51 protein-coding genes and 1 tRNA gene are annotated in these 53,583 nt (G+C 57.8%); 14 read left to right on the forward strand and 38 right to left on the reverse strand.

Annotated elements, in window-relative coordinates; genetic code table 11:
- The coding region (locus ACO5Z0_RS10620) for a hypothetical protein (RefSeq protein ID WP_485650282.1) at positions 1-186 on the forward strand (186 nt) is incomplete at its 5' end.
- An 87-nt stretch (positions 187-273) separates the two neighbouring features.
- Here ACO5Z0_RS10620 and ACO5Z0_RS10625 read toward each other — a convergent pair.
- The 6 genes from ACO5Z0_RS10625 to ACO5Z0_RS10650 all read right to left on the reverse strand — a co-directional run bounded on the left by ACO5Z0_RS10625 (position 274) and on the right by ACO5Z0_RS10650 (position 4,872).
- Entirely contained in the window at positions 274-759 is a 486-nt protein-coding gene (locus tag ACO5Z0_RS10625) for a hypothetical protein (protein WP_485650283.1), read from the reverse strand.
- Between the two features lie 16 nt (positions 760-775).
- The gene (locus ACO5Z0_RS10630) at positions 776-1,642 is read right to left on the reverse strand and encodes a DUF805 domain-containing protein (RefSeq protein ID WP_485650284.1); all 867 of its coding nucleotides are present in this window, start codon (positions 1,640-1,642) and stop codon (positions 776-778) included.
- 154 nt (positions 1,643-1,796) lie between these two features.
- The gene (locus ACO5Z0_RS10635; RefSeq protein WP_485650285.1) at positions 1,797-2,165 is read right to left on the reverse strand and encodes a YkvA family protein; all 369 of its coding nucleotides are present in this window, start codon (positions 2,163-2,165) and stop codon (positions 1,797-1,799) included.
- A gap of 21 nt (positions 2,166-2,186) precedes the next feature.
- On the reverse strand, positions 2,187-2,552 hold the full coding sequence (locus tag ACO5Z0_RS10640; protein ID WP_485650286.1) for a toxin-antitoxin system HicB family antitoxin: 366 nt from the start codon (positions 2,550-2,552) through the stop codon (positions 2,187-2,189).
- A 193-nt stretch (positions 2,553-2,745) separates the two neighbouring features.
- Positions 2,746-2,988, reverse strand: coding sequence for a type II toxin-antitoxin system HicA family toxin (locus ACO5Z0_RS10645; protein WP_485650287.1), 243 nt, complete (start codon positions 2,986-2,988; stop codon positions 2,746-2,748).
- A gap of 51 nt (positions 2,989-3,039) precedes the next feature.
- Positions 3,040-4,872, reverse strand: a complete 1,833-nt coding sequence (locus tag ACO5Z0_RS10650) for an acyltransferase family protein (protein WP_485650288.1) — start codon at positions 4,870-4,872, stop codon at positions 3,040-3,042.
- A 134-nt stretch (positions 4,873-5,006) separates the two neighbouring features.
- Between ACO5Z0_RS10650 and ACO5Z0_RS10655 the strand changes: the two genes are divergently transcribed.
- The 4 genes from ACO5Z0_RS10655 (at position 5,007) to rarD (ending at position 7,251) form a co-directional block, all read left to right on the forward strand.
- Complete coding sequence (locus tag ACO5Z0_RS10655; protein ID WP_313973087.1) at positions 5,007-5,234, forward strand: type II toxin-antitoxin system Phd/YefM family antitoxin; 228 nt, start codon at positions 5,007-5,009, stop codon at positions 5,232-5,234.
- A complete protein-coding gene (locus tag ACO5Z0_RS10660) occupies positions 5,218-5,667 on the forward strand; it encodes a PIN domain-containing protein (protein ID WP_485650289.1) in 450 nt (149 codons plus the stop codon). Before ACO5Z0_RS10655 ends, ACO5Z0_RS10660 begins: the two co-directional genes overlap by 17 nt.
- 2 nt (positions 5,668-5,669) lie before the next feature.
- The gene (thiT, locus tag ACO5Z0_RS10665; protein ID WP_485650290.1) at positions 5,670-6,311 is read left to right on the forward strand and encodes an energy-coupled thiamine transporter ThiT; all 642 of its coding nucleotides are present in this window, start codon (positions 5,670-5,672) and stop codon (positions 6,309-6,311) included.
- A 61-nt stretch (positions 6,312-6,372) separates the two neighbouring features.
- Positions 6,373-7,251: an EamA family transporter RarD gene (rarD, locus tag ACO5Z0_RS10670; protein WP_485650291.1), complete on the forward strand. Its 879-nt coding sequence runs from the start codon at positions 6,373-6,375 to the stop codon at positions 7,249-7,251.
- Between the two features lie 190 nt (positions 7,252-7,441).
- Here rarD and ACO5Z0_RS10675 read toward each other — a convergent pair whose 3' ends face one another.
- The 8 genes from ACO5Z0_RS10675 to pyk all read right to left on the reverse strand — a co-directional run bounded on the left by ACO5Z0_RS10675 (position 7,442) and on the right by pyk (position 14,318).
- On the reverse strand, positions 7,442-7,870 hold the full coding sequence (locus ACO5Z0_RS10675) for a MarR family winged helix-turn-helix transcriptional regulator (protein ID WP_442673531.1): 429 nt from the start codon (positions 7,868-7,870) through the stop codon (positions 7,442-7,444).
- Between the two features lie 458 nt (positions 7,871-8,328).
- A complete protein-coding gene (locus tag ACO5Z0_RS10680; RefSeq protein ID WP_485650319.1) occupies positions 8,329-8,385 on the reverse strand; it encodes a hypothetical protein in 57 nt (18 codons plus the stop codon).
- Positions 8,386-8,441: 56 nt separating this feature from the next.
- Positions 8,442-9,539, reverse strand: a complete 1,098-nt coding sequence (locus tag ACO5Z0_RS10685) for an L-threonylcarbamoyladenylate synthase (protein WP_485650292.1) — start codon at positions 9,537-9,539, stop codon at positions 8,442-8,444.
- 7 nt (positions 9,540-9,546) lie between these two features.
- Positions 9,547-10,425 (reverse strand): peptide chain release factor N(5)-glutamine methyltransferase, encoded by an 879-nt coding sequence (gene prmC, locus ACO5Z0_RS10690; protein ID WP_485650293.1) that lies wholly within the window; start codon positions 10,423-10,425, stop codon positions 9,547-9,549.
- On the reverse strand, positions 10,425-11,492 hold the full coding sequence (gene prfA / locus ACO5Z0_RS10695; protein WP_485650294.1) for a peptide chain release factor 1: 1,068 nt from the start codon (positions 11,490-11,492) through the stop codon (positions 10,425-10,427). Before prfA ends, prmC begins: the two co-directional genes overlap by 1 nt.
- A 15-nt stretch (positions 11,493-11,507) precedes the next feature.
- Positions 11,508-12,452: a DUF1385 domain-containing protein gene (locus tag ACO5Z0_RS10700; RefSeq protein ID WP_485650320.1), complete on the reverse strand. Its 945-nt coding sequence runs from the start codon at positions 12,450-12,452 to the stop codon at positions 11,508-11,510.
- Between the two features lie 70 nt (positions 12,453-12,522).
- A complete protein-coding gene (gene rpmE / locus ACO5Z0_RS10705) occupies positions 12,523-12,723 on the reverse strand; it encodes a 50S ribosomal protein L31 (RefSeq protein ID WP_442673535.1) in 201 nt (66 codons plus the stop codon).
- Positions 12,724-12,899: 176 nt separating this feature from the next.
- Positions 12,900-14,318: a pyruvate kinase gene (gene pyk, locus ACO5Z0_RS10710; RefSeq protein ID WP_442673536.1), complete on the reverse strand. Its 1,419-nt coding sequence runs from the start codon at positions 14,316-14,318 to the stop codon at positions 12,900-12,902.
- A 301-nt stretch (positions 14,319-14,619) separates the two neighbouring features.
- Here pyk and gltX point away from each other — a divergent pair, with 301 nt between their 5' ends.
- Together gltX and ACO5Z0_RS10720 are read left to right on the forward strand one after the other, a co-directional pair.
- Positions 14,620-16,080: a glutamate--tRNA ligase gene (gene gltX / locus ACO5Z0_RS10715; protein WP_485650295.1), complete on the forward strand. Its 1,461-nt coding sequence runs from the start codon at positions 14,620-14,622 to the stop codon at positions 16,078-16,080.
- A gap of 21 nt (positions 16,081-16,101) precedes the next feature.
- Positions 16,102-16,176: transfer RNA gene (locus tag ACO5Z0_RS10720), tRNA-Glu, on the forward strand.
- 35 nt (positions 16,177-16,211) lie between these two features.
- Here the strand turns inward: ACO5Z0_RS10720 and ACO5Z0_RS10725 are convergent.
- The 4 genes from ACO5Z0_RS10725 to rpsF are packed head-to-tail and all read right to left on the reverse strand — an operon-like array spanning position 16,212 to position 18,033.
- The gene (locus ACO5Z0_RS10725) at positions 16,212-16,928 is read right to left on the reverse strand and encodes a thiamine phosphate synthase (protein WP_485650296.1); all 717 of its coding nucleotides are present in this window, start codon (positions 16,926-16,928) and stop codon (positions 16,212-16,214) included.
- Between the two features lie 56 nt (positions 16,929-16,984).
- Complete coding sequence (gene rpsR / locus ACO5Z0_RS10730) at positions 16,985-17,218, reverse strand: 30S ribosomal protein S18 (RefSeq protein ID WP_013741033.1); 234 nt, start codon at positions 17,216-17,218, stop codon at positions 16,985-16,987.
- Positions 17,219-17,237: 19 nt separating this feature from the next.
- A complete protein-coding gene (locus ACO5Z0_RS10735) occupies positions 17,238-17,675 on the reverse strand; it encodes a single-stranded DNA-binding protein (RefSeq protein WP_264917949.1) in 438 nt (145 codons plus the stop codon).
- A gap of 19 nt (positions 17,676-17,694) precedes the next feature.
- The gene (gene rpsF / locus ACO5Z0_RS10740) at positions 17,695-18,033 is read right to left on the reverse strand and encodes a 30S ribosomal protein S6 (RefSeq protein WP_442673950.1); all 339 of its coding nucleotides are present in this window, start codon (positions 18,031-18,033) and stop codon (positions 17,695-17,697) included.
- A gap of 264 nt (positions 18,034-18,297) precedes the next feature.
- Between rpsF and ACO5Z0_RS10745 the strand changes: the two genes are divergently transcribed.
- From ACO5Z0_RS10745 to fliD, 3 genes are all read left to right on the forward strand, one after another.
- Positions 18,298-18,576: a hypothetical protein gene (locus ACO5Z0_RS10745; protein WP_009646629.1), complete on the forward strand. Its 279-nt coding sequence runs from the start codon at positions 18,298-18,300 to the stop codon at positions 18,574-18,576.
- On the forward strand, positions 18,548-18,820 hold the full coding sequence (locus tag ACO5Z0_RS10750) for a DUF4160 domain-containing protein (RefSeq protein WP_009646633.1): 273 nt from the start codon (positions 18,548-18,550) through the stop codon (positions 18,818-18,820). The genes ACO5Z0_RS10745 and ACO5Z0_RS10750 overlap by 29 nt, the downstream gene beginning before the upstream one ends.
- Before the next feature lie 112 nt (positions 18,821-18,932).
- Complete coding sequence (gene fliD / locus ACO5Z0_RS10755) at positions 18,933-19,745, forward strand: flagellar filament capping protein FliD (protein WP_485650297.1); 813 nt, start codon at positions 18,933-18,935, stop codon at positions 19,743-19,745.
- Positions 19,746-19,823: 78 nt separating this feature from the next.
- Here fliD and ACO5Z0_RS10760 read toward each other — a convergent pair whose 3' ends face one another.
- From ACO5Z0_RS10760 to ACO5Z0_RS10820, 13 genes are all read right to left on the reverse strand, one after another.
- Positions 19,824-20,804 carry a diaminopimelate dehydrogenase gene (locus ACO5Z0_RS10760; protein ID WP_485650298.1) on the reverse strand — a complete coding sequence of 327 codons (981 nt, stop codon included), beginning with the start codon at positions 20,802-20,804 and terminating at the stop codon, positions 19,824-19,826.
- Between the two features lie 19 nt (positions 20,805-20,823).
- On the reverse strand, positions 20,824-21,783 hold the full coding sequence (gene pfkA, locus ACO5Z0_RS10765; protein WP_442676812.1) for a 6-phosphofructokinase: 960 nt from the start codon (positions 21,781-21,783) through the stop codon (positions 20,824-20,826).
- A gap of 44 nt (positions 21,784-21,827) precedes the next feature.
- Positions 21,828-22,241 (reverse strand): PTS sugar transporter subunit IIA, encoded by a 414-nt coding sequence (locus ACO5Z0_RS10770; RefSeq protein WP_485650299.1) that lies wholly within the window; start codon positions 22,239-22,241, stop codon positions 21,828-21,830.
- A gap of 183 nt (positions 22,242-22,424) precedes the next feature.
- On the reverse strand, positions 22,425-23,771 hold the full coding sequence (gene bioA / locus ACO5Z0_RS10775; protein ID WP_485650300.1) for an adenosylmethionine--8-amino-7-oxononanoate transaminase: 1,347 nt from the start codon (positions 23,769-23,771) through the stop codon (positions 22,425-22,427).
- A 17-nt stretch (positions 23,772-23,788) separates the two neighbouring features.
- On the reverse strand, positions 23,789-24,472 hold the full coding sequence (bioD, locus tag ACO5Z0_RS10780) for a dethiobiotin synthase (protein WP_485650301.1): 684 nt from the start codon (positions 24,470-24,472) through the stop codon (positions 23,789-23,791).
- Positions 24,473-24,504: 32 nt separating this feature from the next.
- Positions 24,505-25,041 carry a biotin transporter BioY gene (locus tag ACO5Z0_RS10785; protein WP_485650302.1) on the reverse strand — a complete coding sequence of 179 codons (537 nt, stop codon included), beginning with the start codon at positions 25,039-25,041 and terminating at the stop codon, positions 24,505-24,507.
- A 153-nt stretch (positions 25,042-25,194) separates the two neighbouring features.
- Positions 25,195-25,401 carry a phosphoribosylaminoimidazolesuccinocarboxamide synthase gene (locus tag ACO5Z0_RS10790; RefSeq protein ID WP_485650303.1) on the reverse strand — a complete coding sequence of 69 codons (207 nt, stop codon included), beginning with the start codon at positions 25,399-25,401 and terminating at the stop codon, positions 25,195-25,197.
- Positions 25,398-25,649, reverse strand: a complete 252-nt coding sequence (locus tag ACO5Z0_RS10795) for a type II toxin-antitoxin system RelE family toxin (RefSeq protein ID WP_442673557.1) — start codon at positions 25,647-25,649, stop codon at positions 25,398-25,400. Before ACO5Z0_RS10795 ends, ACO5Z0_RS10790 begins: the two co-directional genes overlap by 4 nt.
- Before the next feature lie 97 nt (positions 25,650-25,746).
- Positions 25,747-26,223 carry an SsrA-binding protein SmpB gene (gene smpB, locus ACO5Z0_RS10800; protein ID WP_485650304.1) on the reverse strand — a complete coding sequence of 159 codons (477 nt, stop codon included), beginning with the start codon at positions 26,221-26,223 and terminating at the stop codon, positions 25,747-25,749.
- A 42-nt stretch (positions 26,224-26,265) separates the two neighbouring features.
- The gene (rnr, locus tag ACO5Z0_RS10805) at positions 26,266-28,875 is read right to left on the reverse strand and encodes a ribonuclease R (RefSeq protein WP_485650305.1); all 2,610 of its coding nucleotides are present in this window, start codon (positions 28,873-28,875) and stop codon (positions 26,266-26,268) included.
- A 29-nt stretch (positions 28,876-28,904) separates the two neighbouring features.
- Entirely contained in the window at positions 28,905-29,654 is a 750-nt protein-coding gene (locus ACO5Z0_RS10810) for an alpha/beta hydrolase (protein ID WP_485650306.1), read from the reverse strand.
- Positions 29,655-29,805: 151 nt separating this feature from the next.
- A complete protein-coding gene (gene secG / locus ACO5Z0_RS10815) occupies positions 29,806-30,021 on the reverse strand; it encodes a preprotein translocase subunit SecG (RefSeq protein WP_442673564.1) in 216 nt (71 codons plus the stop codon).
- Between the two features lie 195 nt (positions 30,022-30,216).
- Positions 30,217-31,245 carry an ABC transporter substrate-binding protein gene (locus ACO5Z0_RS10820; protein WP_485650307.1) on the reverse strand — a complete coding sequence of 343 codons (1,029 nt, stop codon included), beginning with the start codon at positions 31,243-31,245 and terminating at the stop codon, positions 30,217-30,219.
- A 198-nt stretch (positions 31,246-31,443) separates the two neighbouring features.
- Between ACO5Z0_RS10820 and ACO5Z0_RS10825 the strand changes: the two genes are divergently transcribed.
- From ACO5Z0_RS10825 to ACO5Z0_RS10835, 3 genes are all read left to right on the forward strand, one after another.
- Positions 31,444-32,922 (forward strand): class I adenylate-forming enzyme family protein, encoded by a 1,479-nt coding sequence (locus ACO5Z0_RS10825; protein ID WP_485650308.1) that lies wholly within the window; start codon positions 31,444-31,446, stop codon positions 32,920-32,922.
- Positions 32,923-33,312: 390 nt separating this feature from the next.
- Positions 33,313-33,516, forward strand: coding sequence for a hypothetical protein (locus ACO5Z0_RS10830; protein ID WP_485650309.1), 204 nt, complete (start codon positions 33,313-33,315; stop codon positions 33,514-33,516).
- A 248-nt stretch (positions 33,517-33,764) separates the two neighbouring features.
- Positions 33,765-34,661 carry a hypothetical protein gene (locus tag ACO5Z0_RS10835; protein WP_485650310.1) on the forward strand — a complete coding sequence of 299 codons (897 nt, stop codon included), beginning with the start codon at positions 33,765-33,767 and terminating at the stop codon, positions 34,659-34,661.
- Positions 34,662-34,820: 159 nt separating this feature from the next.
- Here ACO5Z0_RS10835 and ACO5Z0_RS10840 read toward each other — a convergent pair whose 3' ends face one another.
- From ACO5Z0_RS10840 to ACO5Z0_RS10855, 4 genes are all read right to left on the reverse strand, one after another.
- On the reverse strand, positions 34,821-35,507 hold the full coding sequence (locus ACO5Z0_RS10840) for a ComF family protein (protein WP_485650311.1): 687 nt from the start codon (positions 35,505-35,507) through the stop codon (positions 34,821-34,823).
- Positions 35,504-37,687, reverse strand: a complete 2,184-nt coding sequence (gene recD2, locus ACO5Z0_RS10845; RefSeq protein ID WP_485650312.1) for an SF1B family DNA helicase RecD2 — start codon at positions 37,685-37,687, stop codon at positions 35,504-35,506. Before recD2 ends, ACO5Z0_RS10840 begins: the two co-directional genes overlap by 4 nt.
- A gap of 56 nt (positions 37,688-37,743) precedes the next feature.
- The gene (locus ACO5Z0_RS10850; protein WP_485650313.1) at positions 37,744-39,744 is read right to left on the reverse strand and encodes an ABC-F family ATP-binding cassette domain-containing protein; all 2,001 of its coding nucleotides are present in this window, start codon (positions 39,742-39,744) and stop codon (positions 37,744-37,746) included.
- Positions 39,745-39,865: 121 nt separating this feature from the next.
- Positions 39,866-41,194: an LCP family protein gene (locus ACO5Z0_RS10855; protein ID WP_485650314.1), complete on the reverse strand. Its 1,329-nt coding sequence runs from the start codon at positions 41,192-41,194 to the stop codon at positions 39,866-39,868.
- A gap of 326 nt (positions 41,195-41,520) precedes the next feature.
- Between ACO5Z0_RS10855 and ACO5Z0_RS10860 the strand changes: the two genes are divergently transcribed.
- Positions 41,521-48,315 (forward strand): autotransporter outer membrane beta-barrel domain-containing protein, encoded by a 6,795-nt coding sequence (locus ACO5Z0_RS10860; protein ID WP_485650315.1) that lies wholly within the window; start codon positions 41,521-41,523, stop codon positions 48,313-48,315.
- A gap of 522 nt (positions 48,316-48,837) precedes the next feature.
- Here ACO5Z0_RS10860 and ACO5Z0_RS10865 read toward each other — a convergent pair.
- From ACO5Z0_RS10865 to ACO5Z0_RS10875, 3 genes are all read right to left on the reverse strand, one after another.
- Complete coding sequence (locus ACO5Z0_RS10865) at positions 48,838-50,403, reverse strand: ClC family H(+)/Cl(-) exchange transporter (protein WP_485650316.1); 1,566 nt, start codon at positions 50,401-50,403, stop codon at positions 48,838-48,840.
- 223 nt (positions 50,404-50,626) lie between these two features.
- Positions 50,627-51,739: an aldose epimerase family protein gene (locus ACO5Z0_RS10870; RefSeq protein ID WP_485650317.1), complete on the reverse strand. Its 1,113-nt coding sequence runs from the start codon at positions 51,737-51,739 to the stop codon at positions 50,627-50,629.
- A 6-nt stretch (positions 51,740-51,745) separates the two neighbouring features.
- Positions 51,746-53,449, reverse strand: coding sequence for a putative bifunctional diguanylate cyclase/phosphodiesterase (locus tag ACO5Z0_RS10875; RefSeq protein ID WP_485650318.1), 1,704 nt, complete (start codon positions 53,447-53,449; stop codon positions 51,746-51,748).
- Positions 53,450-53,583 lie beyond the last annotated feature (134 nt).

Consider the following 53,583-nt stretch of genomic DNA (forward strand, 5'->3'; position numbering starts at 1 on the left):
AATCATATAGATGATTCATTTCTGCATTGTTTAGTTTTCAAGGAACACCGCCGAACTCTTTCGGCTGCCTGCCGCTCGTTTTTCACAAGCGACTTGATTATCTTACCTCACGCCCGAGGGATTGTCAAGCGCTTTTTTGAAGCTTTTTCCGAGCGACCTGCTGTTGCTTGCCGCCGCAGCAAATAGTATGATACACGAAAGCGGGCGGACTGTCAACACCTTTTTGAAAAAAAGTGAAACGTCCGCCCGCCGATGGATACATCAGAGACAAATTCAATCGCAGTAGCCAGTCCAGATTTTATAGACCTTGCCCTTGCTGTCTACATAGAATTCCAGAGAAATCATTCCATACCCATAAGCATAGCAGTAGCTTCCATTCCTCTTGAACCCTTGCGGCAGTGTGCCATAGGCTCGCTGGATGTCCGTCAGTGTGCTGCCCACATGGATGCCGCGCGGCGTCGCGATGCCGTTATCCGCCGTAGTCATCATGGAAGATACACTCATCCGCGTGGTCTCAATCGCCACGACGAACGAATCGCCGTAGTGATAAATCCAAAGCGGTATATCGCCGGAATACGGCGTGCCTTCATGGTAATCGACCCAATCCGGCTCCCCGTAGACGCTCTTCACATAGTCCGCATCAGCGCCGAACTTTATGCCGCCGAGCGCATAATCCGCATCGGGCAAACGCGCCGCCGAGCAGAGATTCGCCGCCAGCAGCAGAGCGGCAATCAGGGAAAGCATCACACATCTCTTCATAAAAAAACAACTCCTTTCACTGCAGCGGATCTGGACCGAAGCGGTTCGGACCGGGCGTGCCCTGCTTGAAGAGGAGCAACAGCCCAAAAACGATGTTCACAAGCGGCACGAAGTGGAGAAGGACGAGCCACCCCGACCAGTCGTTGTCGTGGCAACGACGGATTCCCAGGGAAGCGCCAATGACCGTTGCTGGAAGATATAAGACAAAGATGACCGCATAGAGGAATATCAGGAGCACCATACCAAGATCAGGCGAGCTTTCAGCAATCTCAGCGATAATTACACCGAGGATAAAGGCAATGATCTGTACGATAACGGAACTGATGAGGCAGACCGCCAATCCACGCAGGACGTACGGCTTGCGATTCAATCGTCCCTCAAAGGAAAGAAGTTTTTCCTTCCATTCGCCCAAAGCTCCGGCTGCCCCCGATGCACTTGTCCCGCCACCGAAAGCGCCTCCCTGAGCGCCAAACGGCGGGGTGTTGACCGGGTGAGGTATCGGCTGTCCGCCAGTCGGCGGTATTTGCACAGGCGGAGTCTGCATCGGCGGTGCAGAAACGGTCTGCGCTCCCGCGCCCTGCGGCGGCGCAAAATTCTGCGGCGAAGGCGATGCAAAATTCTGCGGTGCATTTTGCGGCTTGTCGACATTCACGCTTGATGACTGCACTGCCGCCGCAGGCGGCGCCCCCGGTGCCTGCGCCTGCTGTATCGTTCCTTCAGAAACAGCCTGCCCGCATTCAGGGCAGAAGCGCATACCTGCCTGCAGGTCGGCGCCGCAATGTGCACACTTGCATGCTTCAGGCAGAGCCATACCGCATTGCGGGCAAGATTTCGCATCACTCCCCAGCGGTATGCCGCATCCCATGCATTTTTTCAAAGCCATAAATCTCATCTCCTTGCAACTACAGAAAAATCATCTCCTTGTTTCACTTAAGAATACTTTTCTCTGCCGGAAGAGAAAATCCTTCCCTCGAAAAAGAAAGCAGCCCATAATCCTATGAGCCGCCAAAGCCATGCATCTCTATACCATATAGTAGTCAGCGAAAGATCGCCATGATGCCCCAGACGATCAAGGCGATCCACGCGATAAGCGCGATTGAGGCGAGTGCCACGATGTACGGCAGACGCCGCCCGAGCCGCTCGGCCTTCGCCTGTGCATCCGCACGCACATGTGGCGGCAAAAAGCGGATCAGCCCGAATACCGCCGCCGGCAAGACCGCCGCATCGTCGACCATGCCGAGAACAGGAACCGCATCCGGAATAATGTCGATCGGGCTGATGCAGTAGAGCAGTCCGACAAAGAACGCCGCCTTGATCGCGGCAGGCGTGCGAGAGTCCTTGAGAGCTACCATCATGACGAGCAAATCTTCACGGAACATCTTCAAAAAGGAAAAAAGCTTCCACATAAAAACGCCTCCCTGCCAAAATCATCTCACAGCAGAGGTCTTCAGCCCGCTTGCAATCAAACATACGGCAAGCTGATTCAGACTAACCCCCTCCGCTTTGGCGCTGAGCGCCAACTCTCGATGCAGACTTTTGGGCAGGCGCAGGTTGAATTTGCCGCTGAAGTTTTCTTCTGACTGAGGCTCCGGTATGGTCAGCCCTTCTTCCAATGCGGCTTCCAGCCAACATCTCTTTGCATCTTCCAGCAGATTCAGAATTTCCGCTTTCGTCTCCGCCTGTGTAATGCACCCTTTCAATTCCGCCACATAGCCTACGTAGCCGCCAGCCGCATCCGCTTCGATAATTTCACGATACGGCAACGCCATATAGTACGCAATATCCTTCTTCATATCGTCACCCTCGCAAACTCGACAACAAATCAAGGAAGCGCTGATAAAATGAGGTCGCCCAGATTTGCACAGATGCGCTGTATCTATCGAGGAGACAAACCACAGGCGTAGCGGTGCTACGTCGAGGATTTGTCGACGACGAGAGGACAGCGCAGATGTGTGAAGATGGGTGGCTGAATTTATCAGTGATTCTTTAAGCATCAGCATCATCCAAAGCTAGGATGACCTGCCGCACATAAGCTTCTTTCACATACGGCTCTTTCTTCGGAATCGTAAGCGGCAGACACCCCTTCTTTCGAAACGTCCAATGACTGGAGCCGCTTCTCGGCTGCCGCTTCTCATACCCAATGGATTCCAGCACTTTCGCGACTTCTTCAAACGAAACCGCCTTGGGATTGTTCCGAATGCGTGTGATGAGTTTTTCCCACTTGCTCAAGCTGTCACCGCCTTCTTATATAGTACTACATCCAGTACTTTTGAACAAGCCTTACTTCGCCAACGCTTCCGCCAGCGCATCGTGTACGAGCTTTGCGTACTGCTCCGTGCCCGCATCGTTCGGGTGCACGCCGTCGCCCGAGAGCCATTCGGGGTGCTTCGATACGAGTCCGTACCAGTCGATGACCGTCACATTCTTATGCTCGGCAGCCATCTTCCGGATGTATTCATTGTTCGGATCCTGCCACGAAAGGTGCGGCGCGTAGACATTAACCCAGAAGATGCGGCGGCTCGATCCCAAAAGCTTCAGAAGCCCCTGCGTCTCTTGCACATAGCGATCGCCGGCGGCGAGCGGCCCGTTCGTGCCGAGCGAGACGACGACGACGCTGCCGAGCCTGCCCTGCGCCGCGAGGCTCTGCGCGGCTTCGATGCCGCCGCCCACATAGCGCGAGACTTCCGCATCGACCGCGCAGCCGGGCAGCGCTTTCTGCAAATCTCCCGCCGCAGACAGCATGACCGAGTCGCCGATGCAGGCGACGCCCGAAAGATCCACCGCCTTCATGCGTGCCGCCTTGTCCGCTGCGGCTTTTGCCGCAGCTGCCTTCTCGGCTTCTTCCTTCTGCCGCGCGAGCTCCGCCGCGTTCTTTTCAAGACGTGCATTGAGCTGCGCCCGCGCCTCCGCCTTGTAGCCGGCAGGCGCCACAAGCCCCTTGCAGCCGAAGCCCATCAAGAATACGCCGCACAGAGTGAAAGCGAGAAAGCACGCCCCCTGCGCATAGACAAGGCGATTGCCGAACGCAGGCAGCTCGCGCCTACCGACGCTTTTCGTCAACGCCTCCGTCCACATGGCGAGCAGCAAGATGACGGCGATCTCCCACGCGGCAAAATACGGCATCGCTTCCCAACCCTTTTGTTGAAACAGGAAGATCACGGGGTACTGCCAGAGGAAGATGCCATAGCTGCGCGTGCCAATCCAGCGAAAGACGCGCATATCGAGAAACTTGCCGATCGTCATGCCGCGATTCGCCGTGATCGCGAGCAAAAGACAGAATAGAAGCGTCACAAGGAACATGCCGCCCCGATAGAGCAGCGGATTTGCACCATCGAGGAAAACGCACGCGAAGATGACGGCGACGAGCAGAAGTTCGAAGCTGACAAACTCTGCGATCTCGCGCCAAAGCGGATTCTTCTTTGCCGCAGAAGCCCCCGCACGCCAAAGCCCCATTGCTGCGCCCAAGAGGAGCGCAAAAACACGCGTATCCGTGCCATAGTAAAGGCGCGTCACATCTGCCCCCATCAGATACGAAAGCGGCATGAGGAACGCCGTCCCCAAACCGAGCGCGGCGATGACCGCTATGCCCGCCCCTTTCCCCAGACAATGCGAGACAAGCGTATAAAGAAGAAAGAGCAGCGGCCACAAGACGAACGCATATTGCAGCTCGATGCCCATGAACCACAGATGCGTGAACGGCGATGCATTGGCGATGCGCGTGAAATAGTCGGCGCTCGCAGCAATCTGCCACCAGTTGTTATAGCCGAGCGCGACGGAAAGAACCTCCTCGCGCATGTCCACGACCGTCTCGGGAAGCACGAAGGAATAGACGCCGAGCGTCACGAGAATCATGACGACGAGAGCGGGATACATGCGCAAAAGGCGCTTCAAAAAATAGCGTCCGAGAGAAAATTCGCCCGCGAGCCGTTCCCGCTCCGTCGTGTAGGCGAGAAGATACCCCGTCAAAACAAAAAACAAGGATACCCCGAGGTATCCCCCTTTCACCACATCGGGAAATATATGAAACAACGTAACTGCAACGATTGCCAAGGTGCGCAGAGCATCGAGACCTTGAATCTGCTTCGTCGGTCTTCCTCCAACGTAATTCGCCATAAATCCACCATCCTTTGTGTGTTCTCCATTATCGCACAAACGAAAAGCCTCTTCAAGGGATTTTCGTTTGCTTTCGGAAGGGACGAATTGTATAATTAAGAAAACACTTTTTGAAAGAAAGGAGTCCGAATATCATGCTCGTATCAACGACAGATTTCCAAGCCAATATGGACAAGTATCTGGCCCTGATTGCACACGAAGATGTTTTCATCACCCTGAACGGAAAGCCGATCGCACAGATGGTGCCGACGAAAACGAGTGCGGTAGACTCCCTGCTCGGACTTTTGAAAGAGGCTCCTGCAGATCTAGATACAGAGTCTATACGAAAGGAGCGTCTGCAGCGTCATGAAGGCACTCTGTGATACAAATATTATCCTCGATGTACTGTTGGCAAGAGAACCGTTTGTCAAAGCATCCGCAGAAGTTCTTCACCTTTGCGAGAAGCGAGAAATTGAGGGTTTCACAACAGCCTCGTGCATTACCGATATTTTCTACATCGTCCGCAAATATCTTCATGATATTGAGCGCACCTATCAAGCCATTGAAAAAATCCTTGAAATCATCCACGTTTGTGGTGTGACCAGTGCCGATATACAAGAAGCGCTTCTTCGCAGAGCTTCCGATTTCGAGGATTGTCTTGCCGCAACATGCGCAAGATCGATGCATTGCGACTGCATCATCACTCGTGACGCCAAGGGTTTTGCAGACTTGGGAATCCCTGCGTTCACTCCCGAAGAAGTGCTTCAAAAACAGCTAAATCTCCATAATTCCACAAACGTACGAAAGGACAGATAAACTTGGATACTCTGCTGCAAAACATCTCAGCCATTCTTGAGCATCCGGCGAGCCTCATCGCGCTTCTCGCCGTGCTCTTCGCGATTCTCTCGCACCTCTACTTCCGGCGCGTGCGGCTCACGACGCCGATGATCGTGACCATCGCTCTCATGCTCGCGATGACCGTCATCCTGCACCAGTTTCGCCTCTACCACATGCCGCAGGGCGGCAGCGTGACGCTCGGCGCGATGGTGCCGCTGCTCTTCGTTTCCTATCGCTACGGTATCGGCACAGGCTGCCTCGCGGGCTTCCTCTACGGCATCTTCAACATGATGCAGGATCCCTATCTGCTGCACCCCGTGCAGGTGCTCTTCGACTACCCGCTGCCCTACATGGCGCTCTCGCTCGCCGCGCTCTTTCCCGCACACCGCATGGCGTCGACGGCGCTCGCCTTTTTCGCGCGCTTTTTCTGCCACATCGTGAGCGGCGTCGTATTCTTCGCGTCCTACGCTCCCGCGGGCACAAGCCCCCTCGTCTACTCGCTGACCTTCAACGCAACGTACCTCGTTCCCGAATGCCTGATCTGCTTCGCCCTCTTGAAGGTGCTGCCCGTAGAAAGGCTCATGGCGGCGATGGATCGCCAGACAGCGCCGCGCACGCATTGAGCGCCGCACGCGTCGTCATATTCTCACGCCATATCCCACACCGAAGGAAGTCTTTCATCCTATGGAACAAAAAAAGCGCGGCATGATCGCCGCCGTATCCACCTATATCATCTGGGGCATTCTGCCGCTCTACTGGAATCTCCTCGCTGCAGCTTCCGCCGCTGAAATCCTCGCGCACCGCATCTCGTGGTCGTTCGCCTTCATGCTGCTCGTCCTCGCCGTATCCAAACGATGGCAAAGCTTCTGCCAAGACTGCAGGGCGCTCTGTCAAGACAGACGGCGCACCCTGCTCCTTTTCGGCGCTTCGATCCTCATCACCATCAACTGGCTGACCTATATATGGGCGGTCAATCACGGGCACGTCATCGACACGAGTCTCGGCTACTACAGCACCCCGCTGATGAACGTCGCGCTCGGCGTCGTTCTCTTCAAGGAGCGGCTCACGCCATCCGCACGCGTCAGCGTCTTCCTCGCCTTCTGCGGCGTCATGCTCATGACCGTGCAGATCGGCAAACTGCCGTGGGTCGCGCTCGTGCTCGCCGCGACCTTCGGGCTCTACGGCGCACTGAAGAAGAAGCTCGCGCTGCATCCCTTTTCGAGCATCACGCTCGAAACCCTTCTCTTACTACCCGTATTTCTGCCCTACGCCATCTATCTGGCAGGCGAGCCGATGAGTCAGTTCAGCTTGGCGACGCCGCGCGAAATCCTGCTCCTTATCGGCTCCGGCGCCGCCACCGCTACGCCGCTCATCCTCTTCTCTTACGGCGCGAACCTGCTGCCCTTAAATGTCCTCGGCTTCTTCCAGTACATCAGCCCGACGATCGCGCTCCTCCTGGGCATATTCTTCTTCCACGAGCCTTTCGGCACAGCGCAGCTCTCCGCCTGCGCCTGCATCTGGGCGGCGCTTTTGATCTTCACGCTCTCCGAGCGCACGCGGTGAGGGGTAGCTCACGCCGCCGCACACCCTATGATTTCTCGCATCCGCCCCGCATGCGTTCATCACGGAAGCTGCGGCTGGCGCAAAATCACACGAAAAAACGCTTTCCGACCTGTGTCCGAAAGGCACAGAAAAGCCCCGAAACCTTTGCGGTTTGCGGGGCTTTATCCTTGCAAAACAAAACAGCGCGGCTCTACACGCCCTGCATCACAACATTCTCTACAGCATGATCCAAAAGATGCCCGAATTGACGGCATTCCTCCGGTGTGAACCCCGTCTCCACCATCTCCTGCCAAGCAGCCATCGTCTTTCTGAGTTCCTTCTTGATCCCCTGCGACTTTTTCGTCGTCGTCAACACATAGGCTCGACGATCCGAGTCGCTGACCGTACGCTTCACATAACCTGCCTCAACAAGCCTTGCTACAGCACGCGCCGCCGTCGTCTTATCGATTTTCACCATGTGCGCCAAAGTTTCCTGATTGATGCCCTCGTGATCCAGAAGATACAGCAGGAACACATACTGCCCGTTGCCAAGACCGTACTTTTTCATCTCCTCGTTAAAATAGCTCTGACTGTAGCGATAAAGCAGAGCAATACTCGTTCCCATGTCACCTGGCCGCAAAACAGACCCTCCCCGTAGTAGGATATAATACTCATATCTGAAATTTCACTGCTGCGAATCACTATAAACTTGCCGAATACGTTTCGTGTTCTTCGCCGTGCATGAAAGAATCAATCGGGCTGCGCCATACAGGCTTTCCCCTTGATTTTCATGATAACAAGCACTTTTTTCCAGCACTTATTATACTACGCTTCCATAAGAAAATCTACCTTGCAGAATAAAGTTTTATAAACCTCTAAAATCTTATCATACTTTAGACTTATTACCTATGATAATAATAAATCTTTAGTCTTGGGCTTTTTGGGTAAATTCTTCCAGATGGTCGGGAATAACCGGTGCGTCGTAGAGAACGAATGGATCCATGTCAATGCACTTCATCACATCATGCGTCCCTGTGACATCCCACACCGCTGTACCGTTCATAAGCGTCAAAGCAGACGTAAAAAATGCCCGATCCTTCAACCGCTCGAATACGCCGCATGAATATGCGGCGGCTTATGATTACTGTAATCCATCGTGATACGAATACCAAAAACAAACGGCTTTCCGGCAGGATGTCATGCACCTCTGCTTAAAAAGAACGAATCCGATACCCCGCAGCCTTTTTCAGCCGATTCATAACAGCAAGCCCCAAACCGGTTTCGTCCAAGGCTTCGCCGAAGATGCAGGAAACGCTCGTTTCGTCAAAAGCACGCAAGGCTTCGTAGAGCCGCGCGGCGATGGCGTGCATGTCGTCTCTCGCACCGAGGCGCACGAGGAATCGTCCTTCAGCGTCATCTGCGAGCGCCGCTGCCGTTTCATCGGTCACGAGCAGACCGACCGCCTTGCCCGATTCCTCGGCAAGTACGCGGCGAAAGGCGGCGGGAAGATCGGCGGGGGCTGCTGCGATCAGTGTCAGCGGCGCGCACGGCGCATAGTGTGTATACTTCATGCCAGGGGCGCGCGGTGTAGCGTCAAAGAGTGCATCGCCCGCCTCATCCGCAGCCTCCGCGCCTGACGCCCGCGCCGCGCGTTCCTGTGCAAGAAGCCCGGGGTCGAGCTGCACCGCGCCTGCGACTTCTTCGATCATCTCGCGCGTGATCGCACCGGGGCGCAGGAGGACCGCAGCATCGCCCGTCACATCGACGATCGTGGACTCGACGCCGAAGCGGCAGGGACCGCCGTCAAGAATCAGCGGAATACGTCCCGCGAGGTCTGTGAGCACCGCTGCCGCCGTCGTCGGGCTTGGTCTGCCCGACGTGTTGGCGCTCGGCGCAGCTAGAGGAAAGCCTGCCGCTCGAATGAGGGCACGGGCGACGTCGTTCTCCGGCAGACGCACGCCGACGGTTGCAAGACCGCCCGTGATGCTCGCGGGAACAGCGGCGCGGCGGCGCAGCACCAAGGTCAAAGGACCGGGACAGAACGCCGCCAAGAGCCGCTCTGCCATCTCGGGCACCGCAAGTGCCACTTCATCGAGCATGGAGCGGTGCGCGATGTGCAGGATCAAAGGGTTATCCGAAGGGCGCCCCTTCGCTTCATAGATTTTCGCACAGGCAGCGGCGTCAAAACCGTTTGCCCCGAGACCGTAGACCGTTTCCGTTGGAAAAGCGACGACGCCGCCCGCGCGAAGAATCGCCGCCGCCTCTTCCATCGCAGCCGCTGTCGGCGGCAAAACTCTTGTCGAAAGCACCGATATGCTACCTCCCCAACCACAGCACGACGACGCGCTCGATTCCGGCAAGATCCGAGAGGATCTCGACCTCACCCCAAGGCGCTTTCGCCATCGCACGAATCTTCTGCGCCTGCCCGATGCCTGCCTCGACTGCAAGAAAGCCGCCCGCGCGCAAACAGCGCGGCGCATCCTTTAAGAGCCGCGCATAGAAATCCATGCCGTCCGCGCCTCCCTTGAGCGCAAGCAGCGGTTCATAGACGCGCACCTCAGGGGCAAGGCTCTCGACCTCGCCGTCCGGAATATAGGGCGGATTCGAGAGGATCGCATCAAACGCTCCGTCAGCAAGCGGCAGGAGCAAATCTCCCTCGATGAAACTCACACGAGCGGCAAGCGCAAGCCGCTCGGCGTTCTCACGCGCAACGGCAAGCGCTGTTGGCGATATATCGACGGCAGCAGCCGTCACATCGCCTGCGGCGTACCACAGGACAGAGAGCGCAATCGCGCCCGTCCCCGTGCCGATGTCGGCGAAGCGAACGGCTCGGGCGCCGCCCTCTGTCATGCGCCCGAGCCGTTCGACCGCCGCTTCCACAAGGATTTCCGTATCCGGGCGCGGGATCAAGGTCGCCCGCGACACTGCAAAATCAAGTCCCATGAACTCACGTCGCCCTACGATGTACGCGGTCGGCACGCGCCGCGCACGCTTTGCTACGCTCTCGCGAAACGCTACGAGCTCCGCCTTTTCCAACGGCTCATCGAAGTGGACGTAGAGATAGATGCGCTCTTTTTTCAGCACATGCGAAAGCAGCACCTCGGCGTCGAGGCGCGGCGTTTCGACACCCTTCTCTCTAAAGTAGTTTTGCGTCCACTGCAAAATCGAGCCGATCGTCCAAGTTTCTTGTGCCATCACTGCGCCTTCTTGAGCTTTTCCGCCTGATCGGCGGTAATCAGCGCGTGCAGAAGCTCCTCCAAATCGCCGTCAAGCACCGCTTCGAGCTTGTGCAGCGTCAAGCCGATGCGGTGATCCGTCACGCGCCCCTGCGGAAAGTTGTACGTGCGGATGCGCTCGCTGCGGTCGCCCGAACCAACTTGGCTCTTACGGTCGGCGGCGACCGTCGCCGCCTGCTCCTCTCTCGCCTTTTCCAAAATACGCGCACGCAGGACGCGCATCGCTTTTTCCTTATTTTTGAGCTGCGACTTCTCATCCTGGCACTGTACGACGATTCCTGTCGGCAGATGCGTGATACGGATCGCCGTTTCCGTACGATTGACATACTGCCCGCCCGCGCCCGAAGCGCAGTAGGTGTCGATGCGAAGGTCAGCGGCAGCGATCTCGACCTCGACTTCTTCAGCTTCGGGCAAGACGGCGACCGTCACGGCAGACGTATGAATGCGCCCGCTTGACTCCGTAACGGGTACGCGCTGCACGCGATGCGTGCCGCTCTCGTACTTCAAAAAGCTGTATGCGCCCGCACCGTCCACGGAGAAGGAGATCTCCTTGAAACCGCCGATCTCCGTCGCATTTCGCTCGATGACATCGACGCGCCAGCCGCGCCGCTCGGCATAGCGTGCGTACATGCGGAAAAGATCGCCGGCGAAAAGTGCCGCCTCCTCGCCGCCGACGCCGCCTCGAATCTCGACGATAACGTTTTTCTCATCGTTCGGATCCTTCGGCAAGAGCAGGATTGGCAGCTCGCGCTCCAACGCATCCAACCGAGGGCGCAGCTTTGCGATCTCATCCTCGGCGAGACGGCGCATATCCTCCTCGGGATTCTCGTCGAAGATCGCCTTGGCATCAGCCAGCCCTTCACAGACACTTTTGTACTCGCGGTACTTTTCCACGATAGGCGCAAGCTGCGCGTGCTCACGGCTCAGACGCTGCCACTTCGGCATGTCGGCAAGCACCGCCGGATCGCTGATGAGCGACTCCAGTTCACGATATTTTTCCTCTACGGCATGGAGCTTATCCAGCACGTCGCATCTCCTTTCTCACTTGCCGCATCTCGCGGCAAAAGCCGCTGCCGGCTGTTCATATACCGCCGTCTCAGAAGCCGCTTTCCGCAGATAATCGCCGCTTCCCGCCGGAATCTTCTCCGGCGGCAGAGCCGCCTTGAGCGACTCGATCGCGACCTCAAGCATCGAAGCGTCCGGCTCGCGCGTCGTCAACCGCTGCAGCCAAAGTCCGGGCAGCGAGAGAATACGAACGAACACATTTTGACTCCTGCCCGCCAGACGAATCGCCTCGTAGGAAATGCCCGCGACAACGGGAAGAAGCACGATGCGGCTCACGATGCGCAGCCAGAGATCGGGCCAGCCGAGAAACGCAAACACAAAGATGGAGACGAGCATGACGATCAAGAGGAACGACGTGCCGCAGCGCGGGTGAAACCGCTCGAACTTCTGCGCATTCTCCGTCGTCAGGGGAAGTCCCGCCTCGAAACAGAAGATCGTCTTGTGCTCGGCGCCGTGATACTGGAACACGCGCTGAATATCCTTCATGCGTGAAATGCCCCATATATACGCCAAAAAGACGCCAAGTCGCAAGAAGCCTTCCGCAAGGTTCAAGAACACGGGATCGTCCGACCATGCATGGAAGAGCTTCGCCGCCCCTGTCGGCAGAGCGATAAAAAGCACGGCGGCAAGTACGAAAGCGACGGCAATCGTGCCCGCAAGCTCCTTATCCGAAAGCTGCTCTTCCTCCTCGCCTGCCATCTTTGCCGACCAAGACAGCGAACGTATGCCGATGACAAGCGATTCGACAAGCGCGACCGTGCCGCGCAAAAAAGGCTTTTTGAATATGGGGAAGCGGTCAGAAAACGACCGCACATCCTTCGCCTCGACGGAAATCGCACCGTCAGGCGTGCGCACCGCCGTCGCTGTGCGGCCCCGTCCACGCATCATCACGCCCTCGATGACCGCCTGACCGCCGACCATGAGTTTTTCTTCCAAAAAATTTCCCCCTTAAAAAAGAAGGAGCAGGGCATCTCTGCCCTGCCCCAGCATCTTACTGCTTGCCGTAGCGCTTGTTGAACTTTTCGATACGTCCGCCGGCAGCGACATCACGCTGGCGACCCGTGAAGAACGGGTGGCACTTCGAGCAGACGTCAACGCGCAGCTCCTTCTTCGTCGAGCCTGTCGTAAACGTGTTGCCGCAGCCGCACGTCACCTTCGCCTCGAAGAATTCCGGATGAAGCCCTTCCTTCATTCTAATACACCTCACTTTTCCCCAGAGGGGCAATACTTACAAGCGAACTATGCGCCCGCTTGGTCCGACCTTCCCCCATCGCTGGGTCAAAGCCTCTTTGTGAGCACGCGCCCACCGTCCCATCATTATAGCACAGCCGCGAACACGCCGCAAGCGCGAAATCGCAGACATCCGCATCAGATCGTATAGACGCGAATCGCGTTCGTGTTGCCCTCTTCCGATTTGATGCCCGACGTAATGATCGTCAGATCCCCGCGCTCGACACAGCCCTGCTCTACCGCCGAAGCCGTCGCATTCGCCAGCATCTCACCCTCATCCGGCCAGATGCCTGCCGCCTTGATGGGATAAACGCCCCAGCGCAGGTTCAGCTGGCGCATCGCCTTTTCGTCGGGCGTATAGGCGACGATGAGCGATTTCGGGCGATAATGCGAGATGATGCGTGCCGTATAGCCGCTGACCGTCGGCGTGATGATCGCATCGGCGCCCAGTTCCATCGCCATCTGCACCGTCGCATGAGCGACCGCCCGCGTGCGCGACTTCAGATCCTCAAGCCCCGTTCCCTGATACATCTTCTTGTAATGCAGCGAAGACTCAGCGCGAAGCGCGATCGTCGCCATCGTCTCGACCGCTTCCGCCGGATAAGCGCCGCTCGCCGTCTCGCCCGACAGCATGATCGCATCCGTGCCGTCTAAGATCGCGTTCGCGACATCCGAAGCCTCCGCACGCGTCGGGCGCGGATTCGTCGTCATGGATTCAAGCATCTGCGTCGCAACGATGACAGGCTTGCCCGCCTTGTTGCACTTCGCAATGATCTCCTTTTGAATCAAAGGCACATCCTCTGCCGGAATCTCCACGCCGAGATCGCCGCGTGCGACCATGATGCCGTCCGAAACCTCAAGGATCGAGTCAAAATTCTTCACGCCTTCAAGATTTTCAATCTTCGGGTAGATCTCCATCCTGCCGCTATGCTCATCGAGCAGCTTGCGGATCTCCTTGACATCATCGGCACGCTGGATGAACGACGCCGCAATGAAGTCCATATCCTGCTCAATACCGAAGAGAATATCCTTCTTGTCCTGCTCCGAAATCGGCGGCAAACCCAAAGGAACGCCCGGCGCAGCAACGCGCTTTCTCGTACTCATCTTGCCCGAGTTCAAAACGGTCGTCACGATGTCCTTGCCCTGAATCTTCTCGACCTTCAGCTCAACAAGCCCATCGGAAAGAAGCAGCTTGTCGCCGGGCTTGACCTCCGTATAGAGCTTCTTGTGATTGACCGAGCACTTCGTCACATCGCCCGGCGCATCATCGTACGTCAGCACGAACGAATGCCCCGCCTCAAGCATAACCGAGCCATCCTTGAACTCACCGAGGCGCATCTCCGGTCCCTTCGTATCAAGCAAAAGCGACACGACCTTCCCCGTCTTCTTCGCCGCCTCGCGCACGCGGTTGATGCGCTTCAAATGCTCCTCATGCGTACCATGAGAAAAGTTGAAGCGCGCGACATTCATGCCGTTCTCAATAAGCTTTTCCACCATCCCCGGTGCATCCGTCGAAGGCCCCTGCGTGCAAATGATCTTCGTCTTTTTGTTCAACATACTTCGTCCTCCATCCCAAAAACTCACGAAACAGAAAGATTCTCCTTCCATCCCCACCATTTACTTTATTGTACTACGATTTCTTAGAAGCGGCAAGCCCGAAGGGCGCAGGCGATTCTTAGAAATCGTTGTCCAGCAACGCTGTGGCTACGATTTCTTAGAAGCGACAAGCCCAAAGGGCGCAGGCGGGGGTTAGATTTCGTTGTCCAGCTCTACCGCCCGTATCTCTCGTTTGCACATCACACACATTACTGCTATACTACACATATTATCTACCGAAAAATTACTGGGAGGAATCATCTTGAGCAAGCACATACGCACGCGCTTCGCACCCAGCCCCACGGGCTACATGCACATCGGCAACCTGCGCACGGCGCTTTACGGCTATCTCTTCGCGAAGTCCCAAGGCGGCGACTTCATCCTGCGCATCGAGGACACCGACCAAGAGCGCTTCGTCGAAGGCGCACGCGAAGTCATCAACGAGAGCCTTGCCGCCGCGCACATCGTCGCCGACGAAAGCCCCGAAAAAGGCGGCGCTTTCGGACCCTATGTGCAGAGCGAGCGCAAGGCGATCTACAAAGAATACGCCGAAAAGCTCGTCGCCACAGGCCACGCCTATCGCTGCTTCTGCGCGGCGAAAGATCATGCACACGAATCAGAATCCGAAAAGTTCGGCGGCTACGACCGCCACTGCCGCGACCTCGCGCCCGAAGAAATCGAAAAGCAGCTCGCGGCGGGAACGCCCTACGTCATCCGCCAGAAAATGCCGCTTGTCGGCTCAACGACGTACCGCGATCTGATCCTCGGCAGCATCACGATTGAAAACAGCGAACTCGAAGACCAGATTCTCTTAAAAAGCGACGGTATGCCGACGTACAACTTCGCCAACGTCGTCGACGATCACCTCATGGAGATCACGCACGTCATTCGCGGCAACGAGTACATCACCTCGACGCCCAAGCATGTACTGCTCTACGAATTCTTCGGCTGGCAGCTGCCCGAATTCATCCACCTGCCGCCCGTCATGGGAAAGAGCGAGGACGGCACGGTGTCGAAGCTCTCCAAGCGCCACGGCGCAGCGAGCTTCGGTCAGCTGCTCGACGAAGGCTACCTCGCCGAAGCCGTCACGAACTACGTCGCGCTCCTCGGCTGGTCGCCCAAGGACACGAATCAGGAAATCTTCACGATGCAAGAGCTGATTCAAGCGTTCTCCCTCGACGGCATCAGCAAATCGCCCGCCATCTTCGACTACAAAAAACTCGACTGGATGAATGGCGAATACTTCAAGTCGATGGATCCCGTCGCCTTCGCCAAGCTCGCGCGTCCCTTCGCAGGCGATCTGCCGGCAGAACTCGCCGAGAAGTGGGACTACATCGCCGAAATCCTGCGCCCGCGCCTCAGCCGCTTGAGCGAAATCGCACCGCAGATCCGCTTCCTCATCGAAATGCCCGACTACGACATCGACTGCTACACAAACAAGCGCAACAAAACCACGCCGGAAAAAGCGCGTGCGCTTCTTCCCGAAACGCTGCCGATGCTCGAAAGCACAGAACCGTGGACACCCGACGCCATCAACGCGGCACTCGACACCTTCGTAGAGGGACGTGGCGAAAAGAAAGGCGCCGTCATGTGGCCGCTGCGCATCGCCATCTCAGGACAGAAAGTCACGCCGGGCGGCGTCACAGAAGCGCTCTTCATGCTCGGCAAAAAAAATTCTCTCGATCGCCTCAAAAAAAGTCTTGCCAAACTGCAAAATATGTAATATAATAGCTTTTGTTCAAAAGGCTCCTTCGTCAAGTGGTTAAGACACCGCCCTCTCACGGCGGGTTCATGGGTTCGAATCCCATAGGAGTCACCAAGAAATTTCAGGGCTGAAGCCAATGGCTTCAGCCCTTATTTTGCGCTATTCCACTGCGCGACCATCTCCCGCGCCGCTTCCTCTGCATCCGCTGCCGCTGCGACGGCGGAGATCACGAAGAAACCGGCTGCTCCCGTCGCTTTGATGGCTGGAAGATCCGCCGCCTTGACGCCGCCGCCGACGATCACGGGCACGGGACTCTTTTGGGCGAAGGCGGCGATTTCCGCCAGCCCGCGCGTACGGAAGCTGCCGTCCGCTTCGATGCCGGCATCAGGCTTCGACGCCGTCGCATGCAAAGGACCCGTACCGATGTAGTCGGCAGCCGCCAGATCCTCAGGCGCGAGCCGAAGCAGATCCCGCGGATGCGCCGACAGGCCGACGATTGCCGTTTCCCCAAGGAAGCGGCGGCAAATATGCGCGGGTACATCCTTCTGCCCCACATGCACGCCCGCAACGGCGACGCCCATATCCCGCGCCGCGAGCGCAACATCGAGCCGATCATCGACGAGGAGCGGCACGCTTGACGCCGCTCCCGCCACCTCGATCGCCCGCGCCGCCTCGCCGAGCAGCGCGATCTGCTCGCGTGCGCTCTCCTCTTTCGCGCGAAGTTGCACCGCTGTGAAGCCCGCGCGTACCGCCGCCTTGACGATCTCGCCGACGCGCCGCCCTTTCGTATCACGAGGTCCGATGACGAGATACGCCGTGACCGCAAGATGCGAGCGCAAAGTCATATCACTCACGGAAAAGCCCATAAGAGCGCCTCCATCCCTTATCCATACAAAAAGAGAGCCTTTCGGCTCTCTTTTCCTTACTCCGCAGTGAACGGCAAGAGCGCAATATTGCGCGCACGCTTGATCGCAAGCGTCACCTGGCGCTGATGCTTCGCGCAGTTGCCCGAAATGCGGCGCGGCAGGATCTTGCCGCGCTCCGTGATGAAACGGCGCAGCTTCGCGACATCCTTATAGTCGATGACATCCACCTTGTCCACGCAGAACGTGCAAACCTTGCGGCGCGAACGTCTGCCTCTGTCACGTCTGATCAAATCAATTCCCTCCCCTTTGTTAGAATGGGATTTCCTCATCAGGTATGGAAGGACCGAAGGACTCCTGTCCGGCAGGCGGCTGATGGCTCGGCGCACTGCTCTGCATCGGCGTGCCCGGCGCGCCTGCGCCCTGCGGACGCGATCCGGCGAACTCGATGTCGTTTGCGACGACTTCCGTCACATAGCGCTTCGAGCCGTCCTGCGCATCGTAGCTTCTCGCCTGCAGACGACCCTCGACGAGGATGCGGCTGCCTTTCGTCAGGTAGTTGCCGCAGAACTCCGCGAGCTTCTCCCATGCGACGATGGAAATGAAGTCCGCCGACGGCTGCTGCCCGTCGTTCGCCCTGCCGAAGCGGCGGTTCACGGCGAGCGAAAACGAAGCGACCGCCTTGCCGCTCTGCGTATAGCGCACCTCAGGATCACGGGCGAGATTTCCGGTCAAAAGCACCTTATTCATGGCAGTTCCTCCCTCAAATTCACTCCGCTTCTTCGACCGGCGACTCTGCCGCAGCCTTCTCGCCGACCGCGATGAGCTCCTCCGCACGCACGATCATGTGCTTCAGAAGATCGTCGGTGATCTTCATGACGCGGTCGCATTCCTTCATGCAGGCAGGCTCAGCCGTGACATTGAGCAAGCAGTAGTAGCCGTCCGTGTAATCCTTGATCTCATACGCCAGACGCTTCTTGCCCCAACGGTCTTCCTTGTCGATCGTGCCGCCGTTCGTCTGGATCAGCTTGACGAACTTTTCGATAACAGCGTTCGTCGCTTCCTCCTCCATCGGCTTCACGATAAAGATAACCTCGTATTTTCTCACAAAAACACCTCCTCTATGGTCTGTGGCTCCCTCGGGAGCAGGGAAGGCTCAAAATAGAGGAAGCGCTGATAAAATGAGGTCGCCCAGATGTGTGAAGATGGGTGGCTGAATTTATCAGTGATTCCTAAACCTTCGAACCAACTGTCCTGTGACTGAATGATTATATCATAAGAAAAGCCTTGGGGCAAGGAGAAATTCCCATTTGACAAAGCGCGGCGGCTCCTCTATAGTTGAAGTAACAGACATTTAGGGAGGAGGTGCGTCATGAAGCATCATTACAGCACGATCAACGGCATCGTCACAACATTTTCCGATATACACCAATCCGCTCAAAAGGGCGAAAGCATCTTGGTCTATATGGAGCGTGCAGCAGAAAACGGCTTTGATACGGCAGAAATCCTGCTGCCAAGCATCTCTTTCGTAAGCTACAGCGGCTTTAGCGAGGACGAGCGCACCGAGCTGCTCAATTTCGTTCAGCGAAACAGCGCTCTGATCTGGGAGATCGCACGCGAGGATGGTGAAGTCATTGCCGACGTGGGGTGAGTTATTCGGTTACCGTCTCTTTTTCTGGTCAAACGAAAATGACGAACCTGTACACATACATGTTTGTAAAGGTGTACCAACACCAAACGCCACAAAAATTTGGATTCCGCCAACGGGCAATCCCATCGTTGCACATAATCACAGCGGCATTCCGACAAAAGATTTGAACCGTCTGCTCAAAGGCATCGCAGCGAACAAAGAGAGCATCGTCTACAGCTGGTATCAGCATTTTGGTCGCTTGTGAGCAATCCGGATGCTAAAGAAATCCCTCCCACCTTTCGATATACTCAATGAAACGATGTATTTTCTCGTGAAGAATCCATGCTGTCTCACATTCTTGAAAGGAGCTGGCTATTATGCCAACGATATATTCCATGACGCAAGCGAACTACGGCATGTACCGCTTCGCACAGAAGAGCGGCTACTCGCTTTTCGGCGGAACGAGCGCTGCGGGCAGCTCGCTTTTTGGAGCGCAGTCCTCTCGCGCTTCCAAGGGGCTTTCCTCGCTACTGAACTCGCAGAGCTTCGGCTCGAACGCCTACGCCCTGATGAACCTCAAGGCGAACACGCGCGTCGTACTGAAGTCTTACCAAGAGGCATCCGACGGCTTCTACAAGACGTTCGATACGGCGATGAACGCTCTTTCCAAGACATCTGCGGCGCTCAAGAACACGAACTTCAACGTCACGGGCGCGACCGAGGCAGACACGAAGCAGAACACCGAAGCCGCACTCAAGAACGTCAAGGACTTCGTTTCGGACTACAACGACACGATCAAAATGTTCGGCAACTACTCCGACGTCTCAAGCCGCGCCTCGGGCATGGCGAAGATGTTCGGCGACACCTCTTACAAGGCGGACACCCTGCGCCAGGTCGGCATCACGGTGAACGCAGCGTCAGGGACATTGTCCGTCAACGACGCAGCGCTGACAAAGGCGCTCAAGGAAGAGCCGAACCGTGTCGAAAACATCCTCGGCAAAAACGGTCTCGCGGGTGCAACGGAAAAGAAGGTCGACTTCGCCAAGACGCAGCGCGACAAGATCTTCCCGTCGGCGCAGCAGATGCTTGGTCCCAACTACCAGCGTGCGCTCGCCTACACGTCGGCAGGCGCCTTGACGAGCATGAATGCCTATGCCAATGTGGGGACGCTTCTGTCGATGTTCTTCTAAACGAATCCTTCCGTACAAAGAAAACCTAGCCAAAAAGGGCGCCGTCCGGCAGACGGCGCCCTTCTTATACTTTTCCCCTCAGAGGAGCTTCGCCCGAAGCTCCTCTGCCGAAAGCGGCGAGAGATATGCAGGAGCGATGTCGAGAACGGTCTTGCAGCCGGCTGTACCTTCCTCCGCGAGACGATACGCCGCCCTTGCATACGCCAAGAGGACGTTCGTCGTAAATTCGGGATTCGAGTCGAGTTTCAGACTGTACTCGATCGCGTGCTTATGCTCTCCATAGCAGCCCGTCACACCCGTGCGGATGACGAAGCCGCCGTGTGCAAGTCCGCCGTGGCTTGCCTTGAGTTCTTCTTCCGTGATGAAATGCACGGTCGTATCGTAGTCGGCAAAGTAGTTCGGCATCTCCTTGATTTCCTTTTCGACCTTCGCCGCGTCCGCACCCTCTTCCAAGACGACGAAGCATTCGCGCGTATGCTTTTCGCGCGTCGTCAGATCGGGATTCTCACCGCGTCGTACGGCGGCGAGCGCCTTGACGACGGGTACGGTGTACTGCTTCGCATCCTTCACGCCCGCGATGCGGCGAATGGCGTCGGAGTGACCTTGACTGACGCCTCGCCCCCAGAAAGTGTAATCCTTGCCGTTCGGCAGGACGGCATTTGCGTAAACGCGCGCGAGCGAAAAAAGTCCCGGATCCCAGCCGACGGAAATGACGGCGACATGCCCCGACCCTTTCGCCGCCTTGTCCACAGCGGCAAAGTGCTCGGGGATCTTCGCATGTGTGTCGAAGCTGTCGATGACGTGGAAAAGCGCGGCATATTTCGGCGTCTGCTCGGGCAGATCCGTCGCACTGCCGCCGCAGAGAATGAGCACATCGACCTTATCCTGCCACGCTTCGATGTCCTCGACGCTGACGACAGGCACGCCATCCGTCCGTATCTCTACCTCTTTCGGATCGCGCCGCGTAAAGACGGCGACAAGCTCCATATCCTTGTTGTCCCGCACGGCGCACTCCACGCCGCGCCCGAGATTTCCGTAGCCGAGAATAGCAATCCTCATATTCTCTCAACCTCCCTCGTCAAGCGAGCACGCGTGCAAGGCGCACGATCTCCGGATCAAGCGTCTTGCGATTCGTCACGGCATCGTGCAGGTTGATGCTCACGACCTTGCCCATGTCGAAGCCGAAAACGATGTTGCTCGCGCCTGACATCAGAGCCAGAGCCGCACGCTCGCCAAGAAGCGACGCTTTCATGCGGTCCTCGACCGTCGGCGCACCGCCGCGCTGGATGTATCCCAAGACGGACACGCGCGTGTCGATCTTCGTCGTCTCACCGATGAACTTGCCCATATCGACGGCGGAGCCTGCGCCCTGCGCCACGACAATGATGCTGTACTTCTTGCCCGCCTCGTAGGCTTCCATGATCTCCTGGCAGATCGCCGAAAGGTCATACTTGACCTCGGGCACGAGCACATATTCAGCGCCGCCCGCGACGCCCGCCATCATCGCAAGCCAGCCGGACTTCTTGCCCATGACCTCGATGAGTATGATGCGACGGTGCGCCGACGCCGTGTCACGCAGCTTGTTGATCGCCTCTAAGACCGTATTTGCCGCCGTATCGGCGCCGATCGTATAATCCGTTCCCCAAACGTCGTTCTCAATCGTCGCCGGCAGACCGACGATCGGCATACCGTGGCGCGAGAGGTGTGCCGCGCCCGTGAGACTGCCGTCGCCGCCGATGACGACGAGACCTTCGATGCCGTGCGCTTTGAGCTTTTCCATCGCCTCTTTGCGTCCTTCTTCCGTATGGAAGCGCTTGGAGCGTCCTGTACCGAGGAACGTGCCGCCGCGCTGGATGAGATCGCTGACGCTGCGCGTCGAAAGCTCCTTGATATCACCGTCCAAAAGCCCCGTATAGCCGCCGTAAATGCCGAAGATCTTCACGCCCTCGGATATCGCCGTACGCACGACGGCACGCGCCGCCGCATTCATGCCCGGACTGTCGCCGCCCGAAGTCACAACGCCAATCGTACTGATCATGTCTCTCTCTCCTATCCTGCCACTATGGTACGTCTCTCAAATCCTCAGGCGTTGACCGTACTCGTATGGAAAAGTCGGATGCCCTTCTGCCCTGCACCCGCCGCCTTTTCCATCAGCGCACGAATATCCGTCCCTTCATCCATCATCTGCGCATTCACCATATCGGCGAGCATCGGCAGGCTTGCCCCCGTGACAATGCCGTACTTCTCGTTGTTGATGACGATACGGCAGGCGGCATTGTACGGCGTGCCGCCAAAAATATCAACGAGGAAGAGCGCACCGCCCGACGCATCGACCTTTTCCAAGGCAGCCTCATACTTCGCCGTAATGTCCGCAGGCCCCTCCCCCGGCAAAAACGTGACCGCCGCCGTATTCTGCACCTCTCCAAAAATCATATCGACGGATGCGAGCAGCTCTTCCGCCAATCTGCCGTGTGTGCCAACGATGATTGCAAACATATCCATTACCCCCCGGATGGGCTTTTACCCAAGCATAGAATCCAGCGCTTATCATTCTTATTATAGCAAATTTTTTCCTCTATGTCCTCTGAAAAAAGCGGTTAATTTCCAAGGAGTAAAATTTACAGCAAAAAGCCGCCCGACGCTTTCTTTTTGCGGCGGACGGCGTTCCGTTGATATTTTCTATACCCCAAGCACCTCATCCATCGCCTGCTTCATGCGGCAGATCGCGGTGTCAAGCTCTTCCTTCTTGATGTTGAGCGGCGGATTGAAGTAAAGGACGTCGCCCAACGGGCGCAGCAGCAGCCCGTGACGCAGAGCCGCTCGATAAATGGCGTAGCCAAGACGGCGGCTTCCGTCGAAGGGACGCTTCTCCCGCTTGTCCTCGACAAGCTCGGCGGCGTGAATCAAGCCGATGTGGCGAATCTCGCCGACATGCTTGTGCGCACCGAACACCTCTTCCATGCGCGAGGTCAGCCAGAGAGCCGTATTTTCCGCTTCTTCCAAGATATTTTCCTCGTCGAGGATGTCGAGGACGGCGAGAGCCGCCGCGCAGCCAAGCGGATTTCCCGCGTAGGTGTGGCTGTGCATAAACGCCTTGCCTTCGCTCCAGTCTGCATAGAAAGCGTCATAAATCTTCTCTTTAACGACAGTGATCGACATCGGCATATAGCCGCCTGTCAAACCTTTGGAAAGGCACATGATGTCGGGCGTAATGCCCGCCCGCTCCGTCGCAAAGAGCCTGCCCGTCCTGCCGAAGCCCGTCGCGATCTCATCGGCGATCAAGAGCACATCGTAATCATCACAAAGCGCACGCAGTTTTTTGAGATACAATTCGGGGTAAATGCGCATACCCGCGCTGCCCTGCAAAAGCGGCTCGACGATCATCGCCGCACATTCTGCCGCGTGCTCGACGAACGCCTTTTGGACATAGGAGAAGCACTCGCAGGCGCACGATTCGCGCGTCTTCTGGAAAGGACATCGGTAGCAGTCGGGCGCTTCGACGTGGATGTTGTCCATCATCATGGGCTTGTACATCTGGGCGAAGAGATCCATGCTGCCGACGGAGAGCGCACCGATCGTCTCGCCGTGATAACCTTCGGAAAGACACATAAAGCGCGTCTTTTTCATGCGCCCCGTCTGCTGCGAGTATTGAAACGCCATCTTGAGCGCGGCTTCGACGGCAGACGAGCCGTTGTCGTTGAAGTGGAACTTCGTGAGCCCCGCCGGCACAAGTGCGGCAAGACGTTCCGCCAGCTCGATGGCAGGGCGGTGCGAGAAGTTTGCGAAGATGACATGTTCCAAGCGGTCGAGCTGCGCCTTGATGCGTGCGTTGATCTTCTCGTTCGCATGACCTAAGAGGTTCGCCCACCACGAACTGACAATGTCGAGATACGCCTTTCCATGCACATCGTAGAGCCACGCGCCTTCCGCATGGTCGATGACCATAGGGCGAAGCTCTTCATAGTCCTTCATCTGGGCGCACGGGTGCCAGATATGACGTAAGTCGCGTTCTTCAATCGTTGGCATAGATTCTCCTCCTAAGTTTATGCGTACAGCGCGGCGAGCGCGTCGGCGGCAAGCGGCAGATCCTTCGCACCCTTTTCGACACAGGCGAGGACGGGCGCACCCGTCATTTCCTCGACCATCTTCTTATTGTCCTCCTGCATACGATCCCCCGCCTGCCAGTGGTTGAAAATGAAGCCCGCCAAAGGAATCTCTCGCATCTTCAAATGCTCGGCAGTCAAGACGGCGGCATTGATCGTGCCGAGCCCCGCGTCGGCGATGACAAGCGCAGAAAGCTGCAAGCGCACGATGAGATCATCGAGCACAACATGCTCCTTTTCATCCCAGCGCAGCGGGCAGATGATGCCGCCGCTGCCCTCGACGGTCAAATAGTCGAAGCGTTCCTTTGCCGCGAAAAAATCGCGCTCGACCTTGTCAAAGTCGACGGGGCGGCTCTCGATCTTCGCTGCAAGATGCGGCGATACAGCATCACGATAGATATAGGATACGCTCGCGTCCTCTGCCGGCAACCCCGCCGTGCGGCGAACGAAGAGCGCGTCGCCCGGCAAAAGCGCACCGTCCGCTCCCACCTCCGCGCCCGAAAGCGCCGCCTTGTAATAGCCCGCGCGAAAACCCGCGTCCTTCAGGCGTTTGACAATGAGCCCCGTCACATACGTCTTGCCGATGTCTGTGCCCGTTCCCGTGATGAACAATGCTTTTCCCATGAAAGATATCTCCTTTAACCACAAAGAGGATTTCAGAGCCAAAGCCCCGCCTTACGGCAGCGCATACCGATGAAAGCGGCGGCAAGGCACAGCAAAAAATCCGGCACAACCTGCAGAATGCCGCAGTACCAGAGCGCGAGCCAGAGCGTGATCGGCGCATCGACGATATAGTTCGAAGCGATATAGAAATAAGAGATGCCAAAAAGATACACGACCGCCATGCCCGCGAGACACGCGCCGAGCACACGCTTGAACGTCGGCTCGCCGCCGCGCACGAGCGCACCCGTCAGATACGCCTGACAGATGAAGCCGACGAGATAGCCAAACGTCGGCTGCAGGATGTAGCTTGGTCCGCCGCCCGACGCGAAAACGGGAATGCCGACAAGCCCCATGAGAACATAAGTGCCGACCGCCACCGCCCCGAGCCGCGCCCCGAGCAATACGCCCGCCAAAAGCGTGAAGAGGAACTGCAAGGTGTAGACGTCCGTGCCGACAGGAATGCGAATGAAGGCGCCGACGGCAACAAGCGCGATAAAGAGCGCACAGAGAACCATTTCTCTGATTTTCATAAATCTCGAATCCTCCCGCAAGTATAGTTTCATAAATCGCTCTTATCATACGCTCTTGACGGCAAATTGTCAACTATATATATGCAGACGGTTGACATTCATCCTATAAAATTTTTCTTTTCAATATTACATGCTTTACCGTCCATTCATCTCCTACGAATCCCAATCCACAGCGTCATGAGCTATCGTAGCGCCACGCATATATTCTTGCACAGCGATCAGATGCGATTCTCGATCATCATCCGTTGCAACATCATCTGCATCTTTCGGCAAAAATCGCTTCACCACTTCCAAGAGAATCGGTAATTCTCCATCTGGAATAAAATCTATCATTTCTACGATTTGCGCTTTGACCGTCATAACAGAAAGCCTCCCTTATAAACATCGCCCCTTGGTGCAATTTTTTCAATCAGAATGGTATTCTTATCCGGATACGAAAATACGATTCGCCAACCGCCAACACGCATCCTATAGAGTTCATCACTTCCCTTGAGCCGTTTCACATCACCCTGCGGCAATCCTTCGATTGCCTGCTTGATACGCCGCTTTATCGTTCTGTCCATTGCTCCAATACTTTTCACAGCCATTTTTGCATATTGTATGTTCATCGATCATATTCCTTTTCTGAACATCTCCTCGTATTTGCAAAGACTTCTCTCTAAAGTATATCAAAAAGAGATGGCGCGCGCCATCTCTTTTCCTGCTTCATCTGCCCTTGCTGTGATCCTTCACGGCGCGTTCGATGTCGCGCTTGGCGGCTTTTGCCGCGAGGTCGCGGCGTTTGTCATAGGTATGCTTGCCGCTTGCAAGCGCGAGTTCGAGCTTCGCCTTGCCTTTCGAGAAATAGAGCTTCAGCGGCACGAGCGTGAAGCCCTTCTCGCGCGTTTTGGAAAAGAGCTTGACGATCTCCGCCTTGTGCATGAGGAGTTTTCGCTTTCTGAGCGGCTCGTGGTTAAAGATATTGCCCTGCTCGTAGGGGCTGATGTGCATGTTCTCCACGAAGATCTCGCCATTCTTGATCGATGCGAAGCTGTCCTTGAGGTTCACTCTTCCCGCACGCAGAGATTTGACCTCGGTGCCTTGCAGCACAAGCCCCGTTTCAAAGGTTTCGTGGATGAAATAGTCGTGACGCGCCTTGCGGTTTTCCGCGACGATCTTCACGCCGTCGTTCTTGCGTCCCATCGCTTCCCCCTGTTCTTTCTGCCGAAGCTGCCGCTTCTCCCATCAATCGCTGTTCGCCGTCGCACGCTCGGTCTTATGATGCGGACGCCGCTTCTTGTCGGGCTTGGGCGCATTTTTCTTGCCCTGCTTGCGCAAGTCCTTCGGCGGTTTCATCCAAAACGCCTTGGGGCGGCTGCTGCTCGACTCGTCGGCGAGAGCGCCCTGCCTTTCCGCGTGGAACCTTTCCGGCTTCTTCGCACCGCGCCCCTCGCCTTGCAGCTTCTTCCCCTTGTGCGGTCTGCCGCCCTTCTTTCCGTGCGCTGCGCCTTGCTCCGCCGCTGTCGGAGCCGTCGGTTCCGCGTGCGCCGCGCTCGTCACATCGGCGATGATCGCATCGGTTCGCTTTTTCTTCGCGCCTTTTCTGCCCCTGCCTTTTTTCGAACGCAGACCTTTCTTCGCGTCCTCATCCCTACGGGAGCCGCCCCGCTCCGCTTTCGCGCCCTCGGGCTTCTTCGCAGCGACGAATACGCCGTTGTCCTCTAAAATGAAGTCGAGATTGCGCTCGGCGATATTGGCGCGAACAAGCACGACGCGAACAGGCTCGCCGAGGCGGTAAGAGACGTGCGTCGCTCCGCCGACGAGTGCATAAAGCTCCTCGCGGTACTCGTAGTAGTCGTTGACCATGCTCGACACATGGACGAGACCTTCGACGCCGTTGTCCAGCTCACAGAAGATGCCGAACGCCGTGACGCCGCTGATGACGGCGTCGAAAGCGTCGCCGACGAACTGCGCCATGTACTCGATCTTCTTCATATCCTGCGTCTCGCGCTCCGCTTCGATGGCGATGCGCTCACGCGCTGAGGTATGCTCGGCGATCTCGGGAAGGATACTCCGCAGGCGTTCCTGACGCTCGGCAGCAATCGTGCCCGTCGCGAACGTCTCGCGCAGGAGACGATGCACGATGAGATCGGGATAGCGGCGGATCGGCGACGTGAAGTGCGTGTAGTGACGCGCGGCGAGACCGTAGTGGCCGAGCGGCTGATCGGCATAACGCGCCTGCTGCATCGAGCGAAGCGAGACGGCGCTGACGATGCGCTCTTCGGGCCGCCCTTTGACCTTTTCCAAGACTTGCTGCACATCCTTCGGCGCGACTTCGCCCGCTTCATTCGGCGCAAGATGCAGCGAGAACGTCGCCAAAAGGTTGTTGAGCCGCTCAATCTTCTCGTCTGACGGCTGCTCATGCACGCGGTAGAGAAACGGCTGCTCCTTCTTCTCCATGTGCTCTGCGACGGTTTCGTTCGCCGCGAGCATACATTGCTCGATCATCGACTCCGCGAGCGATCCCGTGCGCTTGATGAGCGCGACGGGCTTGCCGCTCTCGTCGAGCTTCACTTTGATCTCGGGCACGTCGAAGCCGATGGAGCCGCGCTCATGACGCGCCTTTTCCATCGCGTCATGCACCTCGCGAAGAGGTGTAAGAAGCGGCAGGAGGTCGGCGTTCTCCGCGCGCACCGCGTCCGCGCCCTCGGCGAAGATCTCGTTGACGAGCGTATAGGTCAGCCGCCGATAGACGTGAATGACGACGGGCAGGATCTCGTAGCTCTTGACGAGACCGTCCGCACCGATCTCCATCTCACATGCCATCGCGAGGCGATCTTCGCCCGCATTCAGACTGCATATACCATTCGACAGCTTCTTCGGCAGCATCGGAATCACGCGGTCAACGAGGTAGACGCTCGTGCCCCGCGCACGCGCCTCACGGTCGAGCGGCGAATTCTCGCGCACATACCAACTGACGTCGGCGATATAAACGCCGAGGAAGAAGCTGCCGTCCGCACGCCGCTCGGCGTAAACGCCGTCGTCCAGATCCTTCGCATCCTCGCCGTCGATCGTCACGATGCGAAAGCTGCGGCGGTCCCGTCTGCCGCGAAACTCTTCGGGCGCGACGGCATCCTCGATTGCCGCCGCCTCTTCCGCTGCGTCGGCGGGAAACTCCTCCGACAGCCCGTATTGGCTCATGACGGAAAGCACATCGACGCCCGGCTCACCCGCACGGCCGAGGATTTCTTCCACCTCGCCCTCGGCGTTCCTCCTGCCCGCCGGCCACTTCGTGATGCGCACGACGACCTTCATGCCCGCCTTTGCGCCATGCACGGCTCCCTTCGGGATGAAGATATCCTGCCCGATCTTCTTGTCGTCAGGCGTCACGAAGCCGAAATGACGGCTCTCCTCGAACGTACCGACGATGCACTCGTTCGCGCGTTCGACGATGCGGATGATCTCTCCCTCGCGCGAGCGTCCGGCAATCTCCGACGGCGAAAGCCGCGCCACGACGCGATCGCCGTTCATCGCGCCGCCGAGGCTGCCGCCCGGCACGAAGATGTCGCTGTCCGTCTCCTTCTCGCGTACCTCGGGGATGATGAAGCCGAAGCCCTTCGCCGACATCGAGAGCCTGCCGACGATGAGATTCATGCGCTCCGGCACGCCGAAGCGGTTGTGGCGCGTCTTGATGACGGCCGCGGTCTTTTCCAGCTCTTCCAGAGCCGTCCGGAAGCGTGCAAGCTCTGCTTCCGAAAGCGGCATTTCACCAGCCAGCTCCTCCGCCGTCAGCGGCTTGTACGCTGCTGTGCGCATATAACTCACGATGCGCTCCTGCAATTCATTTTGTTCCATTCATTTCTCCCAGTTCCTTCTCCATTCTTTCACACACCGCCGTGCGCACACAAAAACGCCGCCGTGCGCCGAAACACCGTCCGCCGTTCAGCATCAAGCATCACGAGATGCCCCGAGCGCACAAGCCACAAAACTTCCTTGTGCACCGCGCCCGCATGGTCATAGATGTACTTGAGACTCGAACGCTGTGCCGTATGATCGTGCAGCGAATGGACGAGCAAAAGCGGCGCTGTCACGCGCGGCAGAAGCACCTTGACGCGCTCGATGAAGCCGACCATCTCATGAATGGCGACAAGCGGCATCTTCTCGTATGTCATATTGCAAAACTCCGGCACATCGCGCAGAGACTTGCGCAGCTTCGGGTGAAATCTGCCGATGCATTCGCTGCGCGGCGGCAGATACTTCATGCCGCGTCCCTCGTCGATGAAGATCGGCGCGGCGAGTGTCACGACGCTCTCGACACACTTTTGCGCCGCCAAGCGAAGAGCCAAAAGCGCCCCCATCGAATGTCCGACGACAGAGATCCGCCGCGCAGCGCCTGCCAGCAGCGCATACCCGTCCGCCGCCGAATCGTACCAGTCCTCAGCATCCGTATGCGCCATATCTTCCGGGCTGGTGCCATGACCGGCGAGACGCGGACACAGCACCGTATGACCTGCGCGATGGAGCGCTTCCGCCATGAGCCGAAGCTCCGGCGGCATACCCGTAAAACCGTGCAGGAGCAGCACGCCGTGCGAACCGCCCGGCAAGAGAAAAGGCTCTGCCCCCTCGATGATCATCGCCGCCCCCCTTTTCCCGACATGCAGAGCACGCCGAAATCCCGCGCACCTCTCCCGCAATAGAAAGAAACGCCCGGCCTTTTCGCCGAGCGTCCGCCGCATGTGCAGCCGCCAAGAAAATCGCGTCGGATCTCCTGCGCCAAAGGCTGCCCTACATCGTCATCTTGGCAATCACAAGCGTGATCCCGCCAAAAAGAACCGCCAAGACGACGGTCACACGCGCAAGAAGCGCATCCATGCCACGCGCCTTCGCGCTGAACACCGTATCGCCGCCGCCCCCATCGAAGCCGCCCATGCCCGCAGACTTAGGCTCCTGCCCCAAGACAGCAACGATCAAGAGTATGGCGACAAGCGCATCAAGCACCATCAAAAACGTAAGCAAAAGTGAACCTCCTCCAGCTCGTAGAGCTTTCCATTCTCTTACTTACTATTTTAGCATGAAGCCCCGAGAAGTCAAGCCCGCAGGGCACGGACGGATCGGCAGCTTTCATGTAAGGGCGGCGCACAAAAACGCCTGCAAGGTTAGGAAAAAGGCGCGACCCTCACGCCGCGCCCTTTTTCATCAATATTTCCTTTCCTGTATCGCGATCGACGCGATGTCTGCGGGATAGACGCTGTCCTTGACAAAGACGGTGCGCTCGACCTTTTCACCCGCCAAGACCTTCTTCGCCATCTCCATGAGGAGCGGTCCCTGCAGCGGGTTGCCCTCGACGGTGCAGTTGCTCTTGCCCTCGATCATCGCCTGGAAGATCGCGCGCGTGCCGTCGCACGAAACGATCACGATATCCTGCCCGGGCTTCAAGCCTGCCGCTTCAATCGCTTCGATCGCGCCGAGCGCCATGTCGTCGTTCTGCGCGAAGAGAATATCGATCTTGTCGCGATAGTGCTTGAGTATCTCTGTCATGACCTGCCTGCCGCCGTCCTTCTGGAACGTCGAATTCTGCGCAACGAGGATCTCGTATCTGTCCTTGTTCGGCGACGACGTCATCTCATCGCGAAAACCCGTATCGCGTCGCTCGACGACGGATGCTCCCGTCGGTCCTTTGATCTCGGCGATGTTGAACTTCGCACCGCCGTCGCGCGGCGTTTTCCCTTTTTCGTGCATGTAGCCGTCGAGCCAGCGGAACGCTTCGCGGCCTTCGCGCACGGAATCCGTGCCGATGCGCATGACGTAGAGACTCTCATCGTTCGTTTGAAGATCGCGGTCAACGACGATCACGGGGATCTTCGCCTCCTTCGCTTCCTTCAGCACCTCATCCCAGCCCGTCGCCACGATGGGAGAAAAGGCGATGATATCAACCTTCTGTGCGATGAAGGAGCGAATCGCTCGGATTTGATTCTCCTGCTTGAGTTCCGCATTGGAAAACTGCAGATCGATGCCGGCATCCTCCGCCGCCTGCTTGATCGACGCCGTATGCGCCGCACGCCACGTCGACTGTGCGCCGATCTGTGAGTAGCCCATCGTGATCTTACGATTGCCCGATCCCGGCTCCGCGCTGCCGACCTTGCTCTTATCCTGTCCGCTCGTCGTACACCCCGCCGCTGCGATCGCTATGACCGCCGCCAGCAGCAAGGCAAAGATTTTCCTCATATCGCACTCCCCTTTTCGCACACCTTGATACAAGCATAAACATCCACTATCCAAGGCATAAGTTAATACTATCTTAAATTTAGCATTGAACCCCTGTTTTGTCAAGGAAGCGCGGAGAATTTCAGTTGACTTGCAGACCTTTACGCCTTAAAATTCAGCTATGAGCAATGTTTTGAAAGAGATAAAAGGATGTGTTCCATGCTACTCCATGAGATTCTGAAAAACGGGCGCGGCGAGGATATCGCCGTCATCGACCGCGGCCGCCGCATCACCTACGACGAGCTGCGGGAAGCCCTTCGCGCCTCACGCGACCGCTTCTACGCCGCAGGCATCCGTGCGCACGATCACGTCGCACTCTTTTCCCATAACCGCGCCGAACTTCTCATCGCCTACCTCGCGGTGAACTCTCTCGGCGCCGTCGCCGTGCCGCTCAACTACCAGCTCAGCGTGCGCGAAGCCGCCTACATCATCAAGGACGCCGACGTGCGTCATCTCGTGACGGAAAAAGAACTGCCGCTCGAATCCCACTTAGGACAGCAAGGCTACGGCGGCGAGCTTTGCCAACTGCCGCTCTCGGACGTCTTAAAGCCCGCGAGCGCCATGCCCGCGCCGAAGCTCGCCAATGTCTTTTCCGAAGAAAATCCCTGCGTCATCATCTACACATCAGGCACAACGGGCGCTCCCAAAGGCGCTGTGCTCAGCCACAAAAACCAGCGCGTCAATGCGCAGCAGGTCATGGAACACCACGCCATCACAGCCGATGACAAAGTGCTATGCGTCCTGCCGATGTACCACTGCTTCGCTTGGACATGCTCCGTCCTCGCGACGCTCACCGCCGGCGGCACAATCGTCATCGTCAACGGCTTCATGCCAAAGGAGACGATCCGCGCCATCCGCGAAGAAAGCGTCACCGTCATGTACGCCGTGCCGTCCGTCTGTGCCATCCTCACGCGGCAGGCGGAAGAAGCCGACTTGAAGAGCCTGCGCTTGACGGGCATCGGCGGCACGGCGCTGCCGCAGGAAATCGCCAACGCCTACCGCGAGAAGTTCGGTCTGACGATTTACGAAGTCTACGGGCTCTCCGAAGCCTCGCCCGTCGTCACGATGGACTCGCCGCGCCACTACCGCCCCGGCTCCATCGGCGTACCCTTGAAAGGGCTTGCCGTCATCATCGCAGGCGAAGACGGCAAAGAGCTGCCGCGCGGCACGACGGGCGAGCTGCTCGTCAAGGGACCGACCGTCATGAAAGGCTACTGGCACCAGGACGAGGCGACGGCACGCACCATACAGGACGGCTGGCTGCATACGGGCGACATCGCCCGCATGGACGAAGATGGCTTCGTCTACATCGTTGACCGCATCAAGGACATGATCATCAGCATGGGCGAAAACGTCTATCCGCGCGAAATCGAAGAGCTGGTCTACGCCTTCCCCGGCATCGAAGACGCCGCCGTCATCGCCATCCCCGATCCTCTTCGCGGACAGGCGGGCGGCTGCTACTATACGGTAAAGAAAAACGAAGAAGTCGATATGCGCACCCTGAAGAAATTCCTGCAAAAGAATCTCGCCGTCTACAAGGTGCCGCGCGAATTTTGCCAAATCCCCGAGATGCCGCGCACCTCGACCGGCAAGATCGCCAAGCGCGAAATCGCACGCCTTTACCGCGAAGAGAAGTAACGCACGCACAAAAAAAGCGCCGCAGTATGCGGCGCAAATGAAGGGATGAGGTCTTGGACGGGACGCCCTCCCCAAGGGTACCAAGAACGGCTTGATCCGTGCTGTGTGCATCGTGCATCTTTCGCAGGCTGCGAAAGATGCGGCTGCTGAAAGCCATCGATTTGTACGAACGTACCGCACGCTTCCCGAGTCAGTTCCGATCATCAGCTCCACCCGATTGTTGTCCCCAATGGCGGAGGGCGTTCCTTACGCTTCCGCCGTATTCCTCATTTGGAAGTCCGACGGAGCCTCTCTTCTTGCTTTTTATTATACTTTGGGAGAATGGTTTCGTCAAGCGGAAAATTGCATACGCCTCGTTTCTCTCAAGACTGCTGGGACTTTTCTACAATATTGCATTTTCATGAGAAACGCGTAAGAAAGAAGTGTTTTCATGCAAATGACAAGAAAGAGCCGTGTTCTTTTAATCGCCTTTTTAGGTATAATGTCCGCTATGGCATCGCCGGCGACCATACGGCGATGCCTATGGCGATCCTCATGGTCACAGGCTACGGTCTTGGCGTCGCTCTGTTTTATACGCATGTGGCGAAAGGGTAGGCTCATCAACGATACGATTTGACGAAACCCTCTGAGCAAGATATCATAAACAGCAAAAGATGCTGCCGATAAACGGTCAGCCCCAACCTCGGAACGAAGAATCCCCGCCTAAAGTTTGGACTGCCGGAGGCGAGAGCGTCTTATGCGTTGATCGCTTGGATCGACGCAAGGATTTCCTCTCCCGCGCCTGCATCTCGTATGCGGTCATGGCAGCACAACGACAAATGACAAATTAAGGAGGACTTTTTATGAACCCCACCGCCCCTTCTCTTCTGAAGGCTGTGCTTTGCACCTTTTTCTGCGCCGCTCTTCTCCTCACGGCAAATACGCCTGTGCAGGCGGCGCGCTACGACCTTGAACAAACCGACATATCCTATACGAGCGACGGCAGAAGCTACACGCTGACGAAGTACATGCCGCCGCAGGCTCTCATTGGCTCCGGCCCGCGCGGCGAATACTGGATTGAAGACTGGGCGCAGTCGGGGTGGGATGCGTACTTCGACTACGATGAGGCGAGCGATACCTTCACGCTTTACAACCATGCGGGACCGTACCAACGTCTGATGTTTCTCGAATATGATGAGCTTTTGGTGGACGAGCTGATGAACGGACAGGTCATCGACAGCACGATCTACAAAAAAGGCCCCGACGGCATATACAGCGCCTACATCTCCCATATCGGCGCTACATGGACGCTCGACCGCTACATCACCGACGCATTGGAAATCTTCGACGACGAAGGGGGCGATGCGATCGCAGCATCTCCCGCCAGCTACACATCGACCGTCCCCGGTGACGGCAGTCTGCGCGATTTCGTTCTCAAAAAGTCGCCGAAGACCTCCGCTTCGACGTTTTACGGCAACCGCTACATGCTCATCGACGACTACGACGATGACGAGTGGGTCGCTTTCTCCTACGATGCGTCCACAGGCATCTTCGCCATGTACAACGCAGCTTCCGGCGACGAGCCGTACGCCTACCGCAAATTTTCCTCCGATTACAGCCGCATGGAAAACCAAGGCATGCACAGCGGAAACAGAAGCGGCGTATTTGTTCGCAATGCTTCCGGCATATATTCCGGCGATTCAGTGGAGATTTACAAATACATCACGGACGGTCTGCTCCTCTTCTTACGGAACCGCTGATAAAATGATGTCGCCCGGACGTATGAAAATGGGCGGCTGAATGTATCGGCGCTTCCTTAAAATCATCCGATCATGCACGGAAAACAACAGGGTCTTTGCACAAGTTCATTCGGCTTGTGCAAAGACCCTTTTTCGTGACTTCATTGCATCCGCGCTTCCCTAGCTTCGATCGCTCGCCAGCGCCAGTGCATACACGGAGGCGGCGCCCGCCTTTCGCAGCACGGCGGCGCAAGAGCCGAGCGTCGCCCCCGTCGTCAGGATATCGTCGAGCAGCAGGATGCGCTTTCCTGCGAGCAGTGCGCCGCCTTTTTCCGCCAGCGAAAGCGAGAATGCACCGCGCACGTTCTCGATGCGCGCACGCTCGCCCAAGCCGTACTGCGGCGCGGTGGCGCGGCTTCGCACCAAACATGCAGCGAGAGAAATGCCCTGCGCCTTGAGCCACGCGGCAAAGATCAACTCTGCCTGATTGAAGCCGCGCTCCTTCTCTCGCTCCGCATGAAGCGGCACGCATACGGCGAGATCGGCAGATACGATCGCCTGCGGCAATTTCGCCGCAAGAAGCGCCGCATGGATATAGGGCAGCGCACCGCGCCTGCCGCGATACTTCAGATCGCGGATCAGCTTCCCGAGCGCACCCGCATACGAGCCGACCGCCCATGCGCCATCGAGCGCGGCGCAGGCTTCAGCGCTGACCGCAAGACGATGGGGCTGCACCGTGCGCGAAAGACAAGCCGCGCACCAGCCGCCGCGCTCCTCGACATACGCGCCGCACGCCGGACAGTGCGCGGGAAAGACGATGGACGCGAGAGCGGCGCCGAGAGCGGCGAGATGCGCGGCGCACCTCACGAGAGCAGCGGGCTTTCGCCGCCCGCGCCTGCGAGTCTCTCGGCAAGCAGCGTGTAGCGCCGCCGCGTCTTGTCGTTCGATACCGCCGTAAAGACCGCCGCTTTCGAGCCGAGCAGCACGACCTTCTGCCGCGCACGCGTCACCGCCGTATAGAGAAGATTCCGCTGCAGCATGATACGATGCGCCGCGACAAGCGGCAGCACGATCACAGGGTACTCGCTGCCCTGGCTCTTATGCACGCTCATCGCGTAAGCAAGCGTCAGCATCCGAAGCTCGTTCGGCGCGTAGTCCGCCGTCAGCTCCTCAGAATAGCGTACTTTGACGCCATCTGCCGAGACTTCCGCGATGAAGCCGATATCGCCGTTAAAGACGCCCTTCGTGTAGTCGTTCTTCGTCTGCATGACCTTGTCGCCTCTGCGAAAGACCTGCATACTGTTCCGAAACTCCGCCTTTTCGGGCGCGGGCGGATTGAGCGCCGCCTGCAAGAGACGGTTCAGATTGTCAACGCCGCACGGCGTGCGGTGCATGGGCGAGAGCACCTGCACATCCGTCAAGGAGCGAAAGCCCTCGCGCGGCAGTTCATCGCGGCAGAGCGCGACAATGCGCCGCGCCGCCGCTTCCTCATCGGGTATCTCCAAAAACTCGAAATCCCCGCCCGCCGAGAACTGCGGCATACGCCCGCGATTGATCGCATGTGCGTTCAAGACGATCGTACCCTCGCCGCTCTGACGGAACACCTCCGTCAGACGCACGCTCGGCGCCGCGCCCGAGCGCAGAATATCCTTCAAGACCGCCCCGGGGCCGACGGCGGGCAGCTGATCGACATCGCCGACCAAGATGACACGCGCACCCTCCGGCACAGCATCGAGAAAATGCTCCATGAGCACAATATCCATCATCGACACCTCATCGAGAATGATCGCGTCGGCATCCAGCGGATCATCGGCGTCCTTCTCGAAGAGGGGCGAGCCGTCGGGAGCGGAGCCGCCCTGTGCGCCCAACAGACGATGCACCGTCTCCGCCCTGCGCCCCGTCGCCTCTGCGAGCCGCTTCGCCGCACGCCCTGTCGGCGCACCGAGGAGTACCGAGAGCCCTTGACTCTCAAGAACCGCGATCATACCGCGCACGACCGTCGTCTTCCCCGTGCCGGGACCGCCCGTCAAGACGAACACCGCATGATCGAGCACGGCGGCGACCGCTTCCCGCTGCTCCTTGGCAAGCGTGATCGCCGCCGTCCGCTCCCAGTCAACGACGATGGCAGCTGCCTTCTCGCTAGAAAGCACCGCCGCCTTCTGCTGCAAAAAGAACAAGATCTCTGCCGTGCGCTTCTCCGCGCGATAGAGCCACGGCGGATAGACGAGCGTATCTGCGCCGACATCCTCGGCGGCGAGCCTTTCGGCGGCGAGCGCCTCCTTCAAGACCGCGCGCACCTCCTCCGTCGGCGTGCCGAGGAGCTTCGCCGCACGCTCCGTCAAAACGGGCGCAGGGATGCAGCAATGCCCCTGCTGCGAGACAGTGAGGAGCGCATGACCGATCCCCGCCTCGATACGCTCTCGGCTGTCCTCAGTGATTCCCGCGCTCCTCGCAATCGCATCCGCCGTCAAAAAGCCGATGCCCGCGACGTCACGCGCCAGACGATACGGATGCTTCTCCATGACCTCGATGGCAAACGAGCTGTATACCTCGAAGATACGCGCCGCATACGCGCCCGACACGCCGTGCATCTCAAGCCACAGCATGATCTCCCTAAGCTCCTCTTTCTCCATATAAGATGCGTGGATCTTCGCCGCCGTCCTCTTGCCGACGCCCGCGATCTCCGTCAGACGCGAAGGCTTCTTCTCAATGATCTCCAACGTCTCCTTGCCGAACCTCTGCACGAGACGATGCGCCATCGCCTCGCCGACGCCCGCGATCGCGCCCGACGCGAGGAAGCGCTCGATTCCCGCGAGGCTCGTCGGCGCCGAGACGCGAAACGACGACGCCTTGAACTGCTCGCCGAAGCGCGGATGACGCACCCACTCGCCCGAAAGCGTCAGCTCCTGCCCCACGAGCGGCGCGGGCGCGTTCATCGTCACCGTCACGAGACCGCGTCGCCCCGAAGGGCGCAGGCGAAAGACCGTAAAGCCCCCCTCGGGCGCGGCAAAGACGACGCCTTCCGCCGTCCCTTCGAGCGTTTCCATGCTGCACCTCCTGCCGTCTGGCGGCTCTTTTCCTGCGCGGCACACTGTACGCCGCGCTACTCGGCGAGCGCTTCCCAGCGTGCGTAGCGCTCCTCGATCTCCTGCTCCTTCGCCGCATAGAGCGCGGCGATCTCCGCGCTCTTTTCGGGATCGCCCTGCACCTCGGGCTGATTCATCTCGAACTCAAGCCCCTTGAGTTCCGCCTCCGCCATAGCGATCTCCGCCTCGGCGCGTGCGAGCATCTCGGTGCGTCTGGTCTCCGACAGAGAAGCGAGGCGGCGCTGCTCCTGCTCCCTGCGGCCGGCGGCGCTTTCCTCCGCCGTCTTAGAAGCATTTGCGCCGCCCGCCGCGCCTGCGGATGCCCCCGCCTGCGTCCGTGACACGTCTGCCGCCCGCCGCGCGGCGGAAGCTGCATCCGCTTTCGCCGCCTTTTTCGCCTTCGCGCCCGCCTTTTCCGCAGCAGTTTCCGCCGCTTCCTTCTCCTCAATTTCCTTCTTCATGCGGTAATAGCTGTAATTCCCCTCATACGCGCAGAGCGTGCCGTTCGCCAGCTCCGCCGTCGTATTCGCCACCTTGTCGAGGAAATAGCGGTCGTGCGAGACCACGACAAACGTGCCCGGAAACGCCATCAGAGCCTCTTCGACCGCCTCTCGCGCAGGAATGTCGAGATGATTCGTCGGCTCGTCGAGCACGAGGAAATTCGCGCCCGTCAGCATGAGCTTCAAAAACGCCAGCCGCGCCTGCTCGCCGCCCGAAAGATCGCCGATGCGGCGAAACACCTCGTCGCCATAGAAGAGAAACGCGCCGAGATACTTGCGCGCCTCTTCCTCTGCGATGCCGAAATCGTAGTTCAGCTCGCCGACCAAAGTATTCTCAGGATGCAGCCCCTCGTGCTGCTGCGAAAAATAGCCGATCTTCACGCGGCTGCCGATCTTCACGCGCCCCGCCTGTGCCGCAAGCTCGCCCAAGAGCACGCGCAGGAGCGTCGTCTTGCCCGCGCCGTTCGGCCCGACGACAGCGATGCCGTCGCCCCTTCGGACGAGCAGCGACAGATGCGAAAACACCGCGCGGTCAGAGAAAGAAAACGTCACATCCTCCAGCTCCGCCACGCGCTCGGCGCACTCCGCCGGCGGATGAAAGGCGAAGTAGCTGAAACTCGCCTTCTCCGGCGCGAGAACGATGCGCTCCATGCGGCGCAGCCGGCTCTCGCGCCCGCGCGCCTGCTTCGCCTTGACGCCCGCGCGGTAGCGGCGGATAAACTCCTCCGTGCGGCGGATATGCTCCTGCTGCTTCTCATAGGCGGCGAGAAGCGACTTTTGCCGCTCGGCATACACCTTTTGAAAATACGTATAATTGCCTGCATACGAAGTCACCGTGCCGCCCGAAAGGTCAAGAATGTGCGTCGCCACGCGGTCGAGGAAAAAACGGTCGTGCGAGATCAAAAGCACGCCGCCCGCATAGTCTGCGAGAAAACCCTCAAGCCACTCGATCATCTTGATGTCGAGATGGTTCGTCGGCTCATCGAGAAAAAGGAAGTCCGGCTCGCGCAAAAGCGCTTTCGCAAGGCATATTCGCGTCCGCTGCCCGCCCGAGAAATGCCGCACATCCTTCGAGAAATCTTCCTCCGTAAACCCCAGACCGAAAGCGACGCGGCGAATGCGGCTCTCAAACGAATAGCCGCCGAGCCGCTCGAACGCATCGACGACACGCCCATAGAGCGCGATCTTCTCCTCGTCGGCAGACGCGATCTCCCCCTCAAGCGTCCGCTTCCGCTCCGCAAGCTCGATGACATCGGCAAAAGCGCGGCGAAACTCCTCATAGAGCGTCCCCTCGCCGAACGCCGCCTGCTGCTCGACATAGCCGATCACCGCGCCGTCGTCGAGCTGCACCGAGCCGGCATCCGCCTCTTCCGCGCCCAAAAGACAGCGCAGCAAAGTCGTCTTGCCCGCGCCGTTCGCACCGACAAGACCCGCGCGCTCGCCACGGCGCACCTCGAACGATACATCATGAAAAATCTCACTTGCACCAAACGATTTAGCAAGACCGATGACCTTCACCAAAAGCCCCCTCTCTGCAATAACGATTATTTGAACAATCCTTCTATCTCTTGATATAGGAAACACGGATAAAATGAAGTCGCCTAAATTTGCGCAAATGCGTGAAGATGGGCAGCTGAATTTATCCGTGGTTCCCATAATCTCTGCCGATATTCACAAGCGCCTCGCCCTTCGTGCCGCCCTCGATCAAAACGCAGGGGAACGGCATACCATAGAAAAGATCGACGCTCTTACCGGCTGCCATAATCGTCGTCTGCTCGCGGTCGCTCCTCTTGCCCGTCTCCACACTGCGGATGACGAAGCCCTTCGTCTGCAGGATCGCAGCGACCTCCGCACCCACGCCCGTGATGCCGCTTGAATTGATGACCGTGACGGCGACCTCGCTCGGCGCAGGCGGCTTCGTCTCATCCTTCGGCTTCTCCTGCACCTTTGCCGCTTCGCCGTCCGTCGGCGGCGCTTCCTTGCCCGAAGGCTTTCGCTCCGCCTCGTCAAAGCGAAAGCCCTCGGGCAGCTCGTCCTTATACTTCGCCGCATAACACGCGGCGCGATCCGCCGCGTCGCCTGCAAAAGGCACACCCGCCGCACGCGCCGCCATGCGGCGCAGCTCCACGACATCGGGAAGCCAATAGCTGACACCCTTGTACCATGCAGGTCTGCCCGGAGCCATCTCCGCCGCCAGCCCTTCCTCCTGCACCTTCTTCATCACTTGCAGGAACTCGATCATATCGCCCACACTGAGGTCGGTCTGGACGCTCTTCGCCACCTCGCCCACGATCTCGGGCAGCTTCGCGAAGACCTCGGGCGCAGTCACCTTCTGTAAAACCGCACGCATGAATCTCTGCTGGCGGCGAATGCGCCCGATGTCGCCCTCCGCGTCGCGGTAGCGCACATATTGCATCGCCTTCTCGCCCGTCATGTGCTGCATCCCCGGATCGATGTCGATGACAAGTCCGCCGTCGTCGTCCCAAGGGTCCTCGTAATACATGCGCTTCTCCACGTCGATGTCGATGCCGTCCAAAGCGTCAATGATGCGCTCGAAAGCGTGTACGTCGATGAGAATATAGTAGTCCATCGGCACATCGAGCAGCTGCTCAAGCGTATTCTTCGTCAGCTCGTATCCGCCGTAAGCATAAGCGGCATTGATCTTGTCGTAGCCCGCCCCCTCGATGGCGACGCGCGTATCGCGCGGAATCGAGAGAAGTGCGGCTGTCCCCCTCTCGGGATCGACCGTCGCGACCATCAGCGTATCGCTGCGCCCCACATCGTCCTTTCGCTTATCGACGCCGAGGATCATCACATGCACCTCCGAGCGCCCTGCGATCATGCCATCCGCCGCCGTGCGGCGCACAAGACCGCCGCCGAAAAAAACCGCCGCCGCAGCAGCAGCGAAGACGACGAGCAAAATAGCGGCGAAGATCACGACCCTGCGATAACTGCGCTTTTGCTGCAATGCTTTCCCTGCTTTCCATCTCTCAAACGCTCCGCCACTCGCCGAAAAGCTCCATCGGCGCACTAGAGCTGCATCCCTTCATACAACATAGCAGTATAGCAAAAAAACGACGCTGCCGCAATAAAAGCCGCAGAAACCCGACGCAAACGACACCGAAGATTTATCAACGACGAAAGGACTGCGCATCCATGAGAAGATCGATGCTGCATCCATCCGTAATCTATGAACAATGCAACAGTTGACCAAATAGCGTAACATTGTTATAATGGTTCAAAATATCCATATTGCAAAAATGCCTTGGGTTTTATGTCTTAGAGGAGGAAATTATGTTCAAAAAAAGAACCGCAAAGCGTCATCTGGCGCTCTTCGTCGCGCTCGCTCTCAGCAGCGGCACGCTTCTCGCAGCAGCTCCGGCGGACGCTGCAGATGTCAGCGGAAATGATGTAACGATTGACGAAGCGCACGCACCTTCCAATAACGCTAAACTTCCGAATGTCAGTGCTTCTTTCGGTACAGCCGCAGGCTTTATCGGGACTACGACCGACAGCGGAAATGTGACAAATAATACACTGACACTCAAAAATGTAGGCTACACTAACCAGCTGTACGGCGGTCTTACTTTCGGCACAGGCAATGTGACGGGCAACCGTGTCACCGTCAATCCGGCAACGGGAACGCTTCTTTCTACTGCCGACGGAATCTTTGGCGGCGCCGCGAACGGCGGCGGCAATGTAGAGAACAATCACGCCGAATTCAACGGCAACCATCTCAACGGCGACCTGGTCGGCGGCATGGCAAAAGGCGCAGGTACAGGATTCGTCAAAGGTAACACAGCACTCCTTAAGGGCGGCAACCTAAATGGAAAAAACATCTACGGCGGCTTAGCAGCAGACGGGGCTAACGGCGACGTACTCAATAATACGGCGACAATCGACGATGGTCACGCCGGAGAAGTCTACGGCGGCTATTCCGATGGAAACGGCAATGTGAAAAACAACACGGTCACTGTCAAGGGCGGCACCATGACGGGCGTCGAAGGCGGTCATTCCGACGGTACGGGCGAGGTATCCGGCAATACGGTCAACCTCGGCGACGGTACAAGCGCTATGGCGGCAGGCTACGCGATCAATGGCACGATTTACGGCGGTCGCAACGATAGTCACCCTGACAAGGTATCGAACAATACGCTCAACGTCAACACCAATGCCACCGCATACAATATCAAAAACTTCTCGACCATCAATTTCAATTTCAACGCTTATACGAATACAAACCACGCTTTACTCGAACTCACGGATACGGCGAACAAAACAAAACTCGATAGTCTCAACCAGCTTTATGTGAAAAACGCAAAGGTCGGTAGCGGCATATTGATGTGGAACTCGAAGGGCTTTGATATTGCCGATTCCACTAAGGTAGGACGCACGGAAGAGAAGACGGAAACCATCATCGAAGAAGCTTCAAACCACAAAGCAATTAACTATCGCACCTACCAGTTCAAGGATTCGACGACTAAGGACTTCGAGGGAACAAATATCTGGGGCGGTCGCTCTACCATCGGCAACACGACAACAGGCAACAATGTCACCGTGAGCGGCATCCAGCCGCTTAATCATGCTTATGGCGGCTGGACGAAAGGCAGCGGCTCTACGGCAACGGGAGAAAATGCGCAGAACCACAGCATCGGCAACAAGATTACGCTTGAGGGTGGAACTTCGAACTTTTCCCACATGACAGGCGGCGCTACCGAGTCTCTGGGTGGCAACGCGACGGAGAACCATGCGATCTTGGAAGACGGCACCCTGTCCGGTTCACTTAAGGGTGGTTATGCCAAACACGGCAACGCGACAAAAAACATCGTCGAAATCAAAAATGGCAGCGTGGGCACCATCTCCGGCGGACACGCAGACGGTGCGGGCAAGGCAGAGGGCAATACCGTCACACTCACGAACGGTTCGGCGAATGGAGAGATTCGCGGCGGCGTCTCGGAGCATGGCGATACAGTGGATAATACGGTCACAATCAAAGGCGGCTCGGCGACGATTGCAGATGTCTACGGCGGCAAATCTGAAAACAACGGCAATGCTACGAGCAACAAAGTGTTCATCGAAGGTGGCGGTAAACAAGATATTTTCGGCGGCTATTCGCAAAGCGGCAACGCAACAGGCAACACCGTCACCATCACGGGCGGTTCGGTACGCAATGTGGATGGCGGTCGTTCTCTGAACGGTAATGCGACAGGCAACACCGTCAATCTCGGCAGTGCAGACGCCGCCTTTGGCGGGAGCATCACAGGCATTATCAGTGGCGGTAGCGGCACGAATGGTGCGAAAGACTACCGCACAGGCAATAAGCTGAACGTCTATGGCAATGTAAGTGCCGCCAATATCAGCAATTTCGCTGATATCAACTTCCATTTCAACCAGCATGTGACTCAATCTTCCTTGACCTTAAGCGATGTGGGCGGAACGACGATCCACAGTCTCAGCGACCTCAAGATGAACGGCGAACATGGGCGCAAAGGCACGCTGCTGAAAAATACAGGCGGCACGATCACGATCTCAGAAGGCGGTGATCGCCTTGTCAAGACGGACGGAAACAAGGAACTCGTCCTTGCGAGATCCTCCGACCACAAACAGATTGACTACGAAGGCTACGCTTTCGCCCATCAGACAGCACCGACGACTGTCATGGAAGGCGGCACGACAAACACATGGGGCGGTCGCTCTGTCGGCGGCAACTCCACGCACCACAACAAGTTCACCGTTGCAAGCGGCAACCATGACAATATCTACGGCGGTTGGACCGCAGGCACGGGGACGACTGCAACGGATAAGGACAACAGCTACCAGAACGAAGTCACGCTCGACGGCAGTAGCACCACGACAGACAACCTCTATGGCGGCTATGTCGATACCGATGCAGGAAACGCTGAGGAAAACACCGTCACGGTCAAGAACGGTACAGTGAATGCCGACGTCTATGGCGGCATCACAAATAAAGTCGCAGGTACAGGGTATGTCAAAAAGAACAAAGTCAATATCTCCGGCGGTACGGTCAACAATCTCTACGGCGGCTACAACGCAGGCTCGGGCGATGCACTCGAAAACGAAGTCAACGCCACAAGCGGCACGTTGCATGGCAACATTCACGGCGGCTACGCCACGAGCGGCGCAGCGAACGGCAACAAAGTCACGCTCGGCGCAGTTTCCACAGGTGCAGTCACGGGCGGTTACGGTGCGACGGCGGCAGACAGCAACGAAGTCACGCTTACAGGCACAACCGTTACGGGCGATGTCAAAGGCGGCGAAGGTGCGGCGACGAAGAAAAACATCGTCAACTTGAACGGCGGCGTGACCGTCAACGGCGCACTCAAAGGCGGCACGGGTACGCCCGGCGCGACAGGCGAGGAAAACAAGCTGAACGTCAAAGGCACGAACTCGGCGCAAAGCATCTCTGACTTCCAGAAGCTGCACTTCGACACAACGGGTGCGACAGCAGCCAATCCCCTGCTGAATATCACAGGCGGCGCAACAAACCTCGACTGGAACACCCTCGACGCTAGCGGCACCTCGGTCAACCGCACGACGCTCCTCAAGAACGCGAACGGCATCAACCTCTCGAACTACACCGCCGGCACAGTGAAGTCCAAGATCAACGAAGCCGGAACAACGGAGTACAACATCGACGTTGCAAAAACAGGCGGCACCATCACGGACATCACCTACCAAGGCTATCAGTTCAAGGGCAAAAAGACCGCGACGACCGAGGGCACAGACACCTACGGCGGGCGCTCCAAGGCGGGCAACACGACCACGGAGAACGAACTCACCGTCGATAGCGGCAGCCATACGAACATCTATGGCGGCTGGACAAGCGGCGCAGGATCGACCGCAGACGCCGCAAAGCAGAAGAACAGCATCAACAACAAAGTCACCGTCAAAGGCGCAGCGACCGCCGCAGGCGATGTCATCGGCGGTCTGACCGACGTCGCCGGCGGCAAGGCGACGGGCAACACCGTCACCGTTGAAAAAGACCTCACCGCCAACATCATCGGCGGCAAGGCAGCGTCAGGCGATGCCTCGGGCAACACCGTCAATCTCGCCAACGCCACCGTCAACTCTATCACAGGCGGCGACGGCACGACGACGAACAACAACACGGTCAATCTCAACGGCAGCGCACAGGTCACAGGCGCACTCAAAGGCGGCTCGCAGGCAAGCGGCACAGACAACACACTCAACGTCAAAGGCAAGAACAACAAAGCGGGCAGCATCGAAAACATCCAAAAGATGAACTTCGACGCGACCGGTCTTGCCAAAGACGACACGATGCTCGAAGCCACAGGCGCAGGACAGACCAATGTCGACTGGGCGAACCTCAAAGCATCGGGCACAGCGGCGAAACCGCTCACGCTCCTAAAGAACACGAACGGCATCAACCTCGCGGGCTATACGGGTGCAGCAAAATCCGAGACGGGAGAAACGACCGAGACGAACATCGACGTCCGCAAGACAGGCACACGCATCACCGAAATCACCTACGAAGGCTACCAGTTCAAGGGCGTGACGCAGGCGACGACCGTCACGGAAGGCGCTGTCACAGACACCTTCGGCGGCCGCTCCAAGGCGGGCAACTCGACGCGTGAAAACACGGTCGAGGTCGCAAGCGGCACACATACGAACGTCTACGGTGGCTGGACAAGCGGCTCCGGCTCGACGGCGACGGACAAAGACAACAGCTACAAGAACACCGTCACCGTCAAAGGCACAGCAAACGTCACAAATACGCTCTACGGCGGCTATACCGAAGCGGCGGGCGGCAAAGCGACGGAAAACACCGTCACCGTTGAAAAAGACCTCACCACCGCAAACATCATCGGCGGCAAGGCAGCGGCAGAAGCCTCGAACAACATCGTCAACCTCACCAATACCACCGTCAACTCCGTCACAGGCGGCGAGGGCGCGACGACGAAGGACAACATCGTCAACCTCAAGGGCAACGCGCAAGTCACAGGCGCACTCAAAGGCGGCTCGGCAGGCGGCACGGGCAACACACTCAACGTCACAGGGACAAACAACAAAGCGGGCAGCATCTCGGGCTTCCAGAAGCTGACCTTCGATACGACGAACACCGATGCGAATCCCATGCTCCAAGTCACGGGCGGCGCGACGACCGATGTCGATTGGACGACCCTCACAGCGACGGGCGCGGCAAGCGAGACGCCAAAGACGCTCATGGAAAATGCCGCCGGCATCAACACCATCGGGCGCACGGGCGACGCCGTGAAATCCGAGCTGAACACCGACGCCACGATGGAGACAAACATCGACGTCGTCAAGTCGGGCAGCACCGTCACAAAGCTCGTCTACGAGGGCTATACCGTCAAAGGCTCGACGAAAACGACGACCTACGGCGCAGATACATGGGCAGGCCGCTCCAAGGCGGGCAACACGACGCAGGACAACACGCTCACGCTCGATGATGCGAGCAAGTCCTATACGAACGTCTACGGCGGCTGGACGAGCGGCACAGGCACAAAAGCCGCCGCCGACAAGCAGAACAACAGCTTGAACAACACCGTCAACTACATGGCAGGCACGCTCACGGGCGCACTCTACGGCGGTCACGCCGCAGCAGGCGAAGCCTCGGGCAACACCGTGAACCTCGGCGACATCCAGACCGCCGCCAACATCTACGGCGGATTCGGCAGCGTGACGAAGAACAACACGATCAACCTCAAGGGCGCACGCGTCACAGGCACGGTCTATGGCGGCTCTGCTGCAAACGGCACGGGCAACACGCTCGCCGTCTACAAGCCGTCTGAAGTGCAGGACTTCGCGGGCGTGCAGAACCTTCACTTCCACACCGACGAACTGACGGCAGGCAACACGACGCCCCTCTTGAAGCTTGGCACGACGACGAAGGACATCCGCGGGCTGAACATCGGTGTTGACCGTCGCGGTGACGCGCCGAAGCTCAAAAAAGGCGACAAGCTCCTGCTCATGAAGACCGCCGGCGGCGATCTCACGACCGACGACAAGATCGAAAACAAGATCGAAGGCAAGCAGGGCATGGCACGCCGCTACACCTATGCGATCAAGAAAGAAAACACCGGTGAGCTGACCGCGACCGTCACACAGGCAGGTCTCGGCGACGACGCAAAGTCCCCGATAGAAACACGCGCAGGCCTTTCGAATCTCATCAACCAAGGCGCGGACTATATCGTTGAAAACGGCATAGCAGCAGCCGAAACGACACTCCGCACCGATGCAGGCGCAGGCAAATCCGGCAAGGGCGCACAACGAAATACGGCAGTCGCAGACAACGCATCCTATCAACTCTGGGCGGGCGCAGGCGCGAACAGTATGCGCGTCGAGAGCGGCTCCCACGTTGACTCGAAGGGTTGGAGCCTCGGCGTCGGCTGGGCGCGTGAGGACGCGATGAAAGACGGCGCAAAGCGTCTCTTCAGCCCCTTCGTCGAATATGGACGCGGCTCCTATGACTCCTATCTCGACAACGGCACGCACGGTAGCGGCGCGATCAGCTACCTCGGCATCGGCGTCCTCGGCAAACTCACGCAGCAAGACGGGCTCTGGCTCGAAGGCTCCGTGCGCGGCGGACGCGCCACGAGCGACTATCAGCTCCACGGCTCAAGCGATGCCGACTATGACGGCTCGAACACCTACTACGGCATTCACCTCGGCATCGGCAAAACCGTCGAGCTGAAAAAAGACGCCGCCATCGACGCTTATGCCCGCTACTTCTGGTCGCACCAGAACGGCATGTCCGTGAAGCTCTCTTCGGGCGACAATTACGACTTTGCAGCCGTCGATTCGCACCGTCTGCGTCTCGGCTTCCGCTACAGTCAAAAAGATCAGCACAAGGGCGAATTCTACACCGGTCTTGCCTGGGAGTATGAATTTGACGGCGAAGCGCGCGCAACCATCGGTGGCGACGCAGCGCCCAGCCCCTCGCTCAAAGGATCGAGCTACATGCTCGAACTCGGCTACCGCTTCTCGCCCGAGAACAGCCGCGTAAGCTACGACCTCCATCTCAATGGCTGGCAGGGCAAACGCAAAGGCATCAGCGGCGGCGCAGCCGTCAAGTGGGCGTTCTGACAAAGAAACGCAGATTCCCCAAAAACAACAGATTTCCATAAAAAATACAGCTCCTCGCGGCAAAAGCCGCAGGAGCTGTATTTTTTCATAAAAGCACGGGACAAAAATTTGACGAATGAGATACTATGTCATATAATAAGCATAGAAAGGGTGCTACCGCTAGACGACCAGCCCCAATCAACAGTCAGGTTTAAGAACCCCCGCCTAAGTTGGAAGCCAGAGGCGGGGGATTCTTATTTTGCTTTTAAAGCAACGACGCAAATCGTCACCATGAACATCAACGATAAAAAATCGTACAGTTCCATAAGCAGCGCCCTGCTGAGCCGTCCAAGAAGCAAGCCTGCCGGCGCAGCGGATTGGCAAACGGCTCGTATGCGAAAACGTCCCAAGAGCGTGAGCCGAAGGCGAAGCGCGATTGGTTGACGTTGACCGCCCTTTCAGGGGCTAAGAATCGGCCGCCATATCTTTCGATAGCACCAGTTTCATTATAGCATACGAAAATAATTTATGCTCGTTTTTTTATCATCCATCGTCTCTTTCCCCCGCCGCCCGCTCTAAGGCGGCGATTTCCTGCGCATCCGTCAGCACATAGAGCATATCTCCCGCCTTGAGCTGCACGTTTCCCTGCGGCAGCAGTTCCTCTGCGCCGCGCCGCACGTTGATGACGTGGCTGTGCGCCCCCCATGCGATCGAGGCGATGGTTCGCCCTTCCATGACGCTTCCGGAAGCGATACACAGCTCCGTCAAGATGCGGCGGCGTACGGCTCCCTCGATCTCTTCGCGCCGACGGCGCGAACGTTCATAAAGCGCATCGTAGATGGGGCTGCCGCCGATAAGATCGCTGACGAGTACAGCGGCGGAAGCGACGCAGACGACGGCGAGCAAATGCTCAAAGGAGCCTGTGATCTCCATGATGAGCAGGCTTGCCGTCAGCGGCGCCTTGATGCTTCCCGCGAAGAATCCCGCCATGCCAAGGACGACGAAGGTCGAAGAGAGCGCTGTCGGCAGGACGCCGAGCGCCGTCGCGCCTGCGGCGAAGATTGCCCCCGAAAGCGCCCCCAAGACGAGCACGGGAAGAAAAATGCCGCCGGGCACGCCAGAGCCATAGCAAAAGACGGTAAAGAGCATTTTGCCGACAAAGACGGCGAGAAGCGCGCCGAAAAGCAGCGGTTCCTCTACAAGACGATTGACGAGGAAGTTGCCGCCCGATAAGACGTCGGGCAAAAAGAAGCCGAGCACGCCCGCCGCCAAAAACGGAATCGCTGCCAGAAGCCAAGCGGGCAGCGGCGACTTCGCCCATGTATCGAGCGAGCCGATGAGCATACCGTTGAAGAGCCTGCCGAGTGCGCCCGAAAAAGCGCCGAGCAAAAAGAGCAAGAGATATGCTCCGCCGAGCGGCACGGGAAGCACAGAGCCGACGGCAAACATCGGACCGACGCCGAAGATCTCCTGCGTGAAGAATCCTGCGGCGATTGACGCGCCGAGAACACCCATGAGCATCTGCGGTGAGAAGTTCTTCGATAGCTCTTCGAAGGAAAAGACAAGGCTCGCCAACGGGGCGTTGAAGATGGCGGCGAAGCCCGCACCTGCCCCCGCCGTCAGAAGAAATCGCTCCTCCGCCCGCGAACGTCCGGCGAGGCGGCTGACCCCCGCCCCCACACAGGCGCCGATCTCCACGCTCGGTCCGCCGCGCCCGAGCGACAGCCCCGCACCGATCGCCAGCACGACGCCGACGAATTTGCCGAAGAGCACGCGCAACCAGTGAAGGTGGCTTTCGCCGCGCAAGACACCCTTGAGATCGGGAATGCCGCCGCCGCCGACCATTGCATCGAGCTGCATGAGCCGCCGGACGACGCCGGAAACGGCAAGCAGAGCGAGAAAATAGCCGCCCGTCCAGAGCGGCGAGGCGTCGCGCAAGAAATCGTACAGCACGGGGCGCAAGTGATCGGCGCTCTCCAACAGCCAGTGATAGAGCGCGATGACCGCGCCCACAAGAACGCCGATCAGAAGCCCGTCGGCAAAGAGACGCAGGCGAAAATGCGCAGGCTTTTTCACATAGAGAAGCGCACGCTCGATATTCTCCGGCATCGTATCTCCTCCGCATACAAAGCGCAATCCCACGAAGCCCCGCCTCTTCCCTGTGATGGGACGCCCTACACAGCACGGGATTTCGCAAACGAAAGCCCGCCCATTCCCCTAAATAACAACCAAGATTCAAACGCGCTCCGCTTGAACGAGAATCTTAGTCGCAGGGGAATGAGCGGGCTTCTTAAGGAAACGCTGATAAAATGGCTCGCTTATAGGCACCCCATCACGCCAAGCCGAAAGCGAACACGGTCTGCGCACGCCACTCCTTGCCCGGGCGCAGGATCGACTGCGGGAAGTTCGCGTGATGCACCGCGTCAGGGAACACCTGCGCTTCGAGGGTAAAGCCCGCACGCGGGGCGAACGCCGCGCCCGCCTTGCCGGAGAGCACGCCGTCTAAGTGGTTGCCCGAGTAGAACTGTACGCCGGGCTGCGTCGTGTAGGCGCGCATATAGACGCCCGTCTTTTCCGCATAGACATGCGCGAGCTTGTGGAGTTTCGTGTAGTCCACAGGGCACGCAGCATCTTCGCCAAGCCCCAGTTCTTTCGCTTCTTCCTCCGCCGGAGTTCGATCCAGCACGAAGTTGTGGTCATAGCCGCCCGCCCAGCGCATCTGACTGAACGGCGCGTCGATGCGTGCGCCGATCTCTTTCATCTCGCGAAAATCGAGCGGCGTCCCTTCGACGAGCAGAATGCGTCCGTCCGGAATCAACTCGTTATCCGTCGGCGTGTACTTCTCCGCGAAAATGCGAATCTTCTGATCGAGCACGGATCCCGAGCAGAATCCTTCGAGATTGAAGTATGTATGATGCGAAGGATTGCAGATCGTATCCCCGTTCGCCTCCGCTTCATAGGAAACGACGACCTCATTCTTCTCCGAAAGCGCATACGTCACAGTCATCTTCAAATCGCCGGGGTATCCGCCCTCACCTGCCGGGCTCATATAGCAGAGCGTCAGCGCACCCGCTTTTTCCTCTGCCGTCCAGACCTTCTTATCATAGCCGCCCAGAGAACCGCCGTGCAAGTGGTTTCTGCCCTCGTTGCATTCCAAGACATACGTTTTGTCGTCGATGGGCAGATCACCGAAAGCGATGCGTCCCGCCGAGCGGCCGACAATCGCGCCGAAATACTTATCGTCCGCCTCGTAGCCTTTGAGATCCTCGTAGCCGAGCGCCACGTCGATGCACTTTCCCTCCCTGTCCGGTACGATGAGCGACTGCACACGCGCCCCATAGTCCATGACAGAGAGCTTCATCCCGCAGCTGTTCTCCAACGTATAAAGTGTGATGAGCCTGCCGTTCTTAAGCTCGCCAAATGCCTTTTTCGTTATCTTCGCCATCTGTCATCACCTCTCTGCTTCTTTCTCTATGCGTGCCAGAAAATCCTTCTGCGGCATGGGCTTTGCAAAATAATATCCTTGAATCTTGTCGCAGCCGATGCTCGACAGGAAATCCAGCTGCACTTTCGTCTCCACTCCCTCGACGACGATGCCCATTCTGAGATCGTGCGCCATCTCGACGACGCGCCGCAGAATCGCCGGCGCACGCTGCGAGTTTTCCAAATCGCGCACAAAACTCATGTCGATCTTCAAGATATCAACCGCTAAGTTTCGAAGCATATTGAGCGAGCTGTAGCCGCTGCCAAAATCATCCATGAGAATCTTCAAACCAAGACTTTGCAGCTTTTTCAAGACATGCATCAGCTGCGTCGGATTGTCCGTATAGGCGGACTCGGTGATCTCAAGGCGCAGGAGCGAAGGATCCAGATCGTACTTCTTCAAAAGGCTGACGACCGTATCACAAAAATCGCTGTCATAGAAATTCAGCCGTGAGACGTTGACCGAGACGGGTACGACGGGCAGTCCTGCACGAATACGAGATGAGAGCATACGGCAGACATCCTCCCACGCGAAGCGGTCGAGCCGCACGACGAAGCCGTTGCGCTCGAAGAGCGGCACGAAGCGCGCAGGCGGAATGAGCCCCGCCACCGGATGCCGCCAGCGCACGAGCGCCTCAGCGCTGACGGTGCGTCCTGCCTTGATGCTGTAGATCGGCTGATAATACACACAGAACTGCCCCTCCGAGAGCGCAAACTCCATCTCACGGAGCATCATCTGCTCTTCGAGAAGCGTCTCGCGCATCTTTTTATCGTAGTAAGCATAGCGCGTCTTATAGCGTCCCTTGATCGTATTGAGCGCCATGTGCGCACGGTCGCACATCTGATCGACCGGCAGGAGCACATCATCCACCGAATAGATGCCTGCATAAAAAAGAATATTATTCTTGATGCCAAGCGAGAAGATCGCATTATCGATACCTTCGAGCAAAATGTCGATGTCGAGCATATCGTCCGGCATACAGACGGCAAAGTGATCCGCCTCCATGTGCCCGGCAAGACCGATGCCTTCCGTGATCGTTTTGAAATATGTGCCCGCCGTTTTTAAGATCAAATTTCCCGTTTCAACATGAAAAAGATCGTTGATGATCTTGAAGCAGTTGATATCGAAGTACAAAAGGTTGTAGCGCATTCCGGAATTTTGCTGCAGAAGCTCGACGGTCTTTTCATAAAATGCCTCGCGGTTGTATATTCCTGTCAGCGCATCTATTTCGATGTGGTGGCGCATCTCAAGGATCTGCCTCTCACGCGCCGCTTGTTCGAGCTTTCGCCACTCATTCTCCATGCGTGCCATGACGTTTTTCACGCGGCAGCAAACGATCGTCGGATGGTAAGGCTTCGTGATGAAGTCGGCAGCGCCCATCTCCATTGCACGCACCTCGGCGGCACGTTCGCTGTCTGTGGTCGTGACGATGACAGGAATCGCCGCCAAGCGTTCGTCGCGCTTTAGGGCAGCGAGCAATTCAAAGCCGTCCATGCCGGACATCACAAGATCGAGCAGTATGACATCGACGCGCTTTTCGGCAAGCAGCGCCATCACATCCCTGCCGTTCGTCGCTTCTAAAAGCTCATACTCCGCTTGAAAAAACTGTGCGAGAACAGCACGGTGCATTTCCTCATCGTCCACGATCATCATCACAGGTTTCTTTTCCATAAGATTACCTTTCTCAAAAAGAGAGCCGCTGATACTTCAACGAGTCCTAAAGAAACACTTCATCGCTACTTATTATATTTTACCATGAAACCCCAAGAGGTCAAGCCGTAGGCGCAGACCGATTGGCTTGGTTT

Source organism: Selenomonas sp. (genome assembly GCF_057272215.1).

What these genes read in the sequence shown, in the direction of transcription:
- ACO5Z0_RS10625 (WP_485650283.1), bottom strand. Translation starts at nt 759, where the DNA reads ATGAAGAGATGTGTGATGCTTTCCCTGATTGCCGCTCTGCTGCTGGCG.
- ACO5Z0_RS10630 (WP_485650284.1), bottom strand. Translation starts at nt 1,642, where the DNA reads ATGGCTTTGAAAAAATGCATGGGATGCGGCATACCGCTGGGGAGTGAT.
- ACO5Z0_RS10635 (WP_485650285.1), bottom strand. Translation starts at nt 2,165, where the DNA reads ATGTGGAAGCTTTTTTCCTTTTTGAAGATGTTCCGTGAAGATTTGCTC.
- ACO5Z0_RS10640 (WP_485650286.1), bottom strand. Translation starts at nt 2,552, where the DNA reads ATGAAGAAGGATATTGCGTACTATATGGCGTTGCCGTATCGTGAAATT.
- ACO5Z0_RS10650 (WP_485650288.1), bottom strand. Translation starts at nt 4,872, where the DNA reads ATGGCGAATTACGTTGGAGGAAGACCGACGAAGCAGATTCAAGGTCTC.
- ACO5Z0_RS10655 (WP_313973087.1), top strand. Translation starts at nt 5,007, where the DNA reads ATGCTCGTATCAACGACAGATTTCCAAGCCAATATGGACAAGTATCTG.
- ACO5Z0_RS10660 (WP_485650289.1), top strand. Translation starts at nt 5,218, where the DNA reads ATGAAGGCACTCTGTGATACAAATATTATCCTCGATGTACTGTTGGCA.
- rarD (WP_485650291.1), top strand. Translation starts at nt 6,373, where the DNA reads ATGGAACAAAAAAAGCGCGGCATGATCGCCGCCGTATCCACCTATATC.
- prmC (WP_485650293.1), bottom strand. Translation starts at nt 10,425, where the DNA reads ATGGCACAAGAAACTTGGACGATCGGCTCGATTTTGCAGTGGACGCAA.
- ACO5Z0_RS10700 (WP_485650320.1), bottom strand. Translation starts at nt 12,452, where the DNA reads ATGGTCGGCGGTCAGGCGGTCATCGAGGGCGTGATGATGCGTGGACGG.
- rpmE (WP_442673535.1), bottom strand. Translation starts at nt 12,723, where the DNA reads ATGAAGGAAGGGCTTCATCCGGAATTCTTCGAGGCGAAGGTGACGTGC.
- pyk (WP_442673536.1), bottom strand. Translation starts at nt 14,318, where the DNA reads ATGTTGAACAAAAAGACGAAGATCATTTGCACGCAGGGGCCTTCGACG.
- ACO5Z0_RS10725 (WP_485650296.1), bottom strand. Translation starts at nt 16,928, where the DNA reads ATGGGCTTTTCCGTGAGTGATATGACTTTGCGCTCGCATCTTGCGGTC.
- ACO5Z0_RS10735 (WP_264917949.1), bottom strand. Translation starts at nt 17,675, where the DNA reads ATGAATAAGGTGCTTTTGACCGGAAATCTCGCCCGTGATCCTGAGGTG.
- ACO5Z0_RS10745 (WP_009646629.1), top strand. Translation starts at nt 18,298, where the DNA reads ATGAAGCATCATTACAGCACGATCAACGGCATCGTCACAACATTTTCC.
- ACO5Z0_RS10750 (WP_009646633.1), top strand. Translation starts at nt 18,548, where the DNA reads ATGGTGAAGTCATTGCCGACGTGGGGTGAGTTATTCGGTTACCGTCTC.
- fliD (WP_485650297.1), top strand. Translation starts at nt 18,933, where the DNA reads ATGCCAACGATATATTCCATGACGCAAGCGAACTACGGCATGTACCGC.
- ACO5Z0_RS10760 (WP_485650298.1), bottom strand. Translation starts at nt 20,804, where the DNA reads ATGAGGATTGCTATTCTCGGCTACGGAAATCTCGGGCGCGGCGTGGAG.
- pfkA (WP_442676812.1), bottom strand. Translation starts at nt 21,783, where the DNA reads ATGATCAGTACGATTGGCGTTGTGACTTCGGGCGGCGACAGTCCGGGC.
- ACO5Z0_RS10770 (WP_485650299.1), bottom strand. Translation starts at nt 22,241, where the DNA reads ATGTTTGCAATCATCGTTGGCACACACGGCAGATTGGCGGAAGAGCTG.
- bioA (WP_485650300.1), bottom strand. Translation starts at nt 23,771, where the DNA reads ATGCCAACGATTGAAGAACGCGACTTACGTCATATCTGGCACCCGTGC.
- bioD (WP_485650301.1), bottom strand. Translation starts at nt 24,472, where the DNA reads ATGGGAAAAGCATTGTTCATCACGGGAACGGGCACAGACATCGGCAAG.
- ACO5Z0_RS10785 (WP_485650302.1), bottom strand. Translation starts at nt 25,041, where the DNA reads ATGAAAATCAGAGAAATGGTTCTCTGTGCGCTCTTTATCGCGCTTGTT.
- ACO5Z0_RS10790 (WP_485650303.1), bottom strand. Translation starts at nt 25,401, where the DNA reads ATGACGGTCAAAGCGCAAATCGTAGAAATGATAGATTTTATTCCAGAT.
- ACO5Z0_RS10795 (WP_442673557.1), bottom strand. Translation starts at nt 25,649, where the DNA reads ATGAACATACAATATGCAAAAATGGCTGTGAAAAGTATTGGAGCAATG.
- smpB (WP_485650304.1), bottom strand. Translation starts at nt 26,223, where the DNA reads ATGGGACGCAAGAACGACGGCGTGAAGATCGTCGCGGAAAACCGCAAG.
- rnr (WP_485650305.1), bottom strand. Translation starts at nt 28,875, where the DNA reads ATGGAACAAAATGAATTGCAGGAGCGCATCGTGAGTTATATGCGCACA.
- ACO5Z0_RS10810 (WP_485650306.1), bottom strand. Translation starts at nt 29,654, where the DNA reads ATGATCATCGAGGGGGCAGAGCCTTTTCTCTTGCCGGGCGGTTCGCAC.
- secG (WP_442673564.1), bottom strand. Translation starts at nt 30,021, where the DNA reads ATGGTGCTTGATGCGCTTGTCGCCATACTCTTGATCGTTGCTGTCTTG.
- ACO5Z0_RS10820 (WP_485650307.1), bottom strand. Translation starts at nt 31,245, where the DNA reads ATGAGGAAAATCTTTGCCTTGCTGCTGGCGGCGGTCATAGCGATCGCA.
- ACO5Z0_RS10825 (WP_485650308.1), top strand. Translation starts at nt 31,444, where the DNA reads ATGCTACTCCATGAGATTCTGAAAAACGGGCGCGGCGAGGATATCGCC.
- ACO5Z0_RS10835 (WP_485650310.1), top strand. Translation starts at nt 33,765, where the DNA reads ATGAACCCCACCGCCCCTTCTCTTCTGAAGGCTGTGCTTTGCACCTTT.
- recD2 (WP_485650312.1), bottom strand. Translation starts at nt 37,687, where the DNA reads ATGGAAACGCTCGAAGGGACGGCGGAAGGCGTCGTCTTTGCCGCGCCC.
- ACO5Z0_RS10860 (WP_485650315.1), top strand. Translation starts at nt 41,521, where the DNA reads ATGTTCAAAAAAAGAACCGCAAAGCGTCATCTGGCGCTCTTCGTCGCG.
- ACO5Z0_RS10865 (WP_485650316.1), bottom strand. Translation starts at nt 50,403, where the DNA reads ATGCCGGAGAATATCGAGCGTGCGCTTCTCTATGTGAAAAAGCCTGCG.
- ACO5Z0_RS10870 (WP_485650317.1), bottom strand. Translation starts at nt 51,739, where the DNA reads ATGGCGAAGATAACGAAAAAGGCATTTGGCGAGCTTAAGAACGGCAGG.
- ACO5Z0_RS10875 (WP_485650318.1), bottom strand. Translation starts at nt 53,449, where the DNA reads ATGGAAAAGAAACCTGTGATGATGATCGTGGACGATGAGGAAATGCAC.